A 57,671-nucleotide genomic window follows, 5' to 3' on the forward strand; every position below is an offset into this window, starting at 1 on the left:
TTGGTTTTCCCCAACGTTTAAAAGCCTCAGATTTTGAGGAAGGGGCGGTAGCTCTTGTAATCTGTTATCAAAAGCACTTAGTTCCTGTAGTTCACATGGTAATTCTGGTAAGGCAGTAAGCTGGTTGTTGCCAACAGAAAGTTTTTGTAGAGCCGGGGGAAGATCAGGTAGCGTCTCCAGGCTATTGAGAAGGGCTGAGAGTGACTGCAAGGAAGATGGAAGAGAAGGCAAACATGTTAAAACTCTGTTAAGTGAAACATCAAGAGCGACCAGGTGAGGCGGAAGAGCCGGGAGCCTGCTCAGTCTGTTATCGCTGGCTTTAAGTACAGTTAAGGACGGAGGGAGTTCTGGCAGAGAGCGTAGCTCATTGCTAGAGATGTTAAGTTCTTGTATGTGCGGGGGCAGGTATGGGAGAGAGCGTAATCTGAGTAAACTTAAATTGAGGGCTGGCTCTTGAAAAGCCAGACATATTTTCAGTAATCGAACTGCCTGTGTTCGGTCTTCTGTTGCAGCACCTTCCTTGGCCCAGTTATCCCAGATGCGGTGATAATCCGTGATATTTTGCTCTTCTACGGATAAACGGGATATACATCCTAAACCACAAAAGGAGCGGAAAAAAGAAGGATTGTGGGCAGGTTTCATTTATTATTGATCCTCATTGTTTATATATTAATATATTCGTGCAAATGGAGTGAGGATTCTTTAAAAAAACGCGCCTGTAAATAGTTAAGAACAGGAAGAACTGTTGGGGATGTGGCTGGCCGAAAATGAAGGGGTGAAGTTCTGGCTCAATGTGCTGACTGAACTGAAAAAACGCGGTTGGTCGCCCTACCTTTTCATCAAGCCAGTAGTCTGCCCACCACAGCATCATTTCTCTGCGCTTATCGAGATACTGAGCATGGTTGTAAATTCAGCTAACCCAGTGCGTTGACAAAAAATTAGCGCAAGAGGACAAAAAATCACCTTGCGCTAATGCTCTGTATCAGGTCACTAATACCATCTAAGTGGTTGATTCATAGTGACTGGATATGTTGTGTTTTGCAGTATTATGCAGTCTATTTTTTAAGCTAAATGTATTATAATGCATTGATATTAATGATTTTTACTGTTTCTCGGTCAGCTTTTTTATACTAACTTGAGCGAAACGGGAAGGTAAAAAGACAAAAAGTTGTTTTTAATACCTTTAAGTGATACCAGATGGCATTGCGCCATCTGGCAGAGTGATTAACTAAACATCGCGGTAATCGATGCGCTTGCCAGAGAGTGGAAATGAACGTTAAACCCGACCATCGCGCCGCTGGCTCCTTCATCGACATCAATACGCTCTACATCCAGCGCGTGAACGGTAAAAATGTAGCGATGGGTTTCGCCTTTCGGCGGCGCTGCGCCATCGTATCCGGTTTTACCAAAATCGGTACGCGTCTGCAAAACGCCGTCTGGCATTGCTACCAGACCAGAGCCAAACCCTTGCGGTAATACGCGGGTATCAGCGGGTAAATTAACAACTACCCAGTGCCACCAGCCGGAGCCGGTTGGCGCATCCGGGTCGTAGCAGGTGACAACAAAACTTTTCGTTCCCGCAGGAACATCATCCCACGCCAGATGCGGTGAAATATTATCGCCATCGTAACCCATGCCGTTAAAGACATGACGATGCGGCAACTTATCGCCATCGCGCAGATCGTTACTGATGAGTTTCATGAACCCTCCTTTCTTGTTTGCAGAAAGTGTAGCCAGAAACCCTCACGCTGACTTCCCGTTATTGGCAAAAAAATGTTTCATCCTGTACCGCGCGGTTAACCGCTGCGGTCAGACGCTGCAACTGTTGCGGGAGAATAATATAGGGCGGCATCAGGTAAATCAGTTTGCCAAAAGGCCGGATCCATACCCCCTGTTCGACAAAGAATTTTTGCAGCGCCGCCATATTCACCGGACGAGTGGTTTCGACCACACCGATTGCCCCCAGTACGCGCACATCGGCAACCATTTCGGCATCACGGGCTGGTGCCAGTTGCTCGCGCAGCTGCACTTCAATAGCCGCCACCTGCTGCTGCCATTCGCCGGATTCGATAATCGCTAGGCTGGCGTTTGCTGCCGCGCAGGCCAGCGGATTGCCCATAAAAGTTGGCCCATGCATAAAGCAGCCGGCTTCGCCGTTACTGATGGTTTCTGCAACCTCGCGCGTGGTAAGTGTGGCGGAAAGGGTCATTGTGCCGCCGGTTAAGGCTTTACCGAGGCACAAAATGTCCGGCGCGATTTCTGCATATTCACAGGCAAACAGTTTGCCGGTACGACCAAATCCGGTGGCGATCTCGTCGGCAATCAGCAAGATACCTTCGCGATCGCACATTTTGCGGATTCGTTTTAACCATTCCGGATGGTACATGCGCATCCCGCCTGCGCCCTGGACAATCGGCTCAATGATCACCGCTGCGATTTCATGACGATGCGCCGCCATCAGGCGGGCAAAACCAACCATATCGCGTTCATCCCATTCACCATCCATGCGGCTTTGCGGGGCGGGAGCAAACAAGTTTTCTGGCAGATAGCCTTTCCACAGGCTGTGCATTGAGTTGTCCGGATCGCACACCGACATCGCGCCAAAGGTATCGCCATGATAACCATTGCGGAAGGTCAGAAAACGCTGGCGCGCTTCGCCTTTGGCTTGCCAGTACTGCAACGCCATTTTCATCGCCACTTCCACCGCTACGGAACCGGAGTCCGCGAGAAAAACGCACTCCAGCGGTTGCGGCGTCATTGCCACCAGTTTGCGGCATAGCTCGATGGCGGGCGCATGGGTGATACCGCCAAACATCACATGCGACATGGCATCAATTTGCGTCTTCATCGCCGCATTAAGCTGCGGGTGATTGTAGCCGTGGATCGCCGCCCACCAGGACGACATACCGTCAACCAGGCGTCTGCCGTCAGACAAAATTAGCTCGCAACCTTCGGCGCTCGCCACCGGATAAACCGGCAGAGGGGAGGTCATGGATGTGTATGGGTGCCAGATATGGCGTTGGTCAAAGGCAAGATCGTCCGTTGTCATAATCGACTTGTAAACCAAATTGAAAAGATTTAGGTTTACAAGCCTACACCGAATTAACAACAAAAAACACGTTTTGGAGAAGCCCCATGGCTCACCGCCCACGCTGGACATTGTCGCAAGTCACAGAATTATTTGAAAAACCGTTGCTGGATCTGCTGTTTGAAGCGCAGCAGGTGCATCGCCAGCATTTCGAACCTCGTCAGGTGCAGGTCAGCACGTTGCTGTCGATTAAGACCGGAGCTTGTCCGGAAGATTGCAAATACTGCCCGCAAAGCTCGCGCTACAAAACCGGGCTGGAAGCCGAGCGGTTGATGGAAGTTGAACAGGTGCTGGAGTCGGCGCGCAAAGCGAAAGCGGCAGGATCGACGCGCTTCTGTATGGGCGCGGCATGGAAGAATCCCCACGAACGCGATATGCCGTACCTGGAACAAATGGTGCAGGGGGTAAAAGCGATGGGGCTGGAGGCGTGTATGACGCTGGGCACGTTGAGTGAATCTCAGGCGCAGCGCCTCGCGAACGCCGGGCTGGATTACTACAACCACAACCTGGACACCTCGCCGGAGTTTTACGGCAATATCATCACCACACGCACTTATCAGGAACGCCTCGATACGCTGGAAAAAGTGCGCGATGCCGGGATCAAAGTCTGCTCAGGTGGCATTGTGGGCTTAGGCGAAACGGTAAAAGATCGCGCCGGATTATTGCTGCAACTGGCAAACCTGCCGACGCCGCCGGAAAGCGTACCAATCAACATGCTGGTGAAGGTGAAAGGCACGCCGCTTGCCGATAACGATGACGTTGATGCCTTTGATTTTATTCGCACCATTGCCGTAGCGCGGATCATGATGCCGACCTCTTACGTGCGCCTTTCTGCCGGACGCGAGCAGATGAACGAACAGACTCAGGCGATGTGCTTTATGGCAGGCGCAAACTCGATTTTCTACGGTTGCAAACTGCTGACCACGCCGAATCCGGAAGAAGATAAAGACCTGCAACTGTTCCGCAAACTGGGGCTAAATCCGCAGCAAACTGCCGTGCTGGCAGGGGATAACGAACAACAGCAACGTCTTGGACAGGCGCTGATGACCCCGGACACCGACGAATATTACAACGCGGCAGCATTATGAGCTGGCAGGAGAAAATCAACGCGGCGCTCGATGCGCGGCGTGCTGCCGATGCCCTGCGTCGCCGTTATCCGGTGGCGCAAGGAGCCGGACGCTGGCTGGTGGCGGATGATCGCCAGTATCTGAACTTTTCCAGTAACGATTATTTAGGTTTAAGCCATCATCCGCAAATTATCCGTGCCTGGAAGCAGGGGGCGGAGCAATTTGGCATCGGTAGCGGCGGCTCCGGTCACGTCAGCGGTTATAGCGTGGTGCATCAGGCGCTGGAAGAAGAACTGGCCGAGTGGCTTGGCTATTCGCGGGCGCTGCTGTTTATCTCTGGTTTTGCCGCGAATCAGGCAGTCATTGCCGCGATGATGGCGAAAGAGGACCGTATTGTTGCCGACCGGCTTAGCCATGCCTCATTGCTGGAGGCTGCCAGTTTAAGCCCGTCGCAGCTTCGCCGTTTTACTCATAACGATGTCGCTCATCTGGCGCGACTGCTTGCTTCCCCCTGTCCGGGGCAGCAACTGGTGGTGACAGAAGGCGTGTTCAGCATGGACGGCGATAGCGCGCCACTGGCGGAAATCCAGCAGGTAACGCAACAGCACAATGGCTGGTTGATGGTCGATGATGCCCACGGCACGGGCGTTATCGGGGAGCAGGGGCGCGGCAGCTGCTGGCTGCAAAAGGTAAAACCAGAATTGCTGGTAGTGACTTTTGGCAAAGGATTTGGCGTCAGTGGGGCTGCGGTGCTTTGCTCAAGTACGGTGGCGGATTATCTGCTGCAATTCGCCCGCCACCTTATCTACAGCACCAGTATGCCGCCCGCTCAGGCGCAGGCATTACGTGCGTCGCTGGCGGTCATTCGCCGTGATGAGGGGGATGCACGGCGCGAAAAACTGGTGTCACTCATTGCGCGTTTTCGTGCCGGAGTACAGGATTTGCCGTTTACGCTGGCTGATTCATGCAGCGCCATCCAGCCATTGATCGTCGGTGATAACAGCCGTGCGTTACAACTGGCAGAAAAACTGCGCCAGCAAGGCTGCTGGGTCACGGCGATTCGCCCGCCAACCGTACCCGCTGGTACTGCGCGACTGCGCTTAACGCTAACCGCTGCGCATGAAATGCAGGATATCGACCGTCTGCTGGAGGTGCTGCATGGCAACGGTTAATAAACAAGCCATTGCAGCGGCATTTGGTCGGGCAGCCGCACACTATGAGCAACATGCAGATCTACAGCGCCAGAGTGCTGACGCCTTACTGGCAATGCTTCCACAGCGTAAATACACCCACGTACTGGACGCGGGTTGTGGACCTGGCTGGATGAGCCGCCACTGGCGGGAACGTCACGCGCAGGTGACGGCGTTAGATCTCTCGCCGCCAATGCTTGCGCAAGCCCGCCATAAAGATGCCGCAGATCATTATCTGGCAGGAGATATCGAATCCCTGCCGTTAGCGACTGCGACGTTCGATCTTGCATGGAGCAATCTCGCGGTGCAGTGGTGCGGTAATTTATCCACGGCACTCCGCGAGCTGTATCGGGTGGTGCGCCCCGGAGGCGTGGTCGCGTTTACCACGCTGGTGCAGGGATCGTTACCCGAACTGCATCAGGCGCGGCAGGCGGTGGACGAGCGTCCGCATGCTAATCGCTTTTTACCGCCAGATGAAATCGAAGAGTCGCTGAACGGCGTGCGTTATCAACATCATATTCAGCTCATCACACTATGGTTTGATGATGCGCTCAGTGCCATGCGTTCGCTGAAAGGCATCGGTGCTACGCATCTTCATGAAGGGCGCGACCCGCGAATATTAACGCGTTCGCAGTTGCAGCGATTGCAACTGGCCTGGCCGCAACAACAGGGGCGATATCCTCTGACGTATCATCTTTTTTTGGGAGTGATTGCTCGTGAGTAAACGTTATTTTGTCACCGGAACGGATACCGAAGTGGGGAAAACCGTCGCCAGTTGTGCACTTTTACAAGCCGCGAAGGCAGTAGGTTATCGGACGGCAGGTTATAAACCGGTCGCCTCTGGCAGCGAAAAGACCCCGGAAGGCTTACGTAATAGTGACGCGCTGGCGTTACAGCACAACAGCAGCCTGCAGCTGGATTACGCAACGGTAAATCCTTACACCTTCGCAGAATCCACCTCGCCGCACATCATCAGCGCCCAAGAGGGCAGGCCGATAGAATCATTGGTAATGAGCGCCGGATTACGCGCGCTTGAACAACAGGCTGACTGGGTGTTAGTGGAAGGTGCTGGCGGCTGGTTTACGCCGCTTTCTGACACTTTCACTTTTGCAGATTGGGTAACACAGGAACAACTGCCGGTGATACTGGTAGTTGGTGTGAAACTCGGCTGTATTAATCACGCGATGTTGACTGCGCAGGCAATACAACACGCCGGACTGACTCTGGCGGGTTGGGTGGCGAACGATGTTACGCCTCCGGGAAAACGTCACGCTGAATATATGACCACGCTCACCCGCATGATTCCCGCGCCGCTGCTGGGAGAGATCCCCTGGCTTGCAGAAAATCCAGAAAATGCGGCAACCGGAAAGTACATAAACCTTGCCTTGTTGTAGCCATTCTGTATTTGGTTAAATTGCGAGCGAGATCGCGTCTTCGATTGACTGCAATTTAACCAATTAAATTCTAAAATAATCACGAAAAAAATTTTACTTCCGCCTCATGCGGCGAATGTGGGAATTGCCCAGGCGGCGGGGGATAGGGGCTGGAGACAGTTATCCACTATTCCTGTGGATAACCATGTGTATTAGAGTTAGAAAACACGAGGCAAGCGAGAGAATACGCGGCTTGCACGCGAATTGGCGTTAAAGACGGCTCAAAGAAATATCTTTTATTTTTTAACTGGTTAGATAAATGCAATGGCAGTCACTGAACAGGCATCTCTTGCCATAAAACTGTCATCACTCATCTTGACAAATGTTAAAAAAGCCGTTGCTTTGGGGATAACCCGGTAAGGCTGGAGTTTTATCTCGCCACAGAGTAAATTTTGCTCATGATTGACAGCGGAGTTTACGCTGTATCAGAAATATTATGGTGATGAACTGTTTTTTTATCCAGTATAATTTGTTGGCATAATTAAGTACGACGAGTAAAATTACATACCTGCCCGCCCAACTCCTTCAGGTAGCGACTCATGAGTAAACCGTTCAAACTGAATTCCGCTTTTAAACCTTCTGGCGATCAGCCAGAGGCGATTCGACGTCTCGAAGAGGGGCTGGAAGATGGCCTGGCGCACCAGACGTTACTTGGCGTGACTGGCTCCGGGAAAACCTTCACCATTGCCAATGTCATTGCTGACCTTCAGCGCCCAACCATGGTACTTGCGCCCAACAAAACGCTGGCGGCCCAGCTGTATGGCGAAATGAAAGAGTTCTTCCCGGAAAACGCGGTGGAGTATTTCGTCTCCTACTACGACTACTATCAGCCGGAAGCCTATGTACCGAGTTCCGACACCTTCATTGAGAAAGATGCCTCGGTTAACGAACATATTGAGCAGATGCGTTTGTCCGCCACCAAAGCGATGCTGGAGCGGCGTGATGTGATTGTAGTGGCGTCTGTTTCCGCGATTTATGGTCTGGGCGATCCTGATTTATATCTCAAGATGATGCTCCATCTCACGGTCGGTATGATTATCGATCAGCGCGCGATTCTGCGCCGACTGGCGGAGCTGCAATACGCTCGTAATGATCAAGCATTCCAGCGTGGTACTTTCCGCGTTCGTGGCGAGGTGATAGATATCTTCCCGGCAGAATCGGATGACATTGCACTTCGCGTGGAACTGTTTGACGAGGAAGTGGAACGATTGTCGTTATTTGACCCGCTGACCGGGCAGATTGTTTCCACTATTCCACGTTTTACCATCTACCCGAAAACGCACTACGTCACACCGCGCGAGCGCATCGTACAGGCGATGGAGGAGATCAAAGAAGAACTGGCCGCCAGACGCAAAGTGCTGTTGGAAAACAACAAACTGCTGGAAGAGCAGCGGCTGACCCAGCGTACCCAGTTTGATCTGGAGATGATGGACGAGCTGGGCTACTGTTCGGGGATTGAAAACTACTCGCGCTTCCTCTCCGGTCGTGGACCGGGTGAGCCACCGCCGACGCTGTTTGATTACCTGCCTGCCGATGGGCTGCTGGTCGTCGATGAATCTCACGTCACCATTCCACAAATTGGCGGCATGTATCGCGGTGACCGGGCGCGTAAAGAGACACTGGTGGAGTACGGCTTCCGCCTGCCATCAGCGCTGGATAACCGTCCGCTTAAGTTTGAAGAGTTCGAAGCATTAGCGCCGCAAACCATCTATGTTTCGGCGACGCCGGGTAATTACGAGCTGGAAAAATCCGGCGGCGATGTGGTGGATCAGGTGGTGCGTCCAACCGGATTGCTTGACCCGATTATCGAAGTGCGGCCGGTGGCGACACAGGTTGATGATCTTCTTTCGGAGATTCGTCAGCGAGCGGCAATTAACGAACGCGTGCTGGTCACCACACTGACCAAGCGAATGGCGGAAGATCTTACCGAATATCTCGAAGAACACGGTGAGCGCGTGCGTTATCTTCACTCAGATATCGACACCGTCGAGCGTATGGAGATTATCCGCGACTTGCGTCTGGGTGAGTTCGACGTATTGGTAGGGATCAACTTACTGCGTGAAGGTCTGGATATGCCGGAAGTGTCGCTGGTGGCGATCCTCGACGCTGACAAAGAAGGCTTCCTGCGTTCCGAACGTTCGTTGATCCAGACCATTGGTCGTGCGGCACGTAACGTTAACGGTAAAGCGATTCTCTACGGCGATAGGAGCACTCCATCAATGGCGAAAGCGATTGGCGAAACCGAACGTCGCCGTGAGAAACAGCAGAAGTACAACGAGGAACACGGCATTACGCCGCAAGGCTTGAACAAGAAAGTGGTCGATATCCTGGCGCTGGGGCAGAACATTGCCAAAACCAAAGCGAAGGGCAGAGGAAAATCGCGCCCGATTGTTGAGCCGGATAATGTGCCGATGGATATGTTGCCGAAAGCGTTGCAGCAGAAAATCCATGAACTGGAAGGGCTGATGATGCAACACGCGCAGAATCTGGAGTTCGAAGAAGCGGCACAAATTCGTGACCAGTTGCATCAGTTGCGTGAGTTGTTTATTGCCGCATCGTAACAGGATAGCGAAGAAGACTGATGACAAACGGAAAACAGTCTGATGCGCTACGCTTATCAGGCCTACATTTTCTCCGCAATATATTGAATTTGCGCGGTTTGTAGGCCGGATAAGGCGTTCACGCCGCATCCGGCATAAACAACGCGCACTTTGTCTTCAATAGGAAGCCGGAATTTTCCTTCGGATTTCCGTTAACCTAAAGCCTGTAACGCCTTTTCCAGCGCGTTATGTAACAACTGGCGGTCATGACGATACGGAATATCGCTGGCCTCCAGTACCTCCTGGATCACAATCCGCTCTTTCACCGCCGAGACATCCACTTTTGGCCCGACGATGACCGCATCAATGACCTTTTTACCAACATACTGCTCCATAATTGCCAGCTTGCTTTCCAGCTTCAAATTAGCCGCAGGTAAACTCAACTCACGCCCCAGATTGCCGATATAAACCATCGGCGCTGGCGTGCGGCGTAATGCCTGGGCGATTTCCTTCAGCAGCAGAATTGGCATCAGGCTGGTATAAAAACTGCCAGGCCCAATAATGATGAGATCCGCTTCATTGATAGCGTGAACCGCCTCACGCGTTGCGGGTACATTAGGCGTTAACAATAACTCTTGAATCGGCGTAGTTAACTGGTCGATATTGACCTCGCCGTAAACTTCATGCCCCTGATCGTCAATCGCCATCAGATCAACAGGATGCTCTGACATTGGAATCAAATGCGTATCCACTTTCAGCAGATTACGAATTAAATTGATGGCTTCCAGAGGCCGCACGCTAAGGTGATCCAGCGCCTTTAACATCAAGTTTCCGAGATTATGACCGGAAAGTTCGCCATTGCCGCCAAAACGGTATTCAAACATCGCGGAGGCGACGTTCGGTTCCGTTATCAGCTGGTTGAGGCAGTTGCGCATATCGCCCCAAGCAATGCCGCCTTCTGAACGGCGAATACGCCCCGTCGAGCCACCATTATCCGTGGTGGTGACGATACCCGTTAAACGAGAACCCAAAGACGAAAGTGATGAGAGAACGCGTCCCAGTCCATGCCCTCCGCCGAGAGCAACGACACGATCAAGATCAGCCAGCGTACGATTGCGCATATAGTTTCCTGGAGTCAGATTATCCGCGCTACAGTAGCGCAAATTGCGGGGAAACAGCAATTAACCTGCCAATATTGAGGATACAAACTATTTTCTTCTATCTCTAAAGGACGATGCACGCTATGCCTCCCTGATGATGTATATCAAAGTAAAACCGCCATTTTCCCTTATTCTGTAGCGAAATAGCACGATCATGACGCTATATACATGATTACATAGCGAAAGTGTGGATGGTAAAAATCTCATTTACACGCTAGTATCGGCTTAACCACTAAACACTCTAGCCTCTGCACCTGGGTCAACTGATACGGTGCTTTGGCCGTGACAATGCTCGTAAAGATTGCCACCAGGGCGAAGGAAGAAATGACTTCGCCTCCCGTATCTGGAAAGGTGTACATGGCTTCACAACTGACTGATGTATTTGCGCGTAAGTTTTACTACTTGCGCCTGTCGATTACCGATGTGTGTAACTTTCGTTGCACCTACTGCCTGCCGGATGGCTACAAACCGAGCGGCGTCACCAATAAAGGCTTTCTTACCGTCGATGAAATTCGCCGGGTTACGCGCGCCTTCGCCAGTCTGGGCACCGAAAAAGTGCGCCTGACAGGAGGAGAGCCGTCTTTACGCCGCGACTTTACCGATATCATCGCCGCTGTGCGGGAAAACGACGCTATCCGCCAGATTGCGGTCACCACCAATGGTTACCGTCTGGAACGCGATGTGGCGAACTGGCGCGATGCGGGACTTACTGGCATTAACGTCAGTGTCGACAGTTTGGACGCCCGCCAGTTTCACGCTATTACCGGGCAGGATAAATTCAACCAGGTCATGGCAGGGATTGATGCTGCATTTGAGGCCGGTTTTGAGAAGGTCAAAGTCAATACCGTGCTGATGCGTGATGTTAATCATCACCAGCTCGACACCTTTCTGAACTGGATCCAGCATCGCCCTATCCAGCTGCGTTTCATCGAACTGATGGAAACGGGCGAGGGCAGCGAGCTCTTCCGTAAGCATCACATCTCTGGTCAGGTTCTGCGTGACGAGCTACTGCGTCGCGGCTGGATCCACCAATTACGTCAACGCAGCGACGGTCCCGCGCAAGTCTTTTGCCATCCAGATTACGCCGGAGAGATTGGCCTTATCATGCCGTATGAAAAAGACTTCTGCGCCACTTGCAACCGCCTGCGCGTTTCCTCCATTGGTAAACTCCATCTCTGCCTGTTTGGTGAAGGCGGCGTTAACCTGCGCGATCTGCTGGAAGGCGATACCCAGCAACAGGCGCTGGAAGCGCGTATTTCAGCGGCGCTGCGGGAGAAGAAACAGACCCATTTCCTGCATCAAAACAACACCGGTATTACGCAAAACTTATCGTACATTGGCGGCTAAAACGTCAAAAGGAGAGATCAGATGAGTCAGGTAAGCACTGAATTTATCCCGACCCGTATTGCTATTCTTACGGTTTCTAATCGTCGCGGTGAAGAAGACGATACCTCCGGTCACTATCTGCGCGATTCGGCGCAAGAAGCGGGCCATCACGTTGTCGATGAAGCCATTGTGAAAGAAAACCGCTACGCTATTCGCGCTCAGGTATCTGCGTGGATCGCCAGCGACGATGTACAAGTGGTATTGATTACGGGTGGTACTGGCCTGACGGAAGGTGATCAGGCTCCCGAAGCGCTGCTGCCGTTGTTCGACCGTGAGGTTGAAGGTTTTGGTGAAGTGTTCCGTATGTTGTCGTTTGAAGAGATTGGCACTTCCACGTTGCAATCTCGTGCGGTAGCGGGCGTCGCTAACAAAACGCTGATTTTCGCCATGCCGGGTTCGACCAAAGCGTGCCGTACCGCATGGGAAAATATCATCGCGCCGCAGCTGGATGCCCGTACGCGTCCGTGTAATTTCCATCCACATTTGAAGAAATAAGTATGTCGCAACTGACCCATATCAACGCCGCTGGCGAAGCGCACATGGTGGATGTCTCCGCCAAAGCGGAAACCGTGCGTGAAGCGCGGGCGGAAGCCTTTGTCACCATGCGCAGCGAGACGCTGGCGATGATTATTGATGGTCGCCACCACAAAGGCGACGTATTTGCCACTGCGCGTATTGCCGGTATTCAGGCGGCAAAACGCACTTGGGATCTGATCCCGCTGTGTCACCCGCTGATGCTCAGCAAAGTTGAAGTCAATTTACAGGCCGAGCCGGAGCACAATCGGGTGCGTATAGAAACCTTATGCCGCCTGACCGGGAAAACCGGTGTCGAAATGGAAGCGTTAACCGCGGCCTCCGTGGCGGCGCTGACCATTTATGACATGTGCAAAGCGGTGCAAAAAGATATGGTGATTGGTCCGGTACGTTTGCTGGCGAAGAGCGGCGGCAAGTCGGGTGACTTTAAGGTGGAAGCGGATGATTAAAGTTCTTTTTTTCGCCCAGGTGCGCGAGTTGGTGGGAACAGATGCAACCGAAGTGGCTGCGGATTACCCAACCGTTGAAGCGTTACGCCAGCACCTGGCTGCGCAGAGCGATCGCTGGGCGCTGGCGCTGGAAGATGGCAAATTGCTGGCTGCCGTCAACCAGACGCTGGTGAGTTTTGACCATCCGCTGACTGACGGCGACGAAGTAGCTTTCTTCCCGCCGGTAACCGGAGGTTAAGATGGCAGAAACCAAAATTGTTGTCGGCCCGCAGCCGTTCAGCGTAGGAGAAGAGTACCCGTGGCTGGCGGAGCGTGACGAAGACGGTGCGGTAGTCACCTTCACCGGAAAGGTGCGCAACCATAACCTGGGCGACAGCGTCAAAGCATTAACCCTCGAACACTATCCGGGGATGACTGAAAAAGCACTGGCAGAAATTGTTGATGAAGCGCGTAACCGCTGGCCGCTGGGGCGCGTCACGGTGATTCACCGCATCGGGGAATTATGGCCGGGCGATGAAATCGTTTTTGTCGGTGTCACCAGTGCGCATCGCAGCAGTGCGTTTGAAGCCGGGCAGTTTATTATGGATTATCTCAAAACCCGCGCACCGTTCTGGAAGCGCGAAGCCACGCCGGAAGGCGACCGCTGGGTTGAAGCCCGGGAGAGCGATCTGCAGGCGGCAAAACGCTGGTAGTTTTTTGTTAGCCGGATAAGGCACCGCTGCGTCCGGCAATTTCACCGCTCAGTACATGCGTTTACGCTGCGTCGATGCACAGCCTCATCATTTTGCAGTATCCTTAAGATATTCCTTATATCTTCAGGAGATCGTCATGGACAGATTCCCACGTTCTGATTCAATCGTACAACCCTGGGCTGGCTTGCAAACTTATATGGCGCAAGTCTATGGCTGGATGACCGTTGGCTTGTTGCTGACCGCATTTGTTGCCTGGTATGCGGCTAATTCCGCGGCCGTGATGGAGCTGTTGTTCACTAACCGTGTCTTTTTAATCGGTCTGATCATCGCGCAATTAGCATTGGTTATTGTGTTATCAGCGATGATTCAAAAGCTGAGCGCAGGTGTAACGACGATGCTCTTTATGCTTTATTCGGCGCTGACGGGTCTTACGCTTTCCAGTATATTCATTGTCTATACCGCTGCTTCTATCGCCAGTACTTTCGTCGTTACTGCCGGGATGTTCGGCGCAATGAGCCTGTACGGTTACACCACGAAGCGCGATTTAAGTGGCTTTGGCAATATGCTGTTTATGGCGTTAATCGGCATTGTGCTGGCATCGCTGGTCAACTTCTGGCTGAAAAGCGAAGCATTGATGTGGGCAGTTACCTACATCGGCGTGATTGTCTTTGTCGGATTGACGGCGTATGACACTCAGAAATTGAAAAATATGGGTGAGCAGATTGATACCCGCGACACGTCGAACCTGCGCAAATATTCCATTCTTGGTGCGTTAACCTTGTATCTGGACTTCATCAACCTGTTCCTGATGTTGTTACGGATCTTCGGCAACCGCCGTTAATTCTTTTTCACCATCACTATCCCGGCCATGTGTCGGGATTTTTTTCTTACTAAAAACGACACTTAACAAGTACCAGGTATAAAATATGCCTTATGAGCGAGCGGAATCGTTTTCCGTATCCATAAATACAAAAGTATTTTGTATGCGTGGTTTTAAATTTATTGATGGTGAATATTAATGTTTTTTCTAAGGACAACTAAAAGAATGGAATCATACTCGCAAAACAGCAATAAATTAGATTTTCAGCACGAGGCCAGGATATTAAACGGTATATGGCTCATTACCGCTTTAGGTTTGGTGGCAACCGCAGGACTAGCCTGGGGAGCTAAGTATCTCGAAATTACGGCAACCAAATATGATTCACCACCAATGTATGTCGCCATAGGGTTATTATTACTTTGTATGTATGGCTTAAGTAAGGATATCAACAAGATAAATGCCGCCATCGCGGGCGTAATATATCTGTTTTTACTCTCTTTGGTGGCGATTGTCGTTGCAAGTTTAGTTCCTGTATATGCCATTATCATCGTGTTCAGCACTGCGGGCGCGATGTTTTTAATCAGTATGCTGGCCGGTTTATTATTTAATGTTGATCCTGGTTCTCACCGTTTTATCATTATGATGACGTTGACAGGGTTGGCCCTGGTAATCATCGTGAATGCGGCATTAATGAGTGAACGGCCCATTTGGGTAATAAGTTGCTTAATGATTGTGTTATGGCCAGGCATTATCTCGCATGGACGAAATAAGCTCCTTGAACTGGCAGGAAAATGCCATAGTGAAGAGTTGTGGAGTCCGGTTCGTTGCGCTTTTACAGGTGCATTAACACTCTATTACTATTTTATCGGCTTCTTTGGGATACTTGCCGCGATAGCTATAACGCTTGTCTGGCAAAGGCATACGCGTTTTTTTCATTAGTCGTAAATGCAGATACTAAAGAACTTAACTAAACTTCACATCGCCGCTTCATTTTTCGCCCGTAGCTTCTTCGCTTGGCTTTCCAGTAGCAGGTAACAGATCAGCGCCAGCAGCAGCGGGATAAAGTAATACAGGACGCGATAAGCGAGCAGGGCGGCGATAATGCTCCCTTTCGAGGTATGCTCCCCAGCCAGTAGTGCGATAAACACCGCTTCCAGCACACCGATCCCCGCCGGAATATGCACGATGACGCCAGCAATACTACTAACCAGTAACACGCCCAGTACAAAGAAATAGTTCACGCTTTGACCAAGTAACAGCCAGATAATCGCCCCCATTACCATCCAGTTAACGCTGGAAATCAGCATCTGAGCGAGGGCGAATTTCCATGAAGGCAGCACCAGCTTTTGCCCTTTGATGGTCATATGGCGGTGCTTCGCGAAAGCGCAAAACCACAAATAAACCGCGATAATCATCAGTAAGCCAATGCCGAGAATACGCAGCGTAGTTTGATCGACATACCAGTAATCCGGCAACTCCACCACGCCTGCGGTAAAGATAATCCCTGCCAGTAAAATATAGCCCAGCCAGTTGGTGGTAATACTGAGCGAGGAAATCCGCGTAATAGTGCTGCCCGGTAACCCTAGTCGGGAGTACAAACGATAGCGCATACCAATGCCGCCGACCCAGGTACTGAGCGTCAGGTTGAAGGCGTAGCAGATAAACGACACCAGCATCACCTGGCGCTTCGCCAGTTTGTGACCGCAGTAAAAGCGGGCGAGCAGGTCATAGCAGCCGTAAATCAGATAGCTGACGACCACCAGCCCGACCGCACTAAGCAGCGCAACGCGATTGTAGTCGCGGATGACCTTCCAGACCTCTTCCCAGTCCACTTTTTTGGCGTAGACCACCAGCAACACAATCACCGCGATAAAAAACAGCCAGGTGAGGATCTTCTTTGCTAAGCGCCAGCGCGGGTGTGATTTACTCATCAGGGGTTTACCCCCGTGTTTTCAGTTTCTACCCGATCCTGCGTTTCCATTGTCGGTTGTGCGGGGGGATCAACCTGCGTCAGACGTGGTGTGTGTGCCGGAAGCCAGCCAACCAGCGCCGGGAAGTGGCGTAAAAAGTGGAACGCCAGCACGCTTTTGGTCAGGTTCCACCAGGTGCGTTTGGGCAGCATGGTTTCATCCACCTGCTGACAATCTGCGGCAATAATGCCGTTCAGATTATCGCGCAGCGTCTGGTTAAAATGACGATCGTGGATGATGACATTTGCTTCGAGATTCAGTGACAAACTGAGCGGATCGAGATTACTGGACCCTACTGTCGCCCAGTGATCGTCCATCAATGCCACTTTGCCGTGGAGCGGGCGGCGGCGGTACTCAAAAACCTGAACGCCGCCTTTAACCAGATAGTTATACAGCAAGCGCGCACCGACTCTGACAATCGGCATATCCGGTTCGCCCTGAATGATCAGTTTGATCCGCACCCCGCGCCGTGCCGCTTTACGCAAGGCGTGTAAAAATCGATAGCCGGGGAAGAAGTAGGCGTTGGCGATAATCACTTCCCGCTGCGCCTGAGTGAGCATTTTCAGATAATGGCGTTCAATATCATCGCGATGTTCTTCGTTATCGCGCCAGACCAGCAATACCTGCGCTTCTCCCGGCTGGCGGTTCTCTTCCGCTTTGTGATGACGTCGCCACCAGCGTCGTGCCGCGCTCTGTCCAGGCAGGTTTTCCAGCTCAAACTGGAGAATATCTTCGACAATCGGCCCTTCAAGGCGTACCGCGTAATCCTGTTTAGCCTCTGGACCGTAGCTGGACATATGCTCGGAGGAGTAATTCAGCCCGCCAATAAAGGCGATACGCGCGTCGATCACCACAATTTTGCGATGCATCCGGCGAAACACATTGGTGCGCATACCAAAAAGGCGAGGGCGGGGATCGTAGTAGCGGAACACTACGCCAGCTGCCGTCAGTTCATTGACAAACTCATCGCTGAGATCCGGCGAACCGTAGCCATCCAGCAAGACTTCCGCTTTAACCCCGCGTTGCGCTGCTGCCAGTAGTGCCGCATGCAGCTGTTTGCCGACGTTATCCTCAAACCAGATAAACGTTTCAAGAATGATGCGTTCTTGTGCCTCGCCAATCGCCTTAAACACCGCGGGATAATATTGCTCGCCGTTTTCCAGCAACTGGATCTTATTGCCTTCGCGCCAGCTACATTTCATAAATGAATCTCCGCACTTAAAGGGGCATGATCAGAAAGGTGTCGCCATGTCCGCAGCGGCAACGCGGTTGGCGCGCTGGCGCTGGCATTTTTGACGTAGATCCTGTCCAGTCGTAGTAGAGGAAATTGCACCGGAAACGTGCGCGCCGGGCGTCCGTGGGCGCGGGTAAAAATCTCATCCAGTCCGGCCTGCACTTTTAACGGATGATTAGCTTTTTGCCGCCAGTCATTGAAATCACCCGCCACCAATACCGGTTCGCCGTCCGGTAGCTCATTCACCCATTCGGCGAGCATCGCAAGCTGCGCCTGACGGTGCGCCTCACGCAGGCCCAGATGTACGCACATCACATGAATCGCTTTTCCGGTCATCGGCGGCACAATGCGGCAGTAGAGCACGCCGCGCTTTTCCGCACCATCGACCGAAACATCGCGATTCTCATAATGTTCAATGGGATAACGCGACAGTACGGCGTTGCCGTGATGCCCTTCCGGGTATACGGCATTGCGACCGTAGGCAAAATCGCTCCACATAGTGTCGGCGAGAAACTCGTAGTGCGAGGTATCGGGCCAGTTTTCCACATGCAGCGGATGAACTTCGTGCGCGCCCATCACTTCCTGCAGGCAAACAATATCGGCGCTGACGGTACGCACGGCATCGCGAAGTTCCGGCAAAATGAAGCGTCGGTTAAACGCGGTAAAGCCTTTGTGAATGTTGATGGTGAGCACCTTGAACGAAAATTGTTGTGTTTGATCGGGCATAATTTTCCTGTCTTTGCCTCTTATCTCATTGAAATAGTGTAGTCGGCGTCACAAAAAGGTGCGGTCTTACGGAATTTTCCGTAAAGTTCGGTACTCTGAGTAAGTAGAGATAAATTCTTCAGGAGAGAAGCCATGAAGTGGCAACAACGTGTTCGTGTCGCAACGGGTCTAAGTTGCTGGCAGATTATGTTGCATTTACTGGTAGTGGCGCTGCTGGTGGTGGGCTGGATGAGTAAGACTCTGGTTCACGTCGGCGTGGGATTATGCGCACTGTATTGTGTCACGGTAGTGATGATGCTGGTGTTTCAGCGCCACCCCGAGCAACGCTGGCGTGAGGTGGCAGACGTGCTGGAAGAGCTGACCACGACCTGGTATTTTGGCGCAGCGCTGATTGTGCTGTGGCTGTTGTCCCGCGTACTGGAAAACAACTTTTTGCTGGCAATTGCAGGGCTGGCGATCCTTGCTGGCCCGGCGGTAGTGTCTTTGCTGGCGAAAGATAAGAAGTTACATCACCTTACGTCTAAACATCGCGTACGCCGCTGACCCTGTCGTGGCCGTTATCACCAGTAGCGGCCACAAACTATTCCACACAATATCCAGACTCGCATCCTTCAAATAAATCTGCTTGGTAATGTCCGTAAAGTGGCGAATAGGGTTAATCCACGTCAGATTTTGCAGCCACACTGGCATGTTTTCCACCGGCGAAACGTAACCGGAAAGGAGAATGGCGGGCATCATAAAAACAAACACGCCGATAAACGCCTGCTGTTGTGTCGAGCAGAGTGATGAAATCAACAGACCGAATCCCACCAGCGATAAACCGTAAATCACCATCGTAAAGTAGAACAGCGCTAGCGATCCGGCGAAGGGGATTTGATACGCCCAGATACCAATCGCCAGCACAATGGTGGCCTGGAAGGTGGCGACAATTAACGCCGGTACGGCTTTGCCGATGAAGATCTGCCAGGTGGTGAGCGGCGAAACCAGTAGCTGATCGAGCGTACCTTGTTCACGTTCGCGGGCGACGGAAAGTGAAGTGACGATCATTACGCCGATAGTGGTGATCATGGCGATCAGCGACGGCACCACAAACCATTTGTAGTCGAGATTCGGGTTATACCAGTTGCGTACCACCAGCTCGCTGTTGTTGGGTTTCGGTTTTCCTTCCAGCAGCTCCTGCTGATAATTTTTGACGATCTGTTGCAGGTAGTTGGCGGCAATTTGCGCACTGTTGGAGTTACGCCCGTCGAGGATCAACTGCAACGGCGCGGTCTGGAAGGTATCCAGTTTGCGCGAGAAGTCAGCCGGGAAACGCACCAGTAGTAACGCCTTTTGTGTGTCGATGGTCGGGCGGATCTCCTGTGGGCTTTTCAGCAGCAGCACATGTGTAAAGGCGCTGGCGCGGGCAAAACGTTGAGTAAGTTCCACCGAATGCTCGCCGTTATCTTCATCGTAGATGGCGATGGTGGCGTTAGTCACTTCCAGCGTGGCGGCGAACGGGAACAGGATCACCTGAATTAGCACGGGTAAAATCAGAATCGCGCGGGTTTGTGGTTCGCGCAGCAACGACTGCAACTCTTTGCGGATTAACGTCCATAAGCGATGAAACATGCTCTTCTCCCTAATCCAGCCGACGTTTGGTTTTCAGCCACGTCAGGCCGATAAACATCACCGCCGAAGCGATCAAAAACAGCACGTTTACCACCAGCACCACTGGAATATTCCCGGCGAGGAACAGGCTTTGCAGGGTGCTGACGAAATAACGAGCGGGAATAATGTACGTCACCGCGCGGATCACCGCGGGCATACTGTCGATCTGAAAAATAAAGCCGGAAAGCATAATCGACGGCAGAAAAGCGGCGTTCAGGGCGACCTGAGCGGCATTGAACTGGTTGCGGGTAATCGTGGAAATCAGCAGCCCCATTCCCAGGGTACTGAGTAAAAACAGGCTGGAGATAAAAAACAGAATCAGCAGCGAACCGCGATACGGCACGCCGAGAATAAACACTGACACCAGCATACACAGCAACATCGCCAGCATCCCGAGAAAGTAATAAGGGATCAGCTTACACAGCAGCAGTTCCGTGCGGGTAATCTCCGTAGAGAGCAGAGCCTCCATGGTGCCGCGTTCCCATTCTCGCGCCACCACCAGCGAGGTGAGAATCGCGCCGATGACCGTCATGATAATGGTCACCGCACCCGGGATAATAAAGTGCTGGCTTATCGCCGCCGGGTTAAACCAGTAGCGGGTTTGTACATCAATAAGCGGTTCAAAAGTCTGCCCGTTGTCCTCCGCTCGCTGCATTTGCCAGATCTGCCAGATCCCTTCGACATACCCCTGCACAAAGTTAGCGGTATTCGGCTCACTGCCGTCGGTGATCACCTGAATCGGTGCGGTGGCGTTGGCGCGCTCCATCTGTTCGGCGAAATCCACGGGAATAACCACCAGACCGCGAATTTTCCCCGACTGCATTTTGGCGATCAGTTCCTGACGGTTATCGCTGATGGTGGCGTCGATGTAGGGCGAACCGGTCATGGTGTGGGTGAAATCCAGCGCCGCTTCGCTACGCTGTTCCAGCAAAATCCCGACCCGCAGCTTGCTGGAGTCGAGGTTAATGCCGTAACCAAAAATAAACAGCAGTAGCAGTGGGATCACTACCGCAATCAGCCAGCTACTCGGATCGCGAACGATCTGCCGCGTCTCTTTGACGCACAGCGCCCGCACGCGATGCCAGGAAAGGATCGGGTTACTCATTGCTATGCTCCTTATCCCAGTCGTGGATCAACTGAATAAAGGCTTGCTCCATGGTGGGATCGGGTTGCTCATCGTTAGCTGACTGTGCTTTCAAATCGTCCGGCGTACCGCTGGCGATTAATTTCCCACGGTACACCAGGCCGATGCGGTCGCAATATTCCGCTTCATCCATAAAGTGGGTGGTGACCATCACCGTGACGCCTTTCTCTACCATGCTGTTGATGTGCAGCCAAAATTCACGGCGGGTGAGGGGGTCAACGCCGGAAGTCGGTTCGTCGAGAAAGAGAATATCCGGTTCATGCATCAGCGAACAGGCCAGCGCCAGCCGCTGTTTAAAACCTAATGGCAGTTCATCGGTGGCGTGTGAGGCAATACTTTTCAGGCCAAATGCCTCGCTCATACGGGAGATTTTTTCGTTCTGCGCCCGACCGCGTAAGCCATACACACCAGAGAAAAAGCGTAAATTCTGTTCGACCGTCAGGTTGCCGTAGAGCGAAAATTTTTGCGCCATATAGCCGAGATGCTGGCGCGCTTTACCGGAACTCTCTTTCAGATCCATCCCCAGCACCAGCGCCTGGCCGGAAGTCGGCACCAGCAAACCGCACATCATCTTAAAGGTGGTCGATTTACCCGCGCCGTTTGGCCCCAGCAAACCAAAAATCTCCCCACGTTTAACGGCAAAGTTGACGTGATCGGTGGCGGCAAAATCACCAAATTTCTTGGTCAGTTCTTTCGCTTCGATCACCGTCTCGCCGGGTGTGCCTTCTACCGTATGCAATATTGCACCCAGCGGCGATTCTGAGGTTCCGGCACCGCCCAGCAAATCAATAAACGCATCTTCAAAACGCGGCGTAGTTTCGTTGATGTTGATTTCCGGCATCCCGTCGGCATGGCGAATATCGTCTGGTGTGGCCTCTTTTTTGAGGATCAGACGTACCGATTTCCCCTGAATCATGCCATCGCTGACCTGCGGCAGTTTCAAGGCGCGTTGCAACAGTTTGCGGTTGCCCTCGTGTGGACTGGTCATCAGAAAGCTGCGTCCGGCCATGGTTTGTGTCAGGGCTTTTGGTTCTCCCTGATACAGCAACTCGCCTTCGTTCATCAGTAACACGTCACGGCACTGCTCGGCTTCGTCGAGATACGAGGTACTCCAGAGGATTAACATCCCTTCGCCCGCCAGCTCATGCACCATCTGCCACAGTTCGCGCCGTGAGATAGGGTCAACGCCGACGCCGGGTTCATCGAGCAGCAACACTTTCGGTTCGCCCACCAGGGTACAGGCCAGGCCGAGTTTTTGTTTCATCCCACCGGAGAGCTTGCCCGCCAGGCGTCCGGTAAACGGCCCAAGAGACGTAAACTCCAGCAGGCGAGCAAAAGTTTGCTTACGTGCCTCGCCGGTGACGCTGCGCAAATCCGCGTACAGATTGAGGTTCTCCATCACCGTGAGATCTTCATACAGACCAAATTTCTGCGGCATATAGCCGAGCACGGCGTGCAGCGCGCCGTCGTTTTTGATCGGATCAAAGCCAATCACCGTGGCACTGCCGCTGTCGGGTTTCAGTAATCCCGCCAACATCCGCATCAGTGTGGTTTTACCTGCACCGTCCGGCCCCACCAACCCCGTCACATAACCGGCGTGAATGGTACAATCGAGCGGCGCGACGGCGGGCTTGTCCATGCCCGGAAAGCGTTTTTCCAGGCCGTTCAGCGTGATAACGGCATCATTCATGTCCTGCCTCGTCACCGAATTGTACCGTCACTGGCATTCCCTGGCGTAACGCATCATCGGCGTCGGTCACCACAATACGCAGGCGATAGACGAGGTCGGTACGCAGATCCGGTGTTTCGACGGTTTTCGGGGTAAATTCAGCAGTCGGCGAAACGAAACCAATCTGCCCGTGATACGGCTTGTCCGGGCGACCATCGGTATAAAGCAGCACTTTGCGCCCCGGCTGGGCCTGGTCAAGATTCCGTTCATCAACATAAGCGCGCACCCACACCGGACGCGTTAGTGAAACGGTAAACACCGTGCCACCTTCATTGAGAACCGTGCCTGGCTCTACCGCGCGCGTTAACAGCGTGCCATCAGACGGTGCTATCAACGTTGAGTCCTGTAAATTCAGCTCCGCCTGCGCCAGTTGCGCCTGCGCCTGTTCGAGGCTGGCTTTCGCCTGAGCGATGTCCTGTTCACGGTTACCGGAACGGTACTGACGCAATTTATCCTGTGCTGATTTCAGCGTTGCCTGTGCCTGGTCGCGCGAGGAGCGGGCATTTTCCAGGTCATTTGCCGAAATGGTGCGGCTTTTCCACAGTCCTTGCTGGCGGTTATAGAAGTTCTGCTCATAGTCATAGGCGGCTTGCGCCTGTTTCACCGCTGCGGCGGCCTGAGCGATTTCTTCATCGCGATACCCGGCAAGCATCAGATCATACTGCGCCTGTGCCACCGAGACGCCCGCTTTCGCCTGCATCAGGGCAATCTCATACGGCTTGTGATCCAGTTCGCCCAGCACCTGGCCCGCTTTGATAGCATCACCTTCGTCCACCGCCAGCGATTCAACGCGCCCCCCAACACGGAAACTAAGATTCACCGTACGAATATCCACGTTGCCATACAGCGTCAGGCCGTTATCCTGGCGGCTTTGATACCACCAGTAGCCTCCGGCAACCACGGCGGCAAGTACCACTACCGCCAGTCCGATCACGACAGGTTTTTTCATCACTACAAACTCCTTTGCGATAATCCTTGCAAAATCAGGTCGATATGACAGGTCACCGTCTGGTTGATCAGTTCGGTCTTTTCTTCATCGAACGCGGTCCAGCCGGTACGTAACAGAATTGTTTCTTTGCCAAGACGGAACGCCAGAATCTCACCAATCAACGCATGGGTATGAAGGATCATGCGGGTGTCATTAGCGTCGCAGCCGGTCCAGGCGGCAATCAGGCGTGTCAGGTGGCTGTGTAGCGGACTAATCACCTGTTCGTGCACCAGGTGGTAGGCTGCCGTGGGAGAGAGCTGCTCACGGGAGATAAACTTGCTGAGGTTGACGGTGTCATCCTGGGTGAGCAGCTTAATCATGTTCCTGCAGGCGCGAAGGATCAGTTCACGGATGGCAGCCCGATCAGGCTGTGGTTGGGCGAACAAGCGTTCGGCTTCCTCGGCATGCGGACGGAACTGCTCGCCAATAAAATCGGCAATCCACTGGGCGCAGGCGAGGTACAAATCTTCTTTCGAACCGAAGTAGTAGGTGATGGCAGCGATATTCTGCCCGGCCTGGGCGGCTATCTCGCGGGTGGTGGCGTTCATTCCATATTCACCAAACTGCGCCAGTGCGGCAGCAATCAGCTGTTTTTTCGCCTGTTCACCCTTGATTGTCATGGCAGGATTATTCATCGCACAGTCCATTCTTAATCAAATGATTGATTAAGATTATGACTCCATATGGGAGTTGTCCAGTATGGCTAAGAATTTTAGCTACGCCAGTCACAGGGATAATTTATGCGCTGCGTCACAAAAACTGCTACACTCCGCTCCCTCATGACATTGTGGTTTTTGTCATTTTCCTTTTCAGTATCTCCCTGAAAACTACACCGGTAACGGTCGGGGCGGTTCGGAGTAGTTATGTCTTTCGATTCTTTGGGTTTAAGCCCTGATATCCTGCGCGCCGTTGCCGAGCAGGGTTACCGTGAACCCACCCCTATTCAGCAGCAGGCGATCCCTGCTGTGCTGGAAGGCCGCGACCTGATGGCTAGCGCCCAGACCGGCACCGGCAAAACAGCGGGCTTTACGCTGCCGCTGTTGCAACACCTGATCACTCGCCAGCCGCACGCCAAAGGGCGTCGTCCGGTACGTGCGCTCATTCTTACCCCGACCCGTGAACTGGCGGCACAGATTGGCGAAAACGTCCGTGATTACAGCAAATACCTGAACATTCGTTCGCTGGTGGTGTTTGGCGGTGTCAGCATTAACCCACAAATGATGAAGTTGCGCGGCGGCGTTGATGTGCTGGTGGCAACGCCGGGACGTTTGCTGGACCTGGAACATCAAAATGCAGTGAAGCTGGATCAGGTTGAAATCCTCGTCCTCGATGAAGCTGACCGCATGCTCGACATGGGCTTTATCCACGATATCCGTCGCGTGTTAACAAAACTGCCAGCGAAACGCCAGAACCTGCTGTTCTCTGCGACCTTCTCTGACGATATTAAAGCCCTGGCGGAAAAACTGTTGCACAACCCGCTGGAAATCGAAGTGGCACGCCGCAATACCGCGTCTGATCAGGTGACCCAGCACGTTCACTTTGTCGATAAGAAACGCAAACGCGAATTGCTGTCGCACATGATTGGTAAAGGGAACTGGCAGCAGGTGCTGGTGTTTACCCGTACCAAACACGGCGCTAACCATCTGGCTGAGCAGCTCAATAAAGATGGCATCCGTAGTGTGGCGATCCACGGGAATAAATCGCAAGGTGCGCGTACCCGTGCGCTGGCTGATTTTAAATCGGGTGACATTCGCGTACTGGTGGCGACCGATATCGCTGCGCGCGGTCTGGATATCGAAGAGTTGCCGCACGTCGTCAACTATGAACTGCCAAACGTACCGGAAGATTATGTCCACCGTATCGGGCGTACCGGTCGTGCGGCTGCTACCGGTGAAGCGTTGTCGCTGGTGTGTGTTGATGAACACAAACTGCTGCGTGATATCGAAAAACTGCTGAAAAAAGAGATCCCGCGCATTGCGATTCCGGGCTATGAGCCGGACCCGTCAATCAAAGCCGAACCGATCCAGAACGGTCGCCAGCAACGTGGCGGCATCAGGCTGATGAACAAACGCAAAACTGCCTGATGCGCTACGCTTATCAGGCCTACGTGAACTCTGCAATATATTGAATTTGCATGCTTTTGTAGGCCGGATAAGGCGTTTACGCCGCATCCGGCATTTCACAACAAGCACTTGTCAGCAATTTGAGAACACGGGAAAAAATTTATCTGTTTTACCGCCCATAAGCCACCGAGACGTTACTTCTCTATAGCCAATTGTTCGCGCAACTCCATTAAAAGGTAGCCCAGTCGATTCTTGCCCTTACCATTACCACCGTCTCCCCAGTAAGCATCGTTTTCCGTATGCTCAACCAGTTTTGCGGGCGCGGTTGCCAGCAAGAGCACACGCAGTTCTGCATGCTGTTCGAATTTAGCGCGAAGTGCTTTACGCATCACCTGTTCTTTAACCGACTCCCAGTTTTTACGAAGTGGCTTGGAACGATTACGCCCCATGCGAGCGGCGACCATGGGGGAAGAAACCCGACGGATCTCTTCGCGGTATTTTTCATCAAGGAATTTTTGTGCCTGAAAATAGTGTTCGGAGGTGGGCCAGGTATTCCCGTCAACCTTGATGGGCCTGGCGGCAAAGTTAGAAAAATCACCGTAGTCATCGCTGGTGCTGTAGAAATTTATGATGGTGTCTTGCATGACGTGTTGGATCCTTTGTGCTCGAACGGGCATTAAACCGCATTATGTTGGTGGTTATTGCGAGCCGCTTTCCAGAAACAGAAAAACCATTACCCCTGAAAACCGAAAAATGCCACAATATTGGCTGTTTATACAGTATTTCAGGTTTTCTCATGGCATTAACCGCCGCGCTTAAAGCGCAAATTGCCGCCTGGTATAAGGCGCTTCAGGAACAGATCCCCGACTTTATTCCCCGTGCGCCGCAGCGGCAGATGATTGCGGACGTCGCCAAAACGCTGGCCGGAGAAGAAGGGCGGCATCTGGCGATTGAAGCCCCCACCGGCGTTGGGAAAACGCTCTCCTATTTGATCCCCGGCATCGCCATTGCCCGCGAAGAGCAAAAAACGCTGGTGGTGAGTACCGCCAACGTGGCGTTGCAGGATCAGATTTACAGCAAAGATTTACCGCTGCTGAAAAAGATCATTCCCGATCTTAAATTCACTGCCGCTTTCGGGCGTGGGCGCTACGTTTGTCCACGTAATCTGACGGCGCTCGCCAGCACTGAACCCACGCAACAGGATCTGCTGGCGTTTCTTGACGACGAACTGACGCCAAATAATCAGGAAGAGCAAAAACGTTGTGCGAAGCTGAAGGGCGATCTCGACACTTATAAATGGGATGGTCTGCGCGATCATACGGATATCGCTATAGATGATGATCTCTGGCGTCGTTTGAGTACCGACAAAGCCAGCTGCCTCAACCGTAACTGTTACTACTATCGTGAATGCCCGTTTTTTGTTACTCGTCGGGAGATTCAGGAAGCGGAAGTGGTGGTGGCAAACCATGCGCTGGTGATGGCGGCGATGGAAAGCGAAGCCGTACTGCCTGACCCGAAAAATCTGCTGCTGGTGCTGGACGAAGGTCATCACCTGCCAGATGTGGCCCGGGATGCGCTGGAGATGAGCGCTGAAATCACCGTGCCCTGGTATCGACTACAGCTGGACTTGTTCACGAAACTGGTCGCTACCTGCATGGAGCAGTTTCGCCCGAAGACCATCCCACCGCTGGCGATCCCTGAACGTTTGAATGCGCATTGTGAAGAGTTGTATGAGCTTATCGCCTCGTTAAACAACATTCTCAATCTCTACATGCCTGCCGGGCAGGAGGCAGAGCACCGTTTTGCGATGGGCGAACTGCCTGATGAATTGCTGGAGATCTGCCAGCGGCTGGCAAAACTCACCGAGATGCTGCGTGGTCTGGCGGAGTTATTTCTTAACGATTTAAGTGAGAAAACCGGCAGCCACGATATTGTGCGTCTGCATCGGTTGATTTTACAGATGAACCGCGCGCTGGGGATGTTTGAGGTGCAAAGCAAACTCTGGCGGCTGGCGTCTCTGGCGCAATCTTCCGGTGCGCCGGTGACCAAATGGGCGACGCGGGAAGAGCGCGAAGGGCAGCTACACCTCTGGTTTCACTGCGTGGGAATACGTGTCAGCGATCAGCTGGAAAGGCTGCTGTGGCGCAGTATTCCGCACATTATTGTCACCTCCGCAACCTTGCGTTCGCTGAATAGTTTTTCGCGTTTGCAGGAGATGAGTGGTCTGAAAGAGAAAGCGGGCGACCGTTTTGTGGCGCTGGATTCCCCCTTTAACCACTGCGAACAGGGCAAAATTGTTATTCCCCGGATGCGCTTTGAGCCTTCCATCGACAACGAAGAGCAACACATTGCCGAAATGGCGGCCTTTTTCCGTGAACAGGTGGAGAGCAAAAAATATCTCGGTATGTTGGTACTGTTTGCCAGCGGACGGGCGATGCAGCGCTTTCTCGACTATGTGACGGATTTACGCCTGATGTTGCTGGTGCAGGGCGATCAGCCGCGTTATCGCTTAGTTGAACTGCACCGCAAACGCGTTGCCAACGGTGAGCGTAGCGTGCTGGTGGGCTTACAGTCATTTGCCGAAGGGCTTGATTTGAAAGGTGATCTGCTCAGCCAGGTGCATATCCACAAAATCGCTTTTCCGCCCATCGACAGCCCGGTGGTGATCACCGAAGGGGAATGGCTGAAAAGCCTCAACCGCTATCCGTTTGAGGTGCAAAGCCTGCCGAGCGCCTCGTTTAACCTGATTCAGCAGGTTGGGCGACTGATTCGAAGCCACGGTTGCTGGGGCGAAGTGGTTATCTACGACAAACGCTTGCTGACAAAAAATTATGGCAAGCGACTACTGGATGCATTACCGGTATTTCCGATAGAGCAACCGGAAGTCCCTGAAGGTATAGTTAAAAAGAAAGAAAAAACGAAATCCCCACGCCGTCGGCGGCGTTAATGATGTGAGTCAGGTAAGGAGTCGTAAATGGACTATCGCAAAATCATTAAAGAGATCGGGCGCGGGAAAAACCACGCGCGCGATTTAGACCGGGATACTGCGCGCGGTCTGTATGCTCATATGCTCAATGGTGAAGTCCCTGACCTTGAGTTGGGCGGCGTATTGATTGCGCTGCGTATCAAAGGGGAAGGGGAAGCAGAGATGCTCGGCTTTTACGAAGCCATGCAAAATCACACCATCAAGCTGACGCCGCCTGCAGGCAAGCCGATGCCGATTGTCATCCCCAGTTACAACGGCGCGCGTAAACAGGCTAACCTGACGCCATTATTGGCGATTCTGCTGCATAAACTCGGTTTTCCTGTGGTGGTTCACGGAGTTAGCGAAGATCCAACTCGCGTGCTGACAGAAACCATTTTCGAACTGATGGGTATTACACCAACGTTGCACGGCGGGCAGGCGCAGGCGAAGCTCGACGAACATCAACCGGTGTTTATGCCTGTCGGCGCGTTTTGCCCGCCGCTGGAAAAACAACTGGCGATGCGCTGGCGGATGGGCGTGCGTAACAGTGCACATACCCTGGCGAAACTGGCGACGCCATTTGCCGAAGGTGAGGCACTGTGTCTTTCCAGCGTTTCGCATCCGGAATACATTGGACGCGTCGCGAAGTTCTTTAGCGATATCGGCGGGTGGGCGTTACTAATGCATGGTACTGAAGGCGAAGTGTATGCTAATCCGCAGCGCTGCCCGCAGATCAATCTCATTGACCGTGAAGGGATGCGGGTGCTGTATGAAAAACAGGACCCTGCTGGTAGCGAGTTACTGCCACAAGCAAAAGATCCGGAAACCACGGCGCAGTGGACTGAGCGTTGCCTGGCTGGCAGCGAAGCGATTCCCGAATCGCTGAAAATCCAGATGGCTTGCTGCCTGGTGGCTACGGGTGAAGCGGCAACTATCAGCGATGGCTTGGCGCGCGTTAATCAGGCATTTTAATTTTTATCTCAGCCGGATGAGCCACGTCATCCGGCTTTTACCCCACCGCAATATGAAATTCCTGCATCTTTATTGACCTTCCCGCGCCCGGCGTGCAGCATAAAAAAACAACAAACACATAACATAAACAGGAGTTAACCATGGAAAGTGGTCATCGCTTTGATGCTCAGACGCTGCACAGTTTTATTCAGGCTGTATTTCGTCAGATGGGTAGCGAGGAACAAGAAGCGAAATTAGTTGCCGATCATTTAATCGCGGCAAACCTGGCAGGGCATGATTCTCATGGTATTGGCATGATCCCAAGCTATGTGCGTTCCTGGAGTCAGGGGCATCTGCAAATTAACCATCATGCCAAAATCGTTAAAGAGGCGGGGGCGGCAGTCACGCTCGATGGCGATCGCGCATTCGGTCAGGTCGCGGCACACGAAGCGATGGCGCTGGGGATTGAGAAAGCGCATCAGCACGGTATTGCTGCCGTGGCGCTACATAACTCGCATCATATCGGCCGTATCGGTTACTGGGCGGAGCAGTGTTCAGCGGCGGGGTTTGTCTCTATCCACTTTGTTAGCGTGGTCGGTATTCCAATGGTCGCGCCGTTCCACGGTCGCGACAGCCGCTTTGGCACCAATCCCTTCTGTGTGGTTTTCCCTCGTAAAGATAATTTCCCGCTGTTGCTTGATTACGCCACCAGCGCCATTGCATTTGGCAAAACCCGCGTCGCCTGGCATAAAGGCGTCCCCGTGCCGCCAGGTTGCCTGATTGACGTTAACGGCGTGCCGACGACCAATCCGGCGGTAATGCAGGAGTCGCCGTTGGGGTCGCTGTTGACCTTTGCCGAACATAAAGGCTACGCCCTTGCAGCGATGTGTGAAATTCTTGGCGGGGCGCTTTCTGGCGGTAAAACGACGCATCAGGAAACGTTGCAAACCAGCCCCGATGCCATTCTTAACTGCATGACCACTATCATCATCAACCCGGAACTGTTCGGCGCGCCGGATTGTAACGCGCAGACCGAAGCCTTTGCCGAGTGGGTGAAAGCCTCGCCGCATGATGACGATAAGCCGATTTTGCTACCGGGCGAGTGGGAAGTGAACACGCGTCGCGAACGGCAGGAGCAGGGGATTCCATTGGATGCGGGAAGCTGGCAGGCCATTTGTGATGCGGCGCGGCAGATTGGTATGTCGGAAGAGACGTTGCAGGCTTTCTGTCAGCAGTTAGCCAGCTAAAAAAAAGCCCGTCCAGTGGCGGACGGGCAAACAAGGGTAACATAGGATCAATGAGGGTTAGAGCATATGCGTCTGTCGGCAAACAGACAGGGAAATACTTGTGCTGGACGTAGCGTAAACGCCTGATCCGTCCAACGGTTCGGATTTTGTAGGCCTGATAAGACGCGGTAGCGTCGCATCAGGCATCTGTTGCCGGATGCGGCATAAACGCCTTATCCGTCCTACGAATTACTTATAAATTACCGCAGTACCGCTTAATTTATTGTTGTTGGTGGCGGAAGTGATGCTGTATCCACTGGCACCGGCTGCCGCCGCTTTCTCAGCCAGTTTCGCTTCCAGGGCATCGAGGGTGGATGCGCCATCGGCAGAAACCACGCCGATTTTATTCATGTTCTGTGCCTGGGATGCCGTTACCGGTTCCGCCGCGAACACGCCAAATGACAGAGTTGAAAGAGCCATAGCAGCAACAACAGTATTGATAGTTTTCATAATTAATCTCTCGCAGGTGATTTTTGTATAAGTGACGTTGTTTCGTCGATGTGATGAGTATCACGTTTTTTTACGAGAGATAAAATCGAAGAGAATTGACCGCCTTGTTCAAATAAATTGATTGATATCTAACATACTGATAAACCATTTATTTGTTGTACTTATGGACTTGTTTTATGCCGCGTGGCAGTCACAGCAGCGTTAAAGGCACGGAATGCCACGCAAAATACAAATTATACTCGCTATGCATCTCGCCAGTTGTAGTTAACGTAACTGTCTGTCTTTCGAACCTCTGCGATTATATCCTGTATACGCTGGTTTTTGTAAATCTTTCTCCTGCTGACAATGAATACATAAGCGCACGCCAGGAATGGCTTCCCGACGGGCTTGCGGGATGGGGGCACCGCACTCTTCACATTCATACAGGCTTTCGCCACGCGGAATTTCACCCCGAGCGCGGGCAATCGCATCTTCAATTGTACTGTTGATCTGTTCGTTGACGGCGTCATCGTTAGCCCAAGCGGATGCCATATCGTCCTCCCCATATCAATGCTTGTACAGTTAAGTGTAGCTAATATAGGGACGAACCTGGGCAGTTCAAGCGTCAGATCTCCGACCATTCCCGCAGCAGATTATGATAAAGATTGAGCAGCGACAGGATCTCTTCATTTTCACCATAGCGGCTTTTCAGCGACTGAATATTTTTGTCCAGTTCAAACAGCATGGCGCGCTTTTTATCATCGCGGATCATCGACTGGATCCACATAAATGATGCCACTCGTACGCCGCGGGTTACGGGTGTCACGCAATGCAGGCTGCTGGAGGGATACAACACCAGATCACCTGCCGGGAGTTTTACCCGATGTTGTCCAAAGGTGTCATTAACGACCAGTTCGCCGCCGTCGTAGCTTTGTGGATCGCTTAAAAACAGCGTGGCAGAAAGGTCAGTGCGCATCCAGCCGTTTTGTGGATGGCTGCGTACTGCGCCATCCACATGGAAACCATAGGTTTCATTGTTCTGATAGCGATTAAACAGCGGCGTGGAAAGGGTACGCGGCAAGGCAGCGGCAAAGAACAATGCATGTTGGTTAACCGCGTTCAGCACCTCATTTTGCAGTGCGGCGTATAACGCGCTGCGGGTGTCTACTTGCTGATTGTTCTTAACTTGTGCACCTTGTGCTCCGGTGGTGACGCGTCCATCCACCCATTCGGCTTGTTCCAGTTGTTCGCGAAAATGGGCGACGTCCTGTGGCGATAACACGCCGGGAATGTGGTACATCATACAAGTTCTCCAAAAAGTGGGGCCTGCGCCCCACATCTGAATCAGAAATGCATATTGGCTGTGAGCAAGAAGGTTCTTGGCTCGCCCGGGTGATAACGGTAGCCGCTCTTGTTGATTGAGGCGACGTAATCGGTATCAAACAGGTTGTAAACGTTTAGCTGGAAGTCGAGATTGCGATTAACCCGATACCCCAGTTTGGCATCGGCGACCCAGTAACCTTCTGTAAATGCTGGCGTTCCCACCGCGCCGTCTGAACCTTTATGTATACTGCCGATATAGCGTGCGCCCGCGCCAACAGAGATATCATCGGTTGCCTGATATTGGCTCCATAAGGTGAAGGCGTGCTCCGGGGTATACGGCAGCGATGAGGAACCATCCTGGGCAACATCTTTGCCGTTTTTGATGGTTGCTTTTTGCTGGGTATAGCCGCCAATCACCTGCCACGCGGGAGTGATATTCCCTGCCACGGATATCTCATAGCCTTCGACGCGTTTCTTACCGTATTGCGAGTAAGTCCCGTCATCATTTTGCTCAACTTCATTTTCGATATCAGTACGGAACAGCGCGGCGGTGAGCAACAGGCGTTTATCCAGAACCTGCCATTTGGTGCCAATCTCGCTGGTGTTGGCTTTTTGCGGTTTAAAATCGGTGCGGTTGGCACTGTTACCACTGCCAGACTGCGCAAGGGCGAAGTTGTTGCCGCCCGGAGGCTGCTGGGAAACGGCATAGTTAATATAGACATTGCCGTTTTCCGTCAGGTGGTACAGCGCCCCGGCTTTCCAGTTCACCAGATTGCCCGACTTGGCGGTGTCGACGGTGGTGACTGGAGAACCTTTTGCCACACCAGCTGGGCAGGTGATGGCACCGCGTCCGCTGCCGCCGCAGGCGGTGGCACTGTCATATTCAGTATGATAATTATCCAGACGGATCCCGCCGTTCAGCTCAAAATCACGGGTGATTTGCAGCGTATCGAAGGCGTAAATTGCGAAGGTATCCGTCTGACCATTGGCGTTTGCGCCGTTGCGCGTCAGGCCGCCGGGATGAATTCTGCTGTCAGGATGATAAATATTTACCGCCGGTAACGTCACCGGATTAACGCCATAGTTAGTCTGCGTTTCACGGGTAAATTCCACGCCGGTACTGACATCATGACCGATAGAACCGGTATAGAACGTCGAGGTCAGGTTGGTCTGGTTGGTGAGAATTTTATTACTCACATCTTTGGTATTCGCCGTGCGTGACTAGGTCCAGCTATTCACATCGCTGGTGGGCTGAGTAATATTCGACGCCCCGCCCATAATCGCCGTCATCAGGTAATCCTGCTTTACGCGCGACCAACGGGTAGTATTGCGAATGGTGGTGTTATCGTTGATGTCGTGCTCAAAACGCATGGTGGCGGTGTCGGTGGTCGAATCGTCGTAATCGGAATCCGTGCCGTAAAAGTTATGAGTATCAACTTTTCCGGAATGATTCAGGGCCGCCGCTCCCGCAGATGGGGCAGAATAGCCCGGCAAACCGATGGTCGGAATGCCGCCGTCTGGCGTGTTGTGCTGAGTGACATGCAGATAATTAAGATACAAACGATTTGCTGTACCAAGGCCAAAAGCGACAGAAGGGGCGACGCCGTAACGCTCATTTTTGACTTTGTCGCGTCCGGCATCGTGGGTTTTTTCGCCCATCACATTCAGGCGCACCGCGGTAGTATCACCAATGACCTGATTGACGTCCAGCGTGCCGCGGCGGAACCAGGCGCTGCCAATACTGGCGGAGGCGTCAATGCCGGAATCATTGCGCGGCTGCTTGCTGATCATATTGATCGAGCCTGTCGGTGCGCTGCGCCCGTAGTCGGTGCCGGACGGCCCTTTAATCACTTCGACCTGCTCGGTATTGAAGGTGTCGCGCGAGACGCTGCCGATATCGCGAATACCATCAATATAAATACTGTTAGAGGTATCGGCACCACGCATATAAATGGCGTCGCCAGTGGTGGAGTTACCGTTCTCACCCGCAAAAAACGCACCCACGCCGGGGTAATGCCGATCAGTTAAGGATCAGTTGACCGATCCAGTGGCTGTGTAAGAATCCGGAAACGCTCACTTGTTTCCGGATTTTTTTATGCACATTGGACAGGCTCTTGATCTGGTATCCCGTTACGATTCTCTGCGTAACCCACTGACTTCTCTGGGAGATTACCTCGACCCCGAACTCATCTCTCGTTGCCTTGCCGAATCAGGTACTGTAACGCTACGCAAGCGCCGTCTTCCCCTCGAAATGATGGTCTGGTGTATTGTTGGCATGGCGCTTGAGCGTAAAGAACCTCTTCACCAGATTGTGAATCGCCTGGACATCATGCTGCCGGGCAATCGCCCCTTCGTTGCCCCCAGTGCCGTTATTCAGGCCCGCCAGCGCCTGGGAAGTGAGGCTGTCCGCCGCGTGTTCACGAAAACAGCGCAGCTCTGGCATAACGCCACGCCGCATCCGCACTGGTGCGGCCTGACCCTGCTGGCCATCGATGGTGTGTTCTGGCGCACACCGGATACACCAGAGAACGATGCAGCCTTCCCCCGCCAGACACATGCCGGGAACCCGGCGCTCTACCCGCAGGTCAAAATGGTCTGCCAGATGGAACTGACCAGCCATCTGCTGACGGCTGCAGCCTTCGGCACGATGAAGAACAGCGAAAATGAGCTTGCTGAGCAACTTATAGGACAAACCGGCGATAACACTCTGACGTTAATGGATAAAGGTTATTACTCACTGGGACTGTTAAATGGCTGGAGCCTGGCGGGAGAACACCGCCACTGGATGATACCTCTCAGAAAGGGAGCGCAATATGAAGAGCTCAGAAAACTGAGTAAAGGCGATCATCTGGTGAAGCTGAAAACCAGCCCGCAGGCACGAAAAAAGTGGCCGGGACTGGGAAATGAAGTGACAGCCCGCCTGCTGACCGTGACGCGCAAAGGAAAAGTCTGCCATCTGCTGACGTCGATGACGGACGCCATGCGCTTCCCCGGAGGAGAAATGGCGGATCTGTACAGTCATCGCTGGGAAATCGAACTGGGATACAGGGAGATAAAACAGACGATGCAACTGAGCAGGCTGACGCTGAGAAGTAAAAAGCCGGAGCTTGTGGAGCAAGAGCTGTGGGGTGTCTTACTGGCTTATAATCTGGTGAGATATCAGATGATTAAAATGGCGGAACATCTGAAAGGTTACTGGCCGAATCAACTGAGTTTCTCAGAATCATGCGGAATGGTGATGAGAATGCTGATGACATTGCAGGGCGCTTCACCGGGACGTATACCGGAGCTGATGCGCGATCTTGCAAGTATGGGACAACTTGTGAAATTACCGACGAGAAGGGGAAGGGCCTTCCCGAGAGTGGTAAAGGAGAGGCCCTGGAAATACCCCACAGCCCCGAAAAAGAGCCAGTCAGTTGCTTAACTGACTGGCATTACCCACGCCGGGGACGTTTTTGAGCGCGTCGGTAAGGTTGGTTGCGCCCTGATCTTTAATCACTTGTTCAGAAATCACCGTCATCGTGCGGGTAGTATCCGCTACCGGACGCGAGAATTTCGGATCGGCAGATTGTTGTGGCGCATAAAGCGAAGGCGTTGATGCTTCGACAACCAGCGTGTCATCCGCGTTAGCTTGCCCTTCGGCGGCGAGTGCCTGTGCCACAGGCGTAATACCAATACAAAGACCGGCAAAGAACGTGAGCGAATGAAATTGTCTGGCAGGGAAATTGCGATTGTTTTCCATTTTGCAGGTGACTTTTTCTTATATGTTGAAATTTTCACTGCCACGAGAAAGCATCTCTGCGGATGCGATGCCACTGTTAATCCCGTGATAGTGTTCGTGCAAGTGATAATAATTTTGATAAGCATTATCACTTGATGCGATTTTCTATCACCCATTGCGCGAAAAAGAAATACATTTATTTACATTGCGTTCATATTTGATGTTTTTTGATTACAAAACAGGCGAAAACTGCATCCAGAGGCGAATGCAGTTACGTTGGTGGGGTTATTTGTAGATGGTTGCAGTACCTAACATCTGGTCATTTCCGCCTGCGGAATTAATGACATAACCTTTCGCGCCTTGTTCGCGCGCTTTTTCTGCCAGTTTATCCTCCAGATCGCTTAGGTTTGATGCGCCAGTTGCCGAAACGGTACCGGCGGGCCGTAGCTGACCGCTGTCCAGGTTACTCATCGGTTGCGCGGCATAAGCCGTGAGAGAGATTCCGCTCAGGACGGTGGCAATCAGTAGTGTGAGGCACTTTTTCATAATGACATCCTCATAAATACAACGGGTAGTGCCTGATAAGTGTAGGTCGCCTGCGCGATGCAAATGACGCAAAAAATTGACAGAGAAATGCTTATTTTTTGAACGATATATTTTTACAAAATAAGACAAATCAATGACATGCATAATGCTGATTTTTATGATGAATTGCCATAAACCATAGCCATGTTAAGGTTTTGGGGAATGATAAACGCAGCCAGATATTTACCCTGTCGCGTTATGCGGGTATCTTACGCCGCTGCTTAAAGGAGAATGCTATGTCCGCCCAGAAACCGGGGTTGCATCCGCGCAACCGTCATCACAGCCGCTACGATCTCGCCACGCTTTGTCAGGTCAATCCTGAACTCAGGCAATTCCTCACGCTTACACCCGCAGGGGAGCAAAGCGTAGACTTTGCCAATCCGCTGGCGGTGAAGGCGCTCAATAAGGCGTTGCTGGCCCATTTTTACGCCGTAGCGAACTGGGATATCCCCGACGGTTTTCTCTGCCCACCAGTACCGGGCCGGGCGGATTATATTCATCACCTTGCCGATTTACTGGCTGAAGCAAGCGGAACAATTCCAGCGAATGCCAGCATTCTGGATATCGGCGTTGGTGCGAACTGTATTTATCCGCTGATTGGCGTACATGAATATGGCTGGCGTTTTACCGGTAGTGAAACCAGCAGCCAGGCGTTAAGCAGTGCGCAGGCGATTATCAGTGCTAATCCGGGGCTTAACCGCGCCATTCGTCTGCGTCGGCAAAAAGAGAGTGGGGCGATTTTTAACGGCATCATCCACAAAAACGAGCAATACGACGCGACCTTGTGTAACCCGCCATTCCACGATTCCGCCGCTGCGGCGCGGGCAGGTAGTGAGCGTAAACGCCGTAACCTGGGGCTGAACAAAGACGATGCACTGAACTTTGGTGGTCAGCAACAGGAGTTGTGGTGTGAAGGCGGTGAAGTCAACTTTATCAAAAAGATGATTGAAGAGAGCAAAGGCTTCGCGAAGCAGGTGATGTGGTTTACCTCGCTGGTATCTCGTGGTGAAAACTTACCGCCGTTGTATCGTGCTCTGACCGACGTGGGCGCGGTGAAGGTGGTAAAAAAAGAGATGGCCCAGGGGCAAAAGCAGAGTCGCTTTATTGCCTGGACCTTTATGAACGACGAGCAGCGCCGCCGTTTTGTTAATCGCCAACGTTAAAGCGTTGGCTCCCCCGGCGGCAGCGGTTCAGCCGGGGTCGCGCCCGGAGCAGGCAGCACCTGATAAGTCTGCACTGGCGCGCGAACGCCCGCCAGGTCGAAATGTTTTTTCACCTGGCTGTCGAGGGCAAAGCGTACCGTCCACTGTTTGAGTGGCAGCGTGGTGAACGAAACACGCAGTGTAAACGCGGTATTGCTTAAGCCGACAATCCCGGCAAAGTTCGGTTCACCAATAATCAGCCCGCGAATTTCTTCGTTTTCCATCAATTCCGTTACCGCATCTTTCAGTGCCTGATTGGCTTTATCAGCATCTTCATGGCGATCAACATCGTAGTTTGCCACTACCGAACCAATACCGCGGACGAAGTTAGCAAAGGTGGTTATCGAAGACCACGGAATGATGTGATACGCCCCGGTATCCTGGCGCACGCCCACGGAGCGAATCGACATCCGTTCCACTGTGCCGGTCAACGGCCCGATAGTCACCAAATCTCCAGTGTTCATGCCGTTTTCAAACTGAATAAATACCCCGGTGATAATATCTTTTACCAGCGTTTGCGAACCAAACGAGATAGCCAGACCTAATGCCCCGGCACCTGCCAGCAATGGCGCGATATTGACGCCGATTTCCGACAACACAATCATGATGGTGATGGTACTGATAATCACCGCCAGCGCGTTACGGAACAGCGTCAGCAGGGTACGCGTACGGGCGCTGGGTAGCGGGCGGCCATGAATATCCGAAGCCAGCCGGTTTTCGATCAAACTGGCGAGCACCGTCCAGCCAACCGCCGAGAAGAAAAGAATGAGTGCGATGCGGATCAGGATATCTACGGTTTTCTGCCCCGCGCCGTTTTGCAGCCAGTTCCAGAAATCGAACAATCCCCATGCGCTCAACAGCAACATTACTGCCACGCAGACGGTCAGAATACGCGCCGTTTTCAGCGCCGCCGAAAGCCAGCCATTCAGCCGTTTTTGTAGCTCCGGATAGTTACGCTGAGTATGTGGCGAGAGGGTGATGGTTTTCGCCAGCCAGCGGGAAAACATACCGGAAACAAACGCTGCGATACCAATAATCGCCAGGCTGCGCACCGTTGCACCCATCATAAATTTCAGACTGTTGCCCGGATCGAACAACGAAAAGAAAAACAGCATGATAAAATAGGCGCTTGCCAGCCAGTGCCACACCAGCGCAAAGGCGCGGATAAACAGGCTGAAAAAAGCCAGCGAATGCTCCGCAAAGTTGAGCATATGCTGGGTAATCTCTTTTTTATTTCGGAAGATCAGGTACAACGCCCAGACGGTCATGCACAGCATAATGATGACGTTCGCCAGCGCACCTATCTGTACATTCACCTGATTAGAGATAATCGGCACGGCCACAATCAGGCCATAGCCAATCAGGCTGCTTAACCAGCTCAGGCGACGACCCCAGTAACGGGCGCTCTCGTCCTGAATCGTGAACGGGCGCAGCTCCGCCACGTTTGGGCAAAAAATCAGGCGTAGTACGGCTTTGAAAAATTCAATCAGGGCAAAGGCGTTGAGAAACAAACTTTGTTGGAAAGCGATGGTGCGACTGCCTGCATTCAGGTTGTCGCTTAATACCTGGCCGACAAATAATGTCAGGGCCAGTAACAGCAGGTCGATAATAAACGCCCCAATAATCATCGCCGGAAGCTGCAACCAGTTGCTGCGCTCACGATTTTTTTGCCTCGCCCACTGACCCATTTTGCGATATAGCGGCAGTGCGCACAGGCGAATCAGCCAGTAAAAACCAAACACTAATACCGCTAACATTGAAAAATGGCTCAGCGCATTGCTGAAGGTTTGTGGATTAAATGGCTTATGCGGGGAGCCGGTGATATTGCGATAAAGTTGCCCGAAGCGGGCGGAAAGGGCTTCACCATAATGGCGGCTGACTTCGGTGACCTTTTGCAGCACGGTTTGCTCTTCAACCAGCGTCGGCGGCACGATCTTCGGGACCGGTTCCGCAGGGGGCGTCGCGGCGACAGTACGCAACTGGTCGATCAACTCTTTACGCGAGGTGTCGTTATCCAGCACATCCGCCAGTGCGCCATAGGCCGCTTTTTTTGTTCGATATCCGGTTCCGGGGCCGGTTCAGTCGTTGAGTCCGTTGTCGTTGTGGTTGTAACGCCGGGTATGGATACCGCGTGGGCAGGTGCGCCCAGCAGGCAGAAGAGGATGAACAGGATCCACCGCATGACTCCTCCAGTGAGAAAACAGAGCAAAAAGATAAGTATAGATGCTGGGGGAGGGGCGATTTTAAATGAGAGGAATCTGGTGTGCCTCCCTTTCGGGTGAAAGGGAGGAAGGGATATTAAGCAGGTTGCTGACAACGTGCGGGCTTTTTTGCCGGATGCGGCGTGAACGCCTTATCCGTCCTACAAGTTCATGCAATTTTAATAAGTTGCCAGATATCCTGTAGGCCTGATAAGCGTAGCGCATCAGGCAATGTGTCTTATTAAGAGACGTGCTGCAAAAATTCCTGCAAGCGCTGGCTCGGCGGGTTCTTGATCAACACCTGCGGATTGCCATCTTCCGCAATCCGGCCTTTGTCTATAAAGATCAGCCGCGAAGCTACTTTCTCGGCAAAACCGATTTCGTGGGTCACGATCACCATCGTCATCCCTTCTTCAGCCAGATCCTGCATAACCTTCAGCACTTCATGGCGCAGTTCCGGGTCAAGAGCGGAAGTCGGTTCATCAAACAGCATCATTTTCGGCTTCACCGCCAGCGCGCGGGCAATCGCCACACGCTGCTGTTGACCACCAGAAAGTTCGGAAGGGTAGTGATGTGCACGTTCTGCCAGACCGACTTTCGCCAGCAGCTCACGCGCCAGTTTTTCCGCCTCTTCTTTGTTCGCGCCACGCACGCGTAGCGGACCAAACATGACGTTTCCCAGCGCCGTCAGATGCGGGAAGAGGTAAAACTGCTGGAACACCATACCTGCTTCCTGGCGAATCAGGCGCTCGTCAACTTTCGGATCGTTGACCTTCAGGCCATCGACAATCAGATCGCCGGAGGTGATTTCTTCCAGTTTGTTGATGCAGCGCAGCAGGGTCGATTTACCGGAACCGGACGGCCCGATAATCACCACGACTTCGCCCTGGGCAATGTTCAAATCGATATTGTGCAGCACCTGGGTTGGGCCAAAGTGCTTGGAGACGTTTTTAAATTCAATCACAGGATTTTCATCCTTCTTTCCAGACGACGCAGAATAAAGCTCAGCACCAGGGTAATAATCAGATAGAACACCGCCACGGCGCTCCAGATCTCAAGGGCGCGGAAGTTACCGGCAATAATTTCTTGCCCCTGACGGGTCAGTTCCGCCACGCCGATAACAATAAACAGCGAGGTGTCTTTAATGCTGATGATCCACTGGTTACCCAGCGGCGGCAGCATACGACGCAGTGCCAGCGGTAAAATGACGTAGCGAATGGTTTCCCAACGTGAAAGACCGAGCGCCAGTCCTGCTTCACGAAAACCTTTGTGGATAGACAGCACCGCACCACGCGTGATTTCCGCAATGTACGCGCCGGAGTTGATCATGATGGTGACCACCGCCGCAGTAAATGGGTCGATGCGTAAGTCGTTAAACGCCATCGGCAGGGCGAAATAGATAAACATCACCTGGACGACGATAGGTGTGCCGCGGATCACTTCAATAAAGACCAGCGCGACGTGGTTGGCTATCCAACCACCGAAGGTGCGTGCAAAACCTGCCAGCAATCCGATTACCAGACCGCCAGCCAGACCGAGGACCGAAATCCACAGGGTCATTTTGGCACCTTCAATCAGAAGCGGAATGGCAGGCCAGATGGCACTCCAGTCAAACTGCATATGTTGTTCCTGTTACCGTGGTGTAAATAATCAAATTCAGGGTAATTAATGGCCCCGGAGCGGGTTTGCGCCCCTCACCCTAATCCTCTCCCCAGGGGGGAGAGGGAACTGCCAGTGCGCTTTACAGGTGTAGCGTTATTATTTCGGTTCAGTACTGAACCATTTTTTGTAGATTTCGTTGTAAGTTCCGTTCTCGCGCAGGGTTTTCAACGCGCCGTTGACTTTGTCACGCAGCTCGTCGCTACCTTTCGGGAACGCAATACCGTATTGCTGCGCTTCCAGAGAGTCACCTACCGCTTTGAACTGACCGTTACCGGCGGTTTTGATGAAGTACAGAATGTTTGGCGTATCGTGCAGAACGGCGTCTGCGCGGTTGGTGCCCAGTTCCATATAGGCGTTATCGATGTTCGGGAACTGACGCAGATCTTTAGTTTTGATGTTTGCTTTCGCGTAATCAACGGAGCCAGTACCGCTCTTCACAGCAACCACTTTCCCGTCGAGATCTTTCACGCTTTTCACATCGTTATTGTTAGCTTTCACCATCACTAACAGGCCGCTTTTGTAGTAGCCGTCAGAGAAATCGATCGCTTTTTTACGCTCGTCGGTGATGGTAATGCCCGCCAGCGCCAGATCGACGTTTTTGGTTTGCAGTGCCGGAATGATCCCACTGAAATCCATCGGCTTCAGTTCGTAATCCAGCTTCAGCTCTTTAGCGATGGCAGCCCACAGATCAACGTCAAAGCCCACATATTTATCGCCCTGTTTAAATTCAAACGGAACGAAGGCGGTATCCGTCGCGACAACTAATTTTTTATCCGCGGCATGAGAAGAAACCGCAAAAGCCAGGGTCAGTGCAGCCAGTGAAACTTTTAATACAGACTTCATAGCATTTCCTTTTTTCTATCCACGGGACGATCCCCTGCGTGACATTCACATATATGAAAAAATCGTGCCAATTTTGCAACTCATTGATTTTTCGAGATGCGGCAAAAACGTGATGCACGATTTATAGGGCAATACCCTGAAGATGCACCATTCTGGGGCACCAATCTGGTGCGCTAAAATTGTGCACTCAACACAGTGATTATTTAGCGTAAAACCTGATGAAAAAACAATCTTTATGTAACGATTGTGTGATGATGTGGATACAAAAAATTTACTTAATCAGCTGGGGATAGCAGATGGATGCACTAAATAAGTGCGTTGAGGTGGGCTGCAAAACAAAACGGCCTCCTGTCAGGAAGCCGCTTTTATCGGGTACTAAAGTTCTGCACCATCAGCGATGGATTTATTCGATGTTAGACTCGATAAACCACAGGAATTTATCCAGGTCGCGAGACGCGGCGGTCAGGATATCTGCGGTGTCGTCATCTTTCGCTTCGCCAATCGCTTTGCGTACGTCATTAGCGACGATTGCGTAACGGTCAGCCAGTTCTTTCAGGTGATCCTGAACGTTGTGGATGTCCAGCGGGTAACTTTTCAGCGGGGTTTTGCTGTTGATAACTTGAGTGGTCCCCAGAGCTACACCGCCCAGCTGCACGGCACGTTCTGCCATGGTATCCAGATGATCGATCAGTGCGGTGCGGAAGCCATCCAGCATTTCATGTACGGCAATGAAGTTAGCGCCGCGCATGTTCCAGTGCGCTTGTTTGGTAATCAAAGAAAGATCAATAAACTGGATAACCTGGCGATTCAGCAACTCTACTGTTGCTTTTTTCTCGCTGTCGGAGACATCGTTGCGGGTATAAAGCAGATTGGTCGCTTTTGATTTAACTAATTTAGCGGTACTCATAATTTCATATCCTCTTGATGTTATGTCCCAGTAATTAACGAGACTAAGTATAGCACCGGCTATGTGTTCCGCTATTCTGGCTGTTCCTATCACACTAATAGTGGTAACAAGCATGAAAAACAAAACTAATAAAGATTCAATGAGTTAGATATATTGATAAGAACAATTCTTATTTATCTGCTCGCCAGGAATTTTCGGAATAAATATGCTTTTGCATAATTCGATATATAAATACGGTGTAGAGGAAAAGTAGCGAGAAATTCTGCATGGTTATGCATAACCATACAGAAATGTAAATTTAATTAATGTCTAATTCTTTTATTTTGCTCTCTTTGCGTACTGTCAGCGTAGACCCCATTGAAGCGGCGATGATAGCGCCGAGCGCCAGCAGCTGTATGGGTGTCAGTGTTTCTCCGAGGAAAATCATCCCGGAAACGGCAGCCAGCGCCGGTTCCATGCTCATCAGCGTACCAAATGTCCGTGTTGGCAAACGGGTGAGGGCAATCATTTCCAGCGAATAAGGCAGAGCGGTCGAGAGAATAACGACAGCCAGACCCAATGGAATAACCGACCAGTGCCAGAGTGCTTCACCAGCCTGAAGCGCTCCAATTGGCACGAAAATTAACGCTGCAATCAACGAACCAATTGCTACCGTCGCAGGGCCATGTTCCGCTCCTGCGCGTTGCCCACTTAAAATGTAAATAGCCCAACAAGCCCCGGCCCCCAGTGCCAGCGCACAGCCGGTTAAATCGACATGGGAAACGTCTTGCCCCAGCGGTAGCAGGAACCACAGACCAAGAACCGCCAGCACAACCCAGACGAAATCTACCGGGCGACGAGAAGAGAACAGCGCCACCGCCAGTGGTCCGGTGAACTCCAGCGCCACCGCAATACCCAGCGGTACTGTCTGAATAGAAAGATAAAAAAGATAATTCATCCCACCCAGCGAAACGCCGTAAAACAACAGCGGTAACCGTTGCTCTTTGGCAAAGCGCAGTCGCCATGGCTTAAAGAACGCGATGAGGATCAGCGTTCCTAATGCCAGACGCAGCGCAGTGACACCCGGTGCGCTCACCAGAGGAAAAAGTGACTTAGCTAACGAGGCTCCACCCTGAATAGACGCCATGGCAACGAGCAATATGACTATTGGTAACCAGACCGGCATTTTACGTAATGAACCAGGCATCCTTTCTCCCACAAATATCTAGACTTAAGTAAAGCGTGGAGTGTACTGGATATACCCAATGCTGGTTGAGCATTTGTTGAAAAAATTTTCCCCCGTTTTGACTAAAATGCGCCAGGATTGATGGAATCATTAGTCTGGTGATTAGGAATAATCTGGATGAATGACAGGGAAAACATGCGTAATACTTACGCAGTTCTCTGAAAAAGTGATTTAAATTTAGATGGATAGCGGTGTATGGAAACGTTCTGTTACATGAAATGGCCCGTTAGACATCACAAATCGCGAAGAGTTTCCCATTAATTTTTGATATATTTAAAACTTAGGACTTATTTGAATCACATTTGAGGTGGTTATGAAAAAAATTGCATGTCTTTCAGCACTGGCCGCAGTTCTGGCTTTCACCGCAGGTACTTCCGTAGCTGCGACTTCTACCGTAACTGGCGGTTACGCACAGAGCGACGCTCAGGGCCAAATGAACAAAATGGGCGGTTTCAACCTGAAATACCGCTATGAAGAAGACAACAGCCCGCTGGGTGTGATCGGTTCTTTCACTTACACCGAGAAAAGCCGTACTGCAAGCTCTGGTGACTACAACAAAAACCAGTACTACGGCATCACTGCTGGTCCGGCTTACCGCATTAACGACTGGGCAAGCATCTACGGTGTAGTGGGTGTGGGTTATGGTAAATTCCAGACCACTGAATACCCGACCTACAAACACGACACCAGCGACTACGGTTTCTCCTACGGTGCTGGTCTGCAGTTCAACCCGATGGAAAACGTTGCTCTGGACTTCTCTTACGAGCAGAGCCGTATTCGTAGCGTTGACGTAGGCACCTGGATTGCCGGTGTTGGTTACCGCTTCTAATCACTTTGGTGATATAAAAATCCGCCTCTCGGGGCGGATTTTTGTTTTTAAGGTTTCGGGTCGAAAATATCGGTTCCGAGATGGTTGTAATCCACCTTCTGTAACTGGAAGTTGGTGATGTATATCGGCCCGGCTTTCTTCTCAGATATAAACGGGTATTTGATATTTATTTCCTTCGCTTTAATTCCCGTCCACTGCGAGAAAAAGCCTAAGAAGTCATTGGCTGAGCGGCGGGCTTTAATCACCCGATGCGCTTTATCGCCGCTGGAAATGACCATAAAAGGCACCTGGAAATTTTGCTGATATTTATCATCATGGGCAAGGTATTGCACGTCTTTGCCGCGCTCTTTAAAGGCCAGACCGTGGTCAGAAAAGTAAACCAGAGAGAAGCTGCTGCCGCTGTTGCGTAACTGATCGTACAGCTTGCGCAGTAAATCGTCCGTTTGCGTCATGGTATAGAGATAGCACGACGTTTCTTTCGATTGCACAAAGGTTTCGTATTTGCCTTGTGTCCTGTCGCAGGCCTGCGGATGCGAGCCCATCAGATGCAGAACAATCAGCTGCGGTTGCGAGTGCTCTTGCGCCAGCACTTGAGCGGTCATATCCAGTAACGCTTCGTCTTTCGTGTTTTTATCTGCTTCAAAATTACCTTCTTTCAGGAAGTACACTTCATCTGCACGTTTGGCGATGCTGGCGATAGCAGTATCGTATTCGCCGATTTGGCCCTGGTTGGAAAACCACCATGTCTGGAAGCCCGCGCGATTTGCCAGGGTGACAAAGTTATCCTGAAACTGTGGTTTGCCATCGACTACGCGATTGAGCGTTAAGCCAAGCGATTTCTGCGTGGAGCCACTGGCAGCAATGTAGTCAGCAAATATCAAACCGTTAACGCTGCTGGCAAACGGGGTATTGTCCCAGTGACCGCCAAAGGCACCGAGGGCATCGCGACGCGCGCTTTCACCGATCACTACCACATAGGTCTGATACTTCGGCTTAACGGCAGTGACCGTCCAGGTATCTTTCATTCCGGAAAGTTTTGCCATCCGTTCTTGCTCTTCAATCACCTCGTTATTATTGACGATGACATCCTTAGCAAAACGAAATACCGGATAGCCAGTATCTTTCAGTTTAAATACGCCACCCCAGGCCAGGTTTTGCACGGGAGCAACAAAAAATGTCGCCACACTGAATACCAGACACAGGCTGTCGAAGGTATTCCAGCGCGCTTTTTCATTCTCTTTTTTTCGCCTGATTGCTATTACGCCGAGCGCAAAAATAAATAAGCCGACCAGGTAGCTGTACCACGGAAAAATCGTCAGGATTTCGGTCGACTCTTCCATATTGGTGGAGTGCAATGCCAGCAATGTATTGAAATTAGGCGCGCCGTAGGCCTGAGCAAAAGGGAAATAACAAGCCGCCACCAGCGAACTGACACCGACCAGAACTTTTTGTACGCGAGGCAATGTTCGCCATAGCAAAAGCAAAATAGCCGTAAACGCAGCGGTGTAGAGCAAACTGAAGGGGTAACCTAAGCCGAGGTTAATTAATAGCGACTGTAAAAAGTAGAACGCAGTCCACGGGCTAAATACCCGGCTACGGGTAACAAGCGATTCTTTGAGGGTTAAATTCATATGCCACTATCGTAACAAACGCCATGTGCTTACCCTGGCGTCAAGGGTCAATACCTGCAAGAGTGCGTGAAGAGGGGAAAGGGGTCCGCATCCGCGAGCCGCAATATACGCAGGGCTGCAAGAAGATAGAGCGAGCCGCCGTTCAGGTCAACTACTGACGAACAAATCTTTTGCGAAGGGGATTGCAAATCCGACAAAAAGTGGTTTTTTTCAGACCAAAACGCGTTATGCCTGCATAAAAGCAGGAGTGAAGCGGCGTACCGCGACGCCGCTATTTATCTGAAGGTTTATCTTGCTGCGGTTTGTTGTTGACCATATCGCACAACATAGAGAGCAGCATTAACCGTACTTTAAAGGGAGAATGACTAAACACGCGCATACACCTCTTGAACTCATTCATAAGACCTCCTGACTTGCTAATCCCGTCGATCCTTGAGGGATGATTGCATTACATACAGATATAGCACAGGCTATATTATATAGCTATTGCTAAAACGTTAATTTTTTGTACCTTCGCAACTCTGGTTTACAATGTGCGCACGAAATGAGAACGCTATGTATGCGTCACCATAATGAGGAAGCACAATGAGTCGTCGCGCAGGTACGCCAATAGCAAAAAAAGTGACGCAGTTAGTGAACGTGGAAGAGCACGTTGAAGGGTTCCGCCAGGTCAGAGAGGCGCATCGGCGCGAGCTTATTGATGATTACGTTGAGCTGATTTCTGACTTGATCAGGGAAGTGGGGGAAGCTCGTCAGGTGGACATGGCTGCTCGTCTGGGAGTTTCGCAACCGACGGTGGCTAAAATGCTTAAGCGGCTGGCAACCATGGGGCTGATTGAAATGATCCCCTGGCGTGGCGTGTTTTTAACGGCAGAAGGAGAGAAGCTGGCGCAGGAAAGCCGCGAGCGACATCAGATAGTCGAAAATTTCTTGTTGGTGTTGGGCGTCAGTCCGGAAATCGCCCGTCGCGACGCGGAAGGCATGGAGCACCATGTTAGTGAAGAGACGCTCGACGCTTTTCGTTTGTTTACCCAGAAACACGGTGCCAAATGAGCCTGCCTTTTTTACGCACGCTGCAAGGCGATCGTTTTTTTCAGTTATTAATTCTTGTTGGTATCGGATTAAGCTTTTTCGTGCCCTTTGCACCGAAATCCTGGCCTGCTGCTATCGACTGGCACACCATCATCACCTTAAGCGGCCTGATGCTGCTGACCAAAGGTGTGGAGTTAAGCGGTTATTTTGATGTGCTGGGGCGCAAAATGGTGCGCCGCTTTGCTACGGAGCGTCGGCTGGCGATGTTTATGGTGCTGGCGGCGGCGCTGCTTTCTACCTTTCTGACCAACGATGTCGCGCTGTTTATTGTTGTTCCGCTGACTATCACGCTAAAAAGACTGTGTGAGATCCCGGTTAATCGGCTGATTATTTTTGAGGCGCTGGCAGTCAACGCTGGTTCGCTACTGACGCCAATTGGCAACCCGCAAAATATTCTTATCTGGGGACGTTCTGGTCTTTCGTTTGCCGGATTTATTGCCCAAATGGCACCGATGGCTGGCGCAATGATGCTGACACTCCTGCTGTTGTGCTGGTGTTGTTTCCCTGGAAAGGCGCTGCAATACCATACGGGGGTGCAAACACCGGAGTGGAAACCGCGGCTGGTGTGGAATTGTCTGGGGCTGTATATCGTCTTTCTGACGGCGCTGGAGTTCAAACAAGAGCTGTGGGGACTGGTGATTGTGGCGGCGGGCTTTGTGCTGCTGGCGCGTCGCGTGGTGTTGAGTGTGGACTGGACGTTGCTGCTGGTGTTTATGGCGATGTTTATCGACGTCCATTTACTGACCCAGCTTCCAGCGTTGCAAGGCGTGTTGGGTAACGTGAGTCATTTATCTGAACCCGGGTTATGGTTAACGGCAGTCGGTTTATCGCAGGTGATCAGTAACGTGCCGAGTACCATTTTGCTGCTCAATTATGTACCTCCGTCTTTATTACTGGCATGGGCGGTAAACGTGGGGGGCTTTGGTTTATTACCAGGATCGCTGGCAAATTTGATTGCGCTACGTATGGCGAACGATCGCCGCATCTGGTGGCGTTTCCATCTCTATTCAATACCGATGCTGTTGTGGGCGGCGCTGGTGGGATACGTTTTGTTAGTTATGATCCCGGCCTGGTAAGGTCTGGCAAATAAAAAAGGCGGATTATGAGTCCGCCTTTGTTTTACGTTTTGACGATTAATTCAGGCGAACCGGCATCCCGGAACGATTTTTGATCGCTTCATCAAGAACAACCTGGTCAACATCTGGCTGACCGGTCACTGTCTGCACGCTCTTCGTCAGGGTAATTGGCACGATTTCCTGACCTTCAAACTGGGCTTCGGTGGTAGACAGCGGGTTATGGACTTCAATATAACGACTGCCGTCTGGCTCGGTGGTCGCTTTTACCGGCTCATCAATAAACTGTACGCGGGTACCGACCGGTACTTTCTCGAACAGGAATTTGATGTCTTCGTTACGCAGACGCACACAACCATGACTTACACGCAGGCCGATACCGAAGTTGGCGTTGGTGCCATGGATAGCATACAGGCGACCGATGTAGAGTGCATACAGACCCATCGGGTTATCCGGACCTGCCGGAACGACAGCCGGTAGCGGTTCGCCCGCAGCGCGGTACTCTGCGTGCATTTTGGCGGTCGGCGTCCAGGTCGGGCCTGCTTTCTTATGCTCAACTTTGGTGGTCCAGTTGATAGGCGTATCTTTGCCTAACTGACCAATGCCGATCGGCAGCACGATAACGGTGTTGGTCCCTTTCGGATAGTAATACAGACGCATCTCTGCACTGTTAATGACGATGCCTTCATGAACGGTATCCGGCAGGATCAGCTGCTGCGGAATGTTCAGTACAGTACCGCCTTTCGGCAGGAAGGTATCCACACCCGGGTTCGCTTCCATCATATTGGAAAGCCCCATCTGGTACTCCGCGGCAAAATACTCCAGCGGCTGAGTGTTACCTTCAGGAATGGTGATCACCTGATTCTGACCAACCAGGCGACTCCCGTCGGTTGGCAGAGGATAAGTTACCGCAGAGGCGGTACTGCAAAAGCCGACAACAGCGAAGGCCGCTGCGAATAATGTTTTCAATTTCATATTCATGTTAAGCGAGATTTTGTGCCTGGCAGGCCATTGGGTTGAGAATATTAGAGTATTGGAAGCGCATTATAAGTTCATTCCAGCTCACAGTGAAATCAGATGTGTACGAAATCACATTTTTTGCCTTTGGCTTGAGTGTAGACCTTAAGCGAGGAGCAGGATCTTCTTTCAGACTTATGGCATAATGCGCGGTTTGTCATATCTCTTTTCAGGATACGCCTGTGTTAGTTTCCAGTAACGTCACCATGCAGTTCGGCAGTAAGCCGTTGTTTGAAAACATTTCCGTCAAATTCGGCGGCGGCAACCGTTACGGCCTGATTGGCGCGAACGGTAGTGGTAAATCCACCTTTATGAAGATTCTCGGCGGCGACCTTGAGCCGACGCTGGGTAACGTTTCCCTCGATCCCAACGAGCGCATTGGTAAGCTGCGTCAGGATCAGTTTGCCTTTGAAGAGTTCACTGTGCTGGATACGGTGATCATGGGGCATAAAGAGTTGTGGGAAGTGAAGCAGGAGCGCGACCGCATCTATGCTTTGCCGGAAATGAGTGAAGAAGACGGCTATAAAGTGGCCGATCTGGAAGTGAAATACGGCGAAATGGACGGTTACTCTGCGGAAGCTCGCGCCGGTGAACTGTTGCTTGGCGTGGGAATTCCAGTGGAACAGCACTACGGCCCGATGAGTGAAGTTGCTCCTGGCTGGAAGCTGCGTGTGCTTCTGGCGCAGGCGCTGTTTGCTGAGCCGGATATTCTCCTGCTCGACGAACCGACCAACAACCTCGACATCGACACCATTCGCTGGCTGGAACAGGTGCTGAACGAGCGTGACAGCACCATGATCATCATCTCGCACGACCGTCACTTCCTTAACATGGTCTGTACCCACATGGCGGATCTGGATTACGGCGAGCTGCGCGTTTATCCGGGTAACTACGATGAGTACATGACGGCGGCGACCCAGGCGCGTGAACGTCTGCTGGCCGATAACGCCAAGAAGAAAGCGCAGATTGCTGAGTTGCAATCTTTCGTTAGCCGCTTTAGCGCCAACGCCTCGAAATCTCGCCAGGCAACTTCGCGCGCGCGCCAGATTGATAAAATCAAACTGGAAGAGGTGAAAGCCTCCAGCCGTCAGAACCCGTTTATCCGTTTTGAACAGGATAAGAAACTGTTCCGTAACGCGCTGGAAGTGGAAGGTCTGACCAAAGGGTTTGATAACGGTCCACTGTTTAAAAATCTCAACCTGCTGCTGGAGGTCGGTGAAAAACTTGCGGTACTGGGTACCAACGGCGTCGGTAAATCAACGCTGCTGAAAACGCTGGTGGGCGATCTGCAACCGGACAGCGGCACCGTAAAATGGTCTGAAAACGCGCGCATTGGTTACTACGCCCAGGACCACGAATATGAGTTTGAAAATGATCTGACCGTGTTCGAATGGATGAGTCAGTGGAAGCAGGAAGGCGATGACGAGCAGGCGGTACGCAGCATTCTCGGTCGTTTGCTGTTCAGCCAGGACGACATCAAAAAGCCAGCTAAAGTGCTTTCCGGTGGGGAAAAAGGGCGGATGCTGTTTGGTAAGTTAATGATGCAGAAGCCGAACATTCTGATCATGGACGAACCGACCAACCACCTGGATATGGAATCCATCGAGTCACTGAACATGGCGCTGGAACTGTATCAGGGCACGCTGATCTTTGTTTCACACGACCGTGAGTTCGTAAGCTCCCTGGCGACCCGCATTCTGGAAATCACCCCGGAACGCGTGATCGACTTTAGCGGTAATTACGAAGATTACCTGCGTAGTAAAGGGATCGAGTAAGTGATTATCCGTCACCCCGATACTGTCGGGGTGACGACGGCTGATGACAAATGCAAAATAGCCTGATGCGCTACGCTTATCAGGCCTACGCAGTACCTGTAATATATTGAATCTGCAGGACTTTGTAGGCCGGATAAGGCGTTAACGCCGCATCAGGCATTAAGAAAGCGCACTTGTCAGCAATCTGAGTAACGTCGAATCGATTTTCTTAATCCCACATCAATTCACTTCCATTAACTCTCAAACATCCATGCCCAACGCTCGCTTACCGTGAATGTTGAGGTCGGCAAGCGTAAAGCGTCCTTCCCAGTTTGTTTCATAGTCCTCGCGCGGGAAGTCGCCCGGCGATGCGCCTTTTTCCAGTGCGGCCTTCACCTTGTGCGCGTAGGCAAGATTTTTCTCGCACATCGGTGCCGCAGGAATGTACATCACGTTGCCCCAACCCTGTTGATTTTCAACGGGGGCAACGGAATGGATGACGTCGCAGTGCCACCAGACGGAGTCTCCGGCCTCGAGTTTTGGAATGCTGGTTAACGCCTCAATTAACAGTGGATGCCATTGCTCTGATACCGGCAACACTCTTCCGGGCGCTACGCCGCACAGTTCATCCTCCGGCACATCATCAAGCAGCGGACGTAACAGTACGTACGCCATGGCTTCAGGAATGGGCACGACGTGCAGCAACCCCTGACCAGGCAGCATATCCGAGAGCGCAGTCCAGCCCTGGAATGTCCGAAACACGGAACATTTGGTGGTGTTGTCCACCGTGTACTCTTCAACTTCCGTACGATGTGCCGCATGCCAGGGATCGTATTTCGCCAGATTGCCATTAAAGACGTTGGCGAAAACGTGCTGATACGCTGGAAGCAGCCAGCGTTCCAGCGCCCCGGAGTCGGTATGCGCTCCAAGACCTTTGGAGGTCGTTCCGGGCGGAAGGCGGCGGATACGGTCAGGGTAGATGACGCTCACATCCGGGTTAAACCATTGCTTTCCATCACTTTCAAATGTCCACAGACGATTGAGAAACGACTGCGCATTCGCCATTTCTTCACTCTGGCGGGCCTGCATTTGCGCCTGCGACCAGTAGATGGGGTAAATCTCGGGACGTGAAGCGCTGAGCGTCCCGAAGAAATTATCGCCGGGGCCTTTGTAGACCTCGTCAAAGCGGTTGCGGTTCAGATAGTCCAGCATCGACTGATCCCAGCCTAGCGCTTGTTCGCGGGGGAAATGGCCTTTTATCACCGCACAACCGCGACGTTTAATCTGTTCGCGCTGCTCTGCAGTAACATGACCTGCTTTGATATCGGCATAAGACAGCACCGGCCAGACGGCATCGCCCTGTGCTTTGAGTGCGTTGATTTCAGCCACTCGCGTGGCAATGTCATCGCTTAGCTGATTAAAGATCTGCTGGACATCGCCAAGCTGCGCCCGCAGCGCGTGCTTCATCTGACGGATAGCTGCTTTGTGATCGGCAGGCAATGTGTCGCTGGTAAAAGTAGAAGCCATAACCACCTTGCATTAACTTTCATTCGAAACTATGCTAATTTGCATGTGACAATACAAGTTATAAATAAGTTAATGCAAGTTTAATGATTTGATGTGATGTACAGGATGTAAAAAGAAGGGAAAACCGGAGCGCATGGCTCCGGTAGAGAGGTCAGCTGTTAAAAGGGGATGTGTTATCCAGCACAGCCTGAATCACATTCAGCGCGCCTTCATGATTATTATCATCGGTAGCGTAACGGGCGATTTGTTTAATGTTTTCCGCAGCATTGCCCATCGCAAAGGAATAACGCGCCATTTTCAGCATCTCCGCATCGTTACCGCTGTCGCCAATCGCTACCACATTTTGCGGTGACAGATCCCAGCGTTTCAGTAACCGCGAAATACCGTTTGCTTTATGTAGACCGGGAATAATCAGGTCGATAAAGCCAAAACCACTGGTGACGGGTTTCATAATGCCATCCAGCGCTATGTGTAGTTTGTCGATCACTAACGGGATTTGTTCATCCGGCAGGTTGAGCGAAAACTTGAACAGTACGTCGTCAATCTCCTGATAATCTTTTACAGGTTTCAGGCGATGGTAGTGTTTTGCCATCAGTGCGACAAATGCTTCGGGGGCATTTTCGCTGACATATGCACTTTGCAGACCGCAGGCGACAAAATTGAGTTGCTTATCTTTTAGCAACTCGCCAATAACAATCCGCGATTCATGTCGGGTCAGTTCGCCGTGGAACAGTTGCTTGCCATGTTCGTAAACCAGTGCGCCGTTTTCCGCGACAAAAGAGATCTCATCCTTTAGCTCAGGAAAGAACGAAATAAGCTGGTAATACTGATTACCGCTGGCGACAACGAACTTAATGCCGCGCTTTTTCAGTTCCTGATATTGCGCCATAAAACGTGGTTGGTTGTACGTTTTGGCGTCGTTAAGAAAAGTACCGTCCATATCTGTGACGATAACTTTTACGCTCATAGGTGTGCTCCTGGCTCGAAAATGAAACCGTAACAGTGTAATAACAATGTGACGCAGAGCACAAATTATATTTCGAATGAAAGTAAGGATGAAATTGATGATGTGAATGATTTAGCCCGGCGACGCCGCAGCCGGGCCGAAGAGATTACAGCATATGTTCAGTACGGGCGATGATATCGTCCTGAGCGTCTGGAGAGAGCGCGGTGAAGAAGGCGGAATAACCCGCGACACGCACTACCAGATCGCGGTACTGATCCGGATGTTTTTTCGCCTCCAGCAGCGTTTCGCGGGAAACGATGTTGTACTGAATATGCCAGCCTTTATGCACTTCAAAGAAGGTACGCAGCAGGATCATCAGTTTCTGCTTGTCAGATTCGTTCTCCAGCGTTGCCGGATTCAGTTTCTGGTTGAGCAACACGCCGCCGAGAATCGCTGCCGTAGGCAGTTTACCCACTGAGCCAATGACCGCAGTAGGGCCGAGATGGTCAGTACCAGAGGCCGGACTAGCGCCTTCTGCCAGCGGGGTGTGGGCTTTACGCCCGTCCGGCGTTGCCATAGTTTGCGCGCCAAACGGTACGTTAGCGGAGATAGACGACGTACCCGCGTAATAGTTGCCGCCAACCGGACCACGACCGTAGCGTGGGTTATGGTACTGTTTCAGTTCGTCGATATAGGTCTGATAAGCGCGAGCCAGCAGCGTATCGACGGTATCATCGTCGTTGCCGTACTTCGGCGCACCGTTAATCAGCCGCTGACGCAGTTGCTCATGAGTCAGGCCATCGAAGTCATCCGCCAGTGCGGCAGCCAGCTGTTGCTGACCAATCGCGCCCTGTTCAAACACCAGTTTCTTCACTGCCGCCAGGCTGTTGCCGAGGTTGGCAATACCGACCTGCAGGCCAGAAACCCAGTCATATTTCGCGCCGCCTTGCTTGATACTTTTCGCTCGCTCAATACAGTCATCCACCAGCGCCGAGCAGAGAATATCGTGCACGTTCTCTTCCAGCATGGTGTCGACGACATATTCGATTTCGATTGATTTACGCGTGTAGTAACGGATTTGCGTATCCCACGCGTCCATCACTTCATCGAAGTTGTTGAAGTTACCTGCCGACAACGCTTTTTCTTGTGGCAGGAACACTTTGCCGCTGGTGGCATCACGCCCGCCTTCCAGCGCCGCCAGCATCACGCGGGCGAAGTTGATAAAGCTCATGCCGGTACAGCGATAGCCCCATTTGCCACCGACGGCGGTTTCTATACAACCAATCGCTGCGTAGTCATAAGCGTCCTGCGGTTCAATACCGAGTTTAATAAATTCCGGGATCACGATTTCGTCGTTGTTGAATGCCGGCATCCCGAAGCCGCAGCGGATCACATGTACGCAGGCGTCGAGGAAATCGTTACTCATTCCTGCATGGTAACGCACGCTGAGGTTAGGCTGAGTGGAACGCAGGCGACCGCAGGATTCGAGGATCGCGTAAGAGAGTGGATTCACCGCGTCCATTGGTTGACCATCAACCAGATTTTGTCCGCCAATGGTGACGTTCTGATACAGCGGACTTCCCGCAGAGGCTTTTGAGTGGGAGCCGGAGCGGATTTTGTTCACTTCCAGCAATTTCAACCAGCAGCTATGCAGCAATTCGATGGCGTGTTCGCGATCCAGCGTCTGGTTCAGTTCAACGTCGCGGCGATAGTACGGGTAGAGATACTGATCCATACGACCAAACGACACCGAGTGACCGTTAGATTCAATCTGCAAAATCAACTGGATGAAGTAACACAGTTGCAGCGCCTGCCAGAAAGTCTGCGGCGGCTGGTGGGCGATAAGATCGCAGTTTTCTGCCATCGCCAGCAGTTCATCGCGACGGCTTTCGCGGGTTTCGGTCGCGGCCATTGCACGCGCCAGGGCAGCGAAACGTTCAATGTGTTCACTGACTGCCACCAGCATGATATCAATCGCTTTCAGGAACTGTTCGCCGTGCAAATCTTCCAGCACCGTCAGATTGATGCGCGAGCGACGTTCCGCTACTTTCTCACGCAGACCATCAAGCCCTTTTTCCAGCAGCAGCGGGAAATTGACCGCCAGGTGCGCATCGCCGGAGGTCATATTGCCTTCCGCTTTAATGATGCCGGTCGCCAGCAGACCTTTTTGCTCATCGGTAAACATGCCATAGCAGCGATCCTGTACCGTCTGACCGCGCCACCACGGGCACACTTCATGCAGAACACGTTTGTTCTCTTCGCTCACCGCAAAGCCAGCACCGGGACGATCTGCCAGATCATCAATCTCTTTTTCGATCCACGAGACAGTATATTCCGGGAAGATCGGCGCGGCGCGAACTTCGCTTGCCTGGTTGCCAATGATCAACTCATCGTGTTTGATCCAGATGGTGCGATTCGCCAGGTGATGCGCCAGTGCCAGCGCGCGACGTACCGGGATCGGCTTATCGAGATGTTGTTGATACATCTCGGTATAGTGCTGCGCGCGCTCGGTACAGACTGGCGGCTTCACAATATGCACCAGCGCATTTTTGTGCGCTTTAATGCGGTCGCTGAGCGTGTCCAGTTTCAGTGTGGTCATGGTTGTTATCCTCGTAAGGTCGCGGTTAACCCTTTCTGGC

Annotated in this window: 53 protein-coding genes, 1 pseudogene and 2 other annotated features (2 of these 56 running past the window's edge); of the genes and pseudogenes, 23 read left to right on the forward strand and 31 right to left on the reverse strand. The window is 52.1% G+C overall.

The annotated features are described in order from the left end of the window. The 3 genes from ipaH_1 to bioA all read right to left on the reverse strand — a co-directional run. Positions 1-642: the 5' portion of an invasion plasmid antigen gene (gene ipaH_1, locus SF0722; RefSeq protein NP_706650.1), read on the reverse strand. Its footprint begins 1,122 nt before the window's first position; only the first 642 of its 1,764 coding nucleotides appear in the window; its start codon is at positions 640-642; its stop codon lies beyond the left edge, outside the window. Between the two features lie 582 nt (positions 643-1,224). Further along, entirely contained in the window at positions 1,225-1,701 is a 477-nt protein-coding gene (gene ybhB / locus SF0723; RefSeq protein NP_706651.2) for a kinase inhibitor protein, read from the reverse strand. Positions 1,702-1,759: 58 nt separating this feature from the next. After that, positions 1,760-3,160, reverse strand: coding sequence for an adenosylmethionine--8-amino-7-oxononanoate aminotransferase BioA (gene bioA / locus SF0725; RefSeq protein NP_706652.3), 1,401 nt, complete (start codon positions 3,158-3,160; stop codon positions 1,760-1,762). On the opposite strand from bioA, the gene bioB reads away from it, so the two are divergent. From bioB to uvrB, 5 genes are all read left to right on the forward strand, one after another. Then, a complete protein-coding gene (gene bioB / locus SF0724; protein NP_706653.1) occupies positions 3,136-4,176 on the forward strand; it encodes a biotin synthase in 1,041 nt (346 codons plus the stop codon). The two genes, bioA and bioB, sit on opposite strands and share 25 nt — an antisense overlap. Next, positions 4,173-5,327, forward strand: a complete 1,155-nt coding sequence (bioF, locus tag SF0726) for an 8-amino-7-oxononanoate synthase (protein NP_706654.1) — start codon at positions 4,173-4,175, stop codon at positions 5,325-5,327. The genes bioB and bioF overlap by 4 nt, the downstream gene beginning before the upstream one ends. Then, positions 5,314-6,069, forward strand: coding sequence for a biotin biosynthesis protein BioC (bioC, locus tag SF0727; protein ID NP_706655.2), 756 nt, complete (start codon positions 5,314-5,316; stop codon positions 6,067-6,069). The genes bioF and bioC overlap by 14 nt, the downstream gene beginning before the upstream one ends. Then, entirely contained in the window at positions 6,062-6,739 is a 678-nt protein-coding gene (gene bioD / locus SF0728; protein ID NP_706656.2) for a dithiobiotin synthetase, read from the forward strand. The genes bioC and bioD overlap by 8 nt, the downstream gene beginning before the upstream one ends. 578 nt (positions 6,740-7,317) lie before the next feature. Beyond that, positions 7,318-9,339, forward strand: a complete 2,022-nt coding sequence (gene uvrB / locus SF0729; RefSeq protein NP_706657.1) for an excinuclease ABC subunit B — start codon at positions 7,318-7,320, stop codon at positions 9,337-9,339. Positions 9,340-9,530: 191 nt separating this feature from the next. Here the strand turns inward: uvrB and ybhK are convergent, their stop codons facing one another. After that, positions 9,531-10,439 (reverse strand): structural protein, encoded by a 909-nt coding sequence (gene ybhK, locus SF0730; RefSeq protein NP_706658.2) that lies wholly within the window; start codon positions 10,437-10,439, stop codon positions 9,531-9,533. Between the two features lie 396 nt (positions 10,440-10,835). On the opposite strand from ybhK, the gene moaA reads away from it, so the two are divergent. The 7 genes from moaA (at position 10,836) to ybhM (ending at position 15,298) form a co-directional block, all read left to right on the forward strand. Next, complete coding sequence (gene moaA / locus SF0731) at positions 10,836-11,825, forward strand: molybdenum cofactor biosynthesis protein A (protein ID NP_706659.2); 990 nt, start codon at positions 10,836-10,838, stop codon at positions 11,823-11,825. A 21-nt stretch (positions 11,826-11,846) separates the two neighbouring features. Beyond that, on the forward strand, positions 11,847-12,359 hold the full coding sequence (gene moaB, locus SF0732; protein ID NP_706660.1) for a molybdopterin biosynthesis protein B: 513 nt from the start codon (positions 11,847-11,849) through the stop codon (positions 12,357-12,359). A 2-nt stretch (positions 12,360-12,361) separates the two neighbouring features. Continuing rightward, a complete protein-coding gene (gene moaC / locus SF0733) occupies positions 12,362-12,847 on the forward strand; it encodes a molybdenum cofactor biosynthesis protein MoaC (protein NP_706661.1) in 486 nt (161 codons plus the stop codon). Continuing rightward, positions 12,840-13,085, forward strand: a complete 246-nt coding sequence (gene moaD / locus SF0734; protein NP_706662.2) for a molybdopterin synthase small subunit — start codon at positions 12,840-12,842, stop codon at positions 13,083-13,085. Before moaC ends, moaD begins: the two co-directional genes overlap by 8 nt. Before the next feature lies 1 nt (position 13,086). After that, complete coding sequence (gene moaE / locus SF0735) at positions 13,087-13,539, forward strand: molybdopterin guanine dinucleotide biosynthesis protein MoaE (protein NP_706663.1); 453 nt, start codon at positions 13,087-13,089, stop codon at positions 13,537-13,539. Positions 13,540-13,675: 136 nt separating this feature from the next. Next, entirely contained in the window at positions 13,676-14,380 is a 705-nt protein-coding gene (gene ybhL, locus SF0736) for a hypothetical protein (RefSeq protein ID NP_706664.2), read from the forward strand. Positions 14,381-14,584: 204 nt separating this feature from the next. Then, positions 14,585-15,298 carry a hypothetical protein gene (gene ybhM, locus SF0737; protein NP_706665.2) on the forward strand — a complete coding sequence of 238 codons (714 nt, stop codon included), beginning with the start codon at positions 14,585-14,587 and terminating at the stop codon, positions 15,296-15,298. A 35-nt stretch (positions 15,299-15,333) separates the two neighbouring features. On the opposite strand, the gene ybhN is transcribed toward ybhM, so the two are convergent. From ybhN to ybhP, 3 genes are read right to left on the reverse strand one after another with little or no spacing between them, the layout of a single operon-like run. Continuing rightward, positions 15,334-16,290, reverse strand: coding sequence for a hypothetical protein (ybhN, locus tag SF0738; protein NP_706666.1), 957 nt, complete (start codon positions 16,288-16,290; stop codon positions 15,334-15,336). Continuing rightward, on the reverse strand, positions 16,290-17,531 hold the full coding sequence (ybhO, locus tag SF0739) for a cardiolipin synthase 2 (RefSeq protein NP_706667.1): 1,242 nt from the start codon (positions 17,529-17,531) through the stop codon (positions 16,290-16,292). The genes ybhN and ybhO overlap by 1 nt, the downstream gene beginning before the upstream one ends. Continuing rightward, positions 17,528-18,289 carry a hypothetical protein gene (gene ybhP, locus SF0740; RefSeq protein NP_706668.1) on the reverse strand — a complete coding sequence of 254 codons (762 nt, stop codon included), beginning with the start codon at positions 18,287-18,289 and terminating at the stop codon, positions 17,528-17,530. The genes ybhO and ybhP overlap by 4 nt, the downstream gene beginning before the upstream one ends. A gap of 132 nt (positions 18,290-18,421) precedes the next feature. Here ybhP and ybhQ point away from each other — a divergent pair, with 132 nt between their 5' ends. Further along, a complete protein-coding gene (gene ybhQ, locus SF0741; RefSeq protein ID NP_706669.1) occupies positions 18,422-18,832 on the forward strand; it encodes a hypothetical protein in 411 nt (136 codons plus the stop codon). Here ybhQ and ybhR read toward each other — a convergent pair. Genes ybhR through ybiH form a run of 5 tightly spaced genes read right to left on the reverse strand, consistent with a single transcriptional unit; the run spans position 18,794 to position 24,447 of the window. Continuing rightward, positions 18,794-19,900 (reverse strand): hypothetical protein, encoded by a 1,107-nt coding sequence (gene ybhR / locus SF0742; RefSeq protein ID NP_706670.1) that lies wholly within the window; start codon positions 19,898-19,900, stop codon positions 18,794-18,796. The two genes, ybhQ and ybhR, sit on opposite strands and share 39 nt — an antisense overlap. 10 nt (positions 19,901-19,910) lie before the next feature. Continuing rightward, positions 19,911-21,044: a hypothetical protein gene (gene ybhS, locus SF0743; RefSeq protein ID NP_706671.1), complete on the reverse strand. Its 1,134-nt coding sequence runs from the start codon at positions 21,042-21,044 to the stop codon at positions 19,911-19,913. Then, positions 21,037-22,788, reverse strand: coding sequence for an ABC transporter ATP-binding protein (gene ybhF / locus SF0744; RefSeq protein ID NP_706672.1), 1,752 nt, complete (start codon positions 22,786-22,788; stop codon positions 21,037-21,039). Before ybhF ends, ybhS begins: the two co-directional genes overlap by 8 nt. Continuing rightward, a complete protein-coding gene (locus tag SF0745) occupies positions 22,766-23,764 on the reverse strand; it encodes an efflux pump membrane fusion protein (protein ID NP_706673.1) in 999 nt (332 codons plus the stop codon). The genes ybhF and SF0745 overlap by 23 nt, the downstream gene beginning before the upstream one ends. Further along, on the reverse strand, positions 23,764-24,447 hold the full coding sequence (gene ybiH / locus SF0746) for a DNA-binding transcriptional regulator (RefSeq protein NP_706674.1): 684 nt from the start codon (positions 24,445-24,447) through the stop codon (positions 23,764-23,766). The genes SF0745 and ybiH overlap by 1 nt, the downstream gene beginning before the upstream one ends. Before the next feature lie 216 nt (positions 24,448-24,663). On the opposite strand from ybiH, the gene rhlE reads away from it, so the two are divergent. Then, positions 24,664-25,884: an ATP-dependent RNA helicase RhlE gene (gene rhlE / locus SF0747; RefSeq protein ID NP_706675.1), complete on the forward strand. Its 1,221-nt coding sequence runs from the start codon at positions 24,664-24,666 to the stop codon at positions 25,882-25,884. Between the two features lie 173 nt (positions 25,885-26,057). Here rhlE and ybiA read toward each other — a convergent pair whose 3' ends face one another. Next, positions 26,058-26,540: a hypothetical protein gene (ybiA, locus tag SF0749; RefSeq protein ID NP_706676.1), complete on the reverse strand. Its 483-nt coding sequence runs from the start codon at positions 26,538-26,540 to the stop codon at positions 26,058-26,060. A gap of 119 nt (positions 26,541-26,659) precedes the next feature. On the opposite strand from ybiA, the gene dinG reads away from it, so the two are divergent. The 3 genes from dinG (at position 26,660) to ybiC (ending at position 31,026) form a co-directional block, all read left to right on the forward strand. Continuing rightward, positions 26,660-28,810 (forward strand): ATP-dependent DNA helicase DinG, encoded by a 2,151-nt coding sequence (gene dinG / locus SF0748; protein NP_706677.2) that lies wholly within the window; start codon positions 26,660-26,662, stop codon positions 28,808-28,810. Between the two features lie 27 nt (positions 28,811-28,837). Then, positions 28,838-29,800: a glycosyl transferase gene (gene ybiB / locus SF0750; RefSeq protein NP_706678.1), complete on the forward strand. Its 963-nt coding sequence runs from the start codon at positions 28,838-28,840 to the stop codon at positions 29,798-29,800. 140 nt (positions 29,801-29,940) lie between these two features. Continuing rightward, positions 29,941-31,026, forward strand: a complete 1,086-nt coding sequence (gene ybiC, locus SF0751; RefSeq protein NP_706679.1) for a dehydrogenase — start codon at positions 29,941-29,943, stop codon at positions 31,024-31,026. Between the two features lie 228 nt (positions 31,027-31,254). Here ybiC and ybiJ read toward each other — a convergent pair whose 3' ends face one another. The 4 genes and pseudogenes from ybiJ to SF0756 all read right to left on the reverse strand — a co-directional run bounded on the left by ybiJ (position 31,255) and on the right by SF0756 (position 36,559). Beyond that, entirely contained in the window at positions 31,255-31,515 is a 261-nt protein-coding gene (ybiJ, locus tag SF0752; protein ID NP_706680.1) for a hypothetical protein, read from the reverse strand. A 264-nt stretch (positions 31,516-31,779) separates the two neighbouring features. After that, on the reverse strand, positions 31,780-32,046 hold the full coding sequence (ybiI, locus tag SF0753; RefSeq protein NP_706681.1) for a hypothetical protein: 267 nt from the start codon (positions 32,044-32,046) through the stop codon (positions 31,780-31,782). Between the two features lie 73 nt (positions 32,047-32,119). Further along, entirely contained in the window at positions 32,120-32,833 is a 714-nt protein-coding gene (gene ybiX, locus SF0754) for a hypothetical protein (protein NP_706682.3), read from the reverse strand. A 5-nt stretch (positions 32,834-32,838) separates the two neighbouring features. Then, positions 32,839-36,559 (reverse strand) — a sequence feature (Similar to Escherichia coli K12 outer membrane receptor for iron transport gi: 1787024 (761 aa). BLAST with identity of 98% in 1240 aa. This CDS has been disrupted by insertion. The sequence has been checked and is believed to be correct.). After that, a pseudogene (locus SF0756) lies at positions 32,839-36,559 on the reverse strand. (Overlaps the previous feature by 3,721 nt.) Next, positions 34,828-36,255 (forward strand) — a mobile genetic element. (Overlaps the previous pseudogene by 1,428 nt.) After that, positions 34,895-36,241, forward strand: coding sequence for an insertion sequence IS4 transposase InsG (locus SF0755; RefSeq protein ID NP_706683.1), 1,347 nt, complete (start codon positions 34,895-34,897; stop codon positions 36,239-36,241). (Overlaps the previous feature by 1,347 nt.) The pseudogene SF0756 and the gene SF0755 sit on opposite strands and share 1,347 nt — an antisense overlap. 264 nt (positions 36,560-36,823) lie before the next feature. Continuing rightward, on the reverse strand, positions 36,824-37,228 hold the full coding sequence (ybiM, locus tag SF0757; RefSeq protein NP_706684.1) for a hypothetical protein: 405 nt from the start codon (positions 37,226-37,228) through the stop codon (positions 36,824-36,826). 50 nt (positions 37,229-37,278) lie between these two features. On the opposite strand from ybiM, the gene ybiN reads away from it, so the two are divergent. Continuing rightward, positions 37,279-38,286: a 23S rRNA (adenine(1618)-N(6))-methyltransferase gene (ybiN, locus tag SF0758; RefSeq protein ID NP_706685.1), complete on the forward strand. Its 1,008-nt coding sequence runs from the start codon at positions 37,279-37,281 to the stop codon at positions 38,284-38,286. On the opposite strand, the gene ybiO is transcribed toward ybiN, so the two are convergent. The 6 genes from ybiO to ybiF all read right to left on the reverse strand — a co-directional run bounded on the left by ybiO (position 38,283) and on the right by ybiF (position 45,124). After that, the gene (gene ybiO / locus SF0759; protein ID NP_706686.1) at positions 38,283-40,346 is read right to left on the reverse strand and encodes a hypothetical protein; all 2,064 of its coding nucleotides are present in this window, start codon (positions 40,344-40,346) and stop codon (positions 38,283-38,285) included. The two genes, ybiN and ybiO, sit on opposite strands and share 4 nt — an antisense overlap. 421 nt (positions 40,347-40,767) lie before the next feature. Beyond that, entirely contained in the window at positions 40,768-41,490 is a 723-nt protein-coding gene (gene glnQ / locus SF0760) for a glutamine ABC transporter ATP-binding protein (protein NP_706687.1), read from the reverse strand. Then, positions 41,487-42,146, reverse strand: a complete 660-nt coding sequence (gene glnP, locus SF0761; RefSeq protein ID NP_706688.1) for a glutamine ABC transporter permease — start codon at positions 42,144-42,146, stop codon at positions 41,487-41,489. The genes glnQ and glnP overlap by 4 nt, the downstream gene beginning before the upstream one ends. Before the next feature lie 138 nt (positions 42,147-42,284). After that, positions 42,285-43,031, reverse strand: a complete 747-nt coding sequence (gene glnH, locus SF0762; RefSeq protein ID NP_706689.1) for a glutamine ABC transporter substrate-binding protein — start codon at positions 43,029-43,031, stop codon at positions 42,285-42,287. 403 nt (positions 43,032-43,434) lie between these two features. Beyond that, positions 43,435-43,938 carry a DNA starvation/stationary phase protection protein Dps gene (gene dps / locus SF0763; RefSeq protein ID NP_706690.2) on the reverse strand — a complete coding sequence of 168 codons (504 nt, stop codon included), beginning with the start codon at positions 43,936-43,938 and terminating at the stop codon, positions 43,435-43,437. A gap of 298 nt (positions 43,939-44,236) precedes the next feature. Next, positions 44,237-45,124, reverse strand: coding sequence for a threonine and homoserine efflux system (gene ybiF / locus SF0764; RefSeq protein NP_706691.2), 888 nt, complete (start codon positions 45,122-45,124; stop codon positions 44,237-44,239). A gap of 352 nt (positions 45,125-45,476) precedes the next feature. Here ybiF and ompX point away from each other — a divergent pair, with 352 nt between their 5' ends. Beyond that, positions 45,477-45,992, forward strand: a complete 516-nt coding sequence (gene ompX, locus SF0765; RefSeq protein NP_706692.2) for an outer membrane protein X — start codon at positions 45,477-45,479, stop codon at positions 45,990-45,992. 47 nt (positions 45,993-46,039) lie between these two features. Here the strand turns inward: ompX and ybiP are convergent, their stop codons facing one another. Next, positions 46,040-47,623, reverse strand: a complete 1,584-nt coding sequence (gene ybiP / locus SF0766) for a hypothetical protein (protein ID NP_706693.1) — start codon at positions 47,621-47,623, stop codon at positions 46,040-46,042. A gap of 271 nt (positions 47,624-47,894) precedes the next feature. Continuing rightward, on the reverse strand, positions 47,895-48,023 hold the full coding sequence (locus tag SF0766a) for a hypothetical protein (protein YP_008439233.1): 129 nt from the start codon (positions 48,021-48,023) through the stop codon (positions 47,895-47,897). 185 nt (positions 48,024-48,208) lie between these two features. Here SF0766a and SF0767 point away from each other — a divergent pair, with 185 nt between their 5' ends. After that, positions 48,209-48,676, forward strand: a complete 468-nt coding sequence (locus SF0767; protein NP_706694.1) for a manganese transport regulator MntR — start codon at positions 48,209-48,211, stop codon at positions 48,674-48,676. Next, a complete protein-coding gene (gene ybiR / locus SF0768; RefSeq protein ID NP_706695.1) occupies positions 48,673-49,791 on the forward strand; it encodes a hypothetical protein in 1,119 nt (372 codons plus the stop codon). Before SF0767 ends, ybiR begins: the two co-directional genes overlap by 4 nt. Before the next feature lie 57 nt (positions 49,792-49,848). Here the strand turns inward: ybiR and ybiS are convergent, their stop codons facing one another. Beyond that, complete coding sequence (gene ybiS / locus SF0769; RefSeq protein NP_706696.1) at positions 49,849-50,769, reverse strand: L,D-transpeptidase; 921 nt, start codon at positions 50,767-50,769, stop codon at positions 49,849-49,851. A 218-nt stretch (positions 50,770-50,987) separates the two neighbouring features. Between ybiS and ybiT the strand changes: the two genes are divergently transcribed. Beyond that, the gene (ybiT, locus tag SF0770) at positions 50,988-52,580 is read left to right on the forward strand and encodes an ABC-F family ATPase (protein ID NP_706697.1); all 1,593 of its coding nucleotides are present in this window, start codon (positions 50,988-50,990) and stop codon (positions 52,578-52,580) included. A gap of 240 nt (positions 52,581-52,820) precedes the next feature. Here ybiT and ybiU read toward each other — a convergent pair whose 3' ends face one another. The 4 genes from ybiU to ybiY all read right to left on the reverse strand — a co-directional run. Then, entirely contained in the window at positions 52,821-54,086 is a 1,266-nt protein-coding gene (gene ybiU, locus SF0771; protein ID NP_706698.2) for a hypothetical protein, read from the reverse strand. A gap of 151 nt (positions 54,087-54,237) precedes the next feature. Then, entirely contained in the window at positions 54,238-55,053 is an 816-nt protein-coding gene (locus tag SF0772) for a hypothetical protein (RefSeq protein ID NP_706699.1), read from the reverse strand. 145 nt (positions 55,054-55,198) lie between these two features. Continuing rightward, a complete protein-coding gene (gene ybiW, locus SF0773) occupies positions 55,199-57,631 on the reverse strand; it encodes a formate acetyltransferase (RefSeq protein ID NP_706700.1) in 2,433 nt (810 codons plus the stop codon). A 5-nt stretch (positions 57,632-57,636) separates the two neighbouring features. Next, positions 57,637-57,671, reverse strand: partial view of a pyruvate formate-lyase 2 activating enzyme gene (ybiY, locus tag SF0774; RefSeq protein NP_706701.1) — the 3' end only. 892 nt of this gene lie beyond the right edge of the window; 35 of the gene's 927 nt are visible here — the last part of the coding sequence; the start codon falls outside the window, past its right edge; it ends in the stop codon at positions 57,637-57,639.

Origin of the sequence: Shigella flexneri 2a str. 301 (assembly GCF_000006925.2) — a bacterium.
Taxonomy (GTDB): Bacteria; Pseudomonadota; Gammaproteobacteria; order Enterobacterales; family Enterobacteriaceae; genus ECMA0423.

Bases quoted from the DNA above. Each gene is read 5' to 3' on its own strand.
- ybhB (NP_706651.2), bottom strand. From the start codon at position 1,701: ATGAAACTCATCAGTAACGATCTGCGCGATGGCGATAAGTTGCCGCAT.
- bioB (NP_706653.1), top strand. From the start codon at position 3,136: ATGGCTCACCGCCCACGCTGGACATTGTCGCAAGTCACAGAATTATTT.
- bioA (NP_706652.3), bottom strand. From the start codon at position 3,160: ATGTCCAGCGTGGGCGGTGAGCCATGGGGCTTCTCCAAAACGTGTTTT.
- bioF (NP_706654.1), top strand. From the start codon at position 4,173: ATGAGCTGGCAGGAGAAAATCAACGCGGCGCTCGATGCGCGGCGTGCT.
- bioC (NP_706655.2), top strand. From the start codon at position 5,314: ATGGCAACGGTTAATAAACAAGCCATTGCAGCGGCATTTGGTCGGGCA.
- uvrB (NP_706657.1), top strand. From the start codon at position 7,318: ATGAGTAAACCGTTCAAACTGAATTCCGCTTTTAAACCTTCTGGCGAT.
- ybhK (NP_706658.2), bottom strand. From the start codon at position 10,439: ATGCGCAATCGTACGCTGGCTGATCTTGATCGTGTCGTTGCTCTCGGC.
- moaA (NP_706659.2), top strand. From the start codon at position 10,836: ATGGCTTCACAACTGACTGATGTATTTGCGCGTAAGTTTTACTACTTG.
- moaB (NP_706660.1), top strand. From the start codon at position 11,847: ATGAGTCAGGTAAGCACTGAATTTATCCCGACCCGTATTGCTATTCTT.
- moaC (NP_706661.1), top strand. From the start codon at position 12,362: ATGTCGCAACTGACCCATATCAACGCCGCTGGCGAAGCGCACATGGTG.
- moaD (NP_706662.2), top strand. From the start codon at position 12,840: ATGATTAAAGTTCTTTTTTTCGCCCAGGTGCGCGAGTTGGTGGGAACA.
- moaE (NP_706663.1), top strand. From the start codon at position 13,087: ATGGCAGAAACCAAAATTGTTGTCGGCCCGCAGCCGTTCAGCGTAGGA.
- ybhL (NP_706664.2), top strand. From the start codon at position 13,676: ATGGACAGATTCCCACGTTCTGATTCAATCGTACAACCCTGGGCTGGC.
- ybhM (NP_706665.2), top strand. From the start codon at position 14,585: ATGGAATCATACTCGCAAAACAGCAATAAATTAGATTTTCAGCACGAG.
- ybhN (NP_706666.1), bottom strand. From the start codon at position 16,290: ATGAGTAAATCACACCCGCGCTGGCGCTTAGCAAAGAAGATCCTCACC.
- ybhO (NP_706667.1), bottom strand. From the start codon at position 17,531: ATGAAATGTAGCTGGCGCGAAGGCAATAAGATCCAGTTGCTGGAAAAC.
- ybhP (NP_706668.1), bottom strand. From the start codon at position 18,289: ATGCCCGATCAAACACAACAATTTTCGTTCAAGGTGCTCACCATCAAC.
- ybhQ (NP_706669.1), top strand. From the start codon at position 18,422: ATGAAGTGGCAACAACGTGTTCGTGTCGCAACGGGTCTAAGTTGCTGG.
- ybhR (NP_706670.1), bottom strand. From the start codon at position 19,900: ATGTTTCATCGCTTATGGACGTTAATCCGCAAAGAGTTGCAGTCGTTG.
- ybhS (NP_706671.1), bottom strand. From the start codon at position 21,044: ATGAGTAACCCGATCCTTTCCTGGCATCGCGTGCGGGCGCTGTGCGTC.
- ybiH (NP_706674.1), bottom strand. From the start codon at position 24,447: ATGGACTGTGCGATGAATAATCCTGCCATGACAATCAAGGGTGAACAG.
- rhlE (NP_706675.1), top strand. From the start codon at position 24,664: ATGTCTTTCGATTCTTTGGGTTTAAGCCCTGATATCCTGCGCGCCGTT.
- ybiA (NP_706676.1), bottom strand. From the start codon at position 26,540: ATGCCCGTTCGAGCACAAAGGATCCAACACGTCATGCAAGACACCATC.
- dinG (NP_706677.2), top strand. From the start codon at position 26,660: ATGGCATTAACCGCCGCGCTTAAAGCGCAAATTGCCGCCTGGTATAAG.
- ybiB (NP_706678.1), top strand. From the start codon at position 28,838: ATGGACTATCGCAAAATCATTAAAGAGATCGGGCGCGGGAAAAACCAC.
- ybiC (NP_706679.1), top strand. From the start codon at position 29,941: ATGGAAAGTGGTCATCGCTTTGATGCTCAGACGCTGCACAGTTTTATT.
- ybiJ (NP_706680.1), bottom strand. From the start codon at position 31,515: ATGAAAACTATCAATACTGTTGTTGCTGCTATGGCTCTTTCAACTCTG.
- ybiI (NP_706681.1), bottom strand. From the start codon at position 32,046: ATGGCATCCGCTTGGGCTAACGATGACGCCGTCAACGAACAGATCAAC.
- ybiX (NP_706682.3), bottom strand. From the start codon at position 32,833: ATGTGGGGCGCAGGCCCCACTTTTTGGAGAACTTGTATGATGTACCAC.
- ybiM (NP_706684.1), bottom strand. From the start codon at position 37,228: ATGCATGTCATTGATTTGTCTTATTTTGTAAAAATATATCGTTCAAAA.
- glnP (NP_706688.1), bottom strand. From the start codon at position 42,146: ATGCAGTTTGACTGGAGTGCCATCTGGCCTGCCATTCCGCTTCTGATT.
- glnH (NP_706689.1), bottom strand. From the start codon at position 43,031: ATGAAGTCTGTATTAAAAGTTTCACTGGCTGCACTGACCCTGGCTTTT.
- dps (NP_706690.2), bottom strand. From the start codon at position 43,938: ATGAGTACCGCTAAATTAGTTAAATCAAAAGCGACCAATCTGCTTTAT.
- ybiF (NP_706691.2), bottom strand. From the start codon at position 45,124: ATGCCTGGTTCATTACGTAAAATGCCGGTCTGGTTACCAATAGTCATA.
- ompX (NP_706692.2), top strand. From the start codon at position 45,477: ATGAAAAAAATTGCATGTCTTTCAGCACTGGCCGCAGTTCTGGCTTTC.
- ybiP (NP_706693.1), bottom strand. From the start codon at position 47,623: ATGAATTTAACCCTCAAAGAATCGCTTGTTACCCGTAGCCGGGTATTT.
- SF0766a (YP_008439233.1), bottom strand. From the start codon at position 48,023: ATGAATGAGTTCAAGAGGTGTATGCGCGTGTTTAGTCATTCTCCCTTT.
- SF0767 (NP_706694.1), top strand. From the start codon at position 48,209: ATGAGTCGTCGCGCAGGTACGCCAATAGCAAAAAAAGTGACGCAGTTA.
- ybiR (NP_706695.1), top strand. From the start codon at position 48,673: ATGAGCCTGCCTTTTTTACGCACGCTGCAAGGCGATCGTTTTTTTCAG.
- ybiS (NP_706696.1), bottom strand. From the start codon at position 50,769: ATGAATATGAAATTGAAAACATTATTCGCAGCGGCCTTCGCTGTTGTC.
- ybiU (NP_706698.2), bottom strand. From the start codon at position 54,086: ATGGCTTCTACTTTTACCAGCGACACATTGCCTGCCGATCACAAAGCA.
- SF0772 (NP_706699.1), bottom strand. From the start codon at position 55,053: ATGAGCGTAAAAGTTATCGTCACAGATATGGACGGTACTTTTCTTAAC.
- ybiW (NP_706700.1), bottom strand. From the start codon at position 57,631: ATGACCACACTGAAACTGGACACGCTCAGCGACCGCATTAAAGCGCAC.